At 45.0% G+C, this 57,671-nt stretch carries 51 protein-coding genes and 7 pseudogenes (2 of these 58 cut by a window edge); 13 read left to right on the forward strand and 45 right to left on the reverse strand.

Translation table 11 applies throughout. The annotated features are described in order from the left end of the window. Both MMY81_RS06865 and MMY81_RS06870 read right to left on the reverse strand, forming a co-directional pair. Positions 1-723, reverse strand: the 5' portion of a protein-coding gene (locus MMY81_RS06865) for a processed acidic surface protein (protein WP_252312186.1). 273 nt of this gene lie to the left of the window's left edge; the window shows 723 of its 996 coding nt (coding positions 1-723); its start codon is at positions 721-723; the stop codon falls past the left edge of the window. A gap of 140 nt (positions 724-863) precedes the next feature. Further along, complete coding sequence (locus MMY81_RS06870; RefSeq protein ID WP_252312187.1) at positions 864-2,297, reverse strand: alkaline phosphatase; 1,434 nt, start codon at positions 2,295-2,297, stop codon at positions 864-866. 196 nt (positions 2,298-2,493) lie between these two features. On the opposite strand from MMY81_RS06870, the gene MMY81_RS06875 reads away from it, so the two are divergent. Next, on the forward strand, positions 2,494-3,876 hold the full coding sequence (locus MMY81_RS06875; protein WP_252312188.1) for a DHA2 family efflux MFS transporter permease subunit: 1,383 nt from the start codon (positions 2,494-2,496) through the stop codon (positions 3,874-3,876). Between the two features lie 38 nt (positions 3,877-3,914). Here MMY81_RS06875 and MMY81_RS06880 read toward each other — a convergent pair whose 3' ends face one another. From MMY81_RS06880 to MMY81_RS06890, 3 genes and pseudogenes are all read right to left on the reverse strand, one after another. After that, positions 3,915-4,250, reverse strand: a complete 336-nt coding sequence (locus MMY81_RS06880; RefSeq protein ID WP_252312189.1) for a hypothetical protein — start codon at positions 4,248-4,250, stop codon at positions 3,915-3,917. 163 nt (positions 4,251-4,413) lie between these two features. Continuing rightward, entirely contained in the window at positions 4,414-4,917 is a 504-nt protein-coding gene (locus tag MMY81_RS06885; protein ID WP_252312254.1) for a ferritin, read from the reverse strand. Positions 4,918-4,949: 32 nt separating this feature from the next. Next, positions 4,950-5,997, reverse strand: a pseudogene (locus MMY81_RS06890) (NAD(P)/FAD-dependent oxidoreductase). Between the two features lie 215 nt (positions 5,998-6,212). Here MMY81_RS06890 and MMY81_RS06895 point away from each other — a divergent pair. Together MMY81_RS06895 and MMY81_RS33875 are read left to right on the forward strand one after the other, a co-directional pair. Then, positions 6,213-6,854, forward strand: coding sequence for a YitT family protein (locus MMY81_RS06895; RefSeq protein ID WP_308215247.1), 642 nt, complete (start codon positions 6,213-6,215; stop codon positions 6,852-6,854). A gap of 44 nt (positions 6,855-6,898) precedes the next feature. Then, entirely contained in the window at positions 6,899-7,066 is a 168-nt protein-coding gene (locus MMY81_RS33875; RefSeq protein WP_308215248.1) for a DUF2179 domain-containing protein, read from the forward strand. A gap of 114 nt (positions 7,067-7,180) precedes the next feature. On the opposite strand, the pseudogene MMY81_RS06900 reads toward MMY81_RS33875, so the two are convergent. The 5 genes and pseudogenes from MMY81_RS06900 to MMY81_RS06920 form a co-directional block, all read right to left on the reverse strand. Then, a pseudogene (locus MMY81_RS06900) lies at positions 7,181-7,957 on the reverse strand (EAL domain-containing protein). 131 nt (positions 7,958-8,088) lie between these two features. Next, on the reverse strand, positions 8,089-8,862 hold the full coding sequence (locus tag MMY81_RS06905) for a sensor domain-containing diguanylate cyclase (protein WP_252312190.1): 774 nt from the start codon (positions 8,860-8,862) through the stop codon (positions 8,089-8,091). A gap of 194 nt (positions 8,863-9,056) precedes the next feature. Then, entirely contained in the window at positions 9,057-9,998 is a 942-nt protein-coding gene (locus MMY81_RS06910) for an HD-GYP domain-containing protein (RefSeq protein WP_252312191.1), read from the reverse strand. Positions 9,999-10,166: 168 nt separating this feature from the next. Continuing rightward, complete coding sequence (locus MMY81_RS06915) at positions 10,167-11,180, reverse strand: hypothetical protein (RefSeq protein ID WP_252312192.1); 1,014 nt, start codon at positions 11,178-11,180, stop codon at positions 10,167-10,169. Between the two features lie 184 nt (positions 11,181-11,364). Then, positions 11,365-11,721 carry a hypothetical protein gene (locus MMY81_RS06920; protein ID WP_252312193.1) on the reverse strand — a complete coding sequence of 119 codons (357 nt, stop codon included), beginning with the start codon at positions 11,719-11,721 and terminating at the stop codon, positions 11,365-11,367. 128 nt (positions 11,722-11,849) lie between these two features. On the opposite strand from MMY81_RS06920, the gene MMY81_RS06925 reads away from it, so the two are divergent. Further along, the gene (locus MMY81_RS06925; RefSeq protein ID WP_252312194.1) at positions 11,850-12,635 is read left to right on the forward strand and encodes a formate/nitrite transporter family protein; all 786 of its coding nucleotides are present in this window, start codon (positions 11,850-11,852) and stop codon (positions 12,633-12,635) included. 44 nt (positions 12,636-12,679) lie between these two features. On the opposite strand, the pseudogene MMY81_RS06930 reads toward MMY81_RS06925, so the two are convergent. The 3 genes and pseudogenes from MMY81_RS06930 to xylA all read right to left on the reverse strand — a co-directional run bounded on the left by MMY81_RS06930 (position 12,680) and on the right by xylA (position 17,200). Next, positions 12,680-14,284, reverse strand: a pseudogene (locus MMY81_RS06930) (glycoside hydrolase family 43 protein). A gap of 30 nt (positions 14,285-14,314) precedes the next feature. Further along, a pseudogene (xylB, locus tag MMY81_RS06935) lies at positions 14,315-15,810 on the reverse strand (xylulokinase). Positions 15,811-15,871: 61 nt separating this feature from the next. Continuing rightward, a complete protein-coding gene (xylA, locus tag MMY81_RS06940) occupies positions 15,872-17,200 on the reverse strand; it encodes a xylose isomerase (protein ID WP_252312195.1) in 1,329 nt (442 codons plus the stop codon). Between the two features lie 336 nt (positions 17,201-17,536). Here xylA and MMY81_RS33880 point away from each other — a divergent pair, with 336 nt between their 5' ends. The 6 genes and pseudogenes from MMY81_RS33880 to MMY81_RS06965 all read left to right on the forward strand — a co-directional run bounded on the left by MMY81_RS33880 (position 17,537) and on the right by MMY81_RS06965 (position 22,588). Then, positions 17,537-17,656 (forward strand): hypothetical protein, encoded by a 120-nt coding sequence (locus MMY81_RS33880; protein ID WP_308215256.1) that lies wholly within the window; start codon positions 17,537-17,539, stop codon positions 17,654-17,656. Further along, a complete protein-coding gene (locus MMY81_RS06945; protein WP_308215249.1) occupies positions 17,653-18,615 on the forward strand; it encodes an ROK family protein in 963 nt (320 codons plus the stop codon). The genes MMY81_RS33880 and MMY81_RS06945 overlap by 4 nt, the downstream gene beginning before the upstream one ends. 26 nt (positions 18,616-18,641) lie before the next feature. Next, complete coding sequence (locus MMY81_RS06950) at positions 18,642-19,253, forward strand: YesL family protein (RefSeq protein ID WP_252312196.1); 612 nt, start codon at positions 18,642-18,644, stop codon at positions 19,251-19,253. Positions 19,254-19,348: 95 nt separating this feature from the next. Then, positions 19,349-20,651 (forward strand): annotated as a pseudogene (locus MMY81_RS06955) (extracellular solute-binding protein). A gap of 218 nt (positions 20,652-20,869) precedes the next feature. Continuing rightward, positions 20,870-21,748 (forward strand): carbohydrate ABC transporter permease, encoded by an 879-nt coding sequence (locus tag MMY81_RS06960; RefSeq protein ID WP_252312197.1) that lies wholly within the window; start codon positions 20,870-20,872, stop codon positions 21,746-21,748. 15 nt (positions 21,749-21,763) lie between these two features. Beyond that, positions 21,764-22,588 (forward strand): carbohydrate ABC transporter permease, encoded by an 825-nt coding sequence (locus MMY81_RS06965; protein WP_252312198.1) that lies wholly within the window; start codon positions 21,764-21,766, stop codon positions 22,586-22,588. 102 nt (positions 22,589-22,690) lie between these two features. On the opposite strand, the gene MMY81_RS06970 is transcribed toward MMY81_RS06965, so the two are convergent. Beyond that, positions 22,691-23,731 (reverse strand): aldose epimerase family protein, encoded by a 1,041-nt coding sequence (locus MMY81_RS06970; protein WP_252312199.1) that lies wholly within the window; start codon positions 23,729-23,731, stop codon positions 22,691-22,693. 276 nt (positions 23,732-24,007) lie between these two features. Here MMY81_RS06970 and xylE point away from each other — a divergent pair, with 276 nt between their 5' ends. Further along, positions 24,008-25,393 (forward strand): D-xylose transporter XylE, encoded by a 1,386-nt coding sequence (gene xylE, locus MMY81_RS06975; RefSeq protein ID WP_245960897.1) that lies wholly within the window; start codon positions 24,008-24,010, stop codon positions 25,391-25,393. Positions 25,394-25,744: 351 nt separating this feature from the next. On the opposite strand, the gene MMY81_RS06980 is transcribed toward xylE, so the two are convergent. The 4 genes from MMY81_RS06980 to MMY81_RS06995 all read right to left on the reverse strand — a co-directional run bounded on the left by MMY81_RS06980 (position 25,745) and on the right by MMY81_RS06995 (position 29,384). Beyond that, positions 25,745-26,611, reverse strand: coding sequence for an NAD-dependent epimerase/dehydratase family protein (locus MMY81_RS06980; protein WP_252312255.1), 867 nt, complete (start codon positions 26,609-26,611; stop codon positions 25,745-25,747). A 154-nt stretch (positions 26,612-26,765) separates the two neighbouring features. After that, positions 26,766-28,199 carry a Na+/H+ antiporter NhaC gene (gene nhaC / locus MMY81_RS06985; protein ID WP_252312200.1) on the reverse strand — a complete coding sequence of 478 codons (1,434 nt, stop codon included), beginning with the start codon at positions 28,197-28,199 and terminating at the stop codon, positions 26,766-26,768. A 17-nt stretch (positions 28,200-28,216) separates the two neighbouring features. Next, complete coding sequence (locus tag MMY81_RS06990) at positions 28,217-29,110, reverse strand: trans-sulfuration enzyme family protein (protein WP_252312201.1); 894 nt, start codon at positions 29,108-29,110, stop codon at positions 28,217-28,219. Continuing rightward, positions 29,067-29,384, reverse strand: a complete 318-nt coding sequence (locus tag MMY81_RS06995; RefSeq protein ID WP_252312202.1) for a PLP-dependent transferase — start codon at positions 29,382-29,384, stop codon at positions 29,067-29,069. The genes MMY81_RS06990 and MMY81_RS06995 overlap by 44 nt, the downstream gene beginning before the upstream one ends. Positions 29,385-29,567: 183 nt before the next feature. On the opposite strand from MMY81_RS06995, the gene MMY81_RS07000 reads away from it, so the two are divergent. Then, complete coding sequence (locus MMY81_RS07000; protein WP_120191767.1) at positions 29,568-30,254, forward strand: FadR/GntR family transcriptional regulator; 687 nt, start codon at positions 29,568-29,570, stop codon at positions 30,252-30,254. A 260-nt stretch (positions 30,255-30,514) separates the two neighbouring features. Here MMY81_RS07000 and MMY81_RS07005 read toward each other — a convergent pair whose 3' ends face one another. The 23 genes from MMY81_RS07005 to MMY81_RS07115 all read right to left on the reverse strand — a co-directional run bounded on the left by MMY81_RS07005 (position 30,515) and on the right by MMY81_RS07115 (position 52,742). Beyond that, positions 30,515-30,745 (reverse strand): hypothetical protein, encoded by a 231-nt coding sequence (locus tag MMY81_RS07005; RefSeq protein ID WP_252312203.1) that lies wholly within the window; start codon positions 30,743-30,745, stop codon positions 30,515-30,517. 18 nt (positions 30,746-30,763) lie between these two features. Then, complete coding sequence (locus MMY81_RS07010; RefSeq protein ID WP_252312204.1) at positions 30,764-32,104, reverse strand: TRAP transporter large permease subunit; 1,341 nt, start codon at positions 32,102-32,104, stop codon at positions 30,764-30,766. A gap of 19 nt (positions 32,105-32,123) precedes the next feature. Then, positions 32,124-32,993 carry a DUF1932 domain-containing protein gene (locus tag MMY81_RS07015; RefSeq protein ID WP_252312205.1) on the reverse strand — a complete coding sequence of 290 codons (870 nt, stop codon included), beginning with the start codon at positions 32,991-32,993 and terminating at the stop codon, positions 32,124-32,126. Between the two features lie 11 nt (positions 32,994-33,004). Next, entirely contained in the window at positions 33,005-33,682 is a 678-nt protein-coding gene (locus tag MMY81_RS07020) for an RraA family protein (protein WP_252312206.1), read from the reverse strand. Between the two features lie 169 nt (positions 33,683-33,851). Then, on the reverse strand, positions 33,852-34,715 hold the full coding sequence (locus tag MMY81_RS07025; protein ID WP_252312207.1) for a MurR/RpiR family transcriptional regulator: 864 nt from the start codon (positions 34,713-34,715) through the stop codon (positions 33,852-33,854). A 137-nt stretch (positions 34,716-34,852) separates the two neighbouring features. After that, a complete protein-coding gene (locus MMY81_RS07030; protein ID WP_252312208.1) occupies positions 34,853-35,500 on the reverse strand; it encodes a class II aldolase/adducin family protein in 648 nt (215 codons plus the stop codon). A gap of 11 nt (positions 35,501-35,511) precedes the next feature. After that, on the reverse strand, positions 35,512-36,786 hold the full coding sequence (locus MMY81_RS07035; RefSeq protein ID WP_252312209.1) for a TRAP transporter large permease: 1,275 nt from the start codon (positions 36,784-36,786) through the stop codon (positions 35,512-35,514). Beyond that, on the reverse strand, positions 36,783-37,283 hold the full coding sequence (locus MMY81_RS07040) for a TRAP transporter small permease (RefSeq protein WP_252312210.1): 501 nt from the start codon (positions 37,281-37,283) through the stop codon (positions 36,783-36,785). The genes MMY81_RS07035 and MMY81_RS07040 overlap by 4 nt, the downstream gene beginning before the upstream one ends. Positions 37,284-37,296: 13 nt before the next feature. Continuing rightward, positions 37,297-38,304 carry a TRAP transporter substrate-binding protein gene (locus tag MMY81_RS07045; RefSeq protein ID WP_252312211.1) on the reverse strand — a complete coding sequence of 336 codons (1,008 nt, stop codon included), beginning with the start codon at positions 38,302-38,304 and terminating at the stop codon, positions 37,297-37,299. Between the two features lie 340 nt (positions 38,305-38,644). Beyond that, a complete protein-coding gene (locus MMY81_RS07050) occupies positions 38,645-39,337 on the reverse strand; it encodes a zinc-dependent alcohol dehydrogenase (RefSeq protein WP_252312212.1) in 693 nt (230 codons plus the stop codon). 17 nt (positions 39,338-39,354) lie between these two features. After that, positions 39,355-39,975, reverse strand: a complete 621-nt coding sequence (locus MMY81_RS07055) for a GntR family transcriptional regulator (protein ID WP_252312213.1) — start codon at positions 39,973-39,975, stop codon at positions 39,355-39,357. A 42-nt stretch (positions 39,976-40,017) separates the two neighbouring features. Next, positions 40,018-41,349, reverse strand: coding sequence for a four-carbon acid sugar kinase family protein (locus MMY81_RS07060; RefSeq protein ID WP_252312214.1), 1,332 nt, complete (start codon positions 41,347-41,349; stop codon positions 40,018-40,020). Positions 41,350-41,507: 158 nt separating this feature from the next. After that, positions 41,508-42,257 carry an HpcH/HpaI aldolase family protein gene (locus MMY81_RS07065; protein ID WP_252312215.1) on the reverse strand — a complete coding sequence of 250 codons (750 nt, stop codon included), beginning with the start codon at positions 42,255-42,257 and terminating at the stop codon, positions 41,508-41,510. Further along, positions 42,244-42,969 carry an alpha/beta fold hydrolase gene (locus MMY81_RS07070; RefSeq protein WP_252312216.1) on the reverse strand — a complete coding sequence of 242 codons (726 nt, stop codon included), beginning with the start codon at positions 42,967-42,969 and terminating at the stop codon, positions 42,244-42,246. Before MMY81_RS07070 ends, MMY81_RS07065 begins: the two co-directional genes overlap by 14 nt. Positions 42,970-42,991: 22 nt before the next feature. Next, the gene (gene hisD / locus MMY81_RS07075) at positions 42,992-44,248 is read right to left on the reverse strand and encodes a histidinol dehydrogenase (protein ID WP_252312217.1); all 1,257 of its coding nucleotides are present in this window, start codon (positions 44,246-44,248) and stop codon (positions 42,992-42,994) included. Positions 44,249-44,274: 26 nt separating this feature from the next. After that, entirely contained in the window at positions 44,275-45,144 is an 870-nt protein-coding gene (locus MMY81_RS07080; RefSeq protein ID WP_252312218.1) for a carbohydrate ABC transporter permease, read from the reverse strand. Further along, positions 45,144-46,022, reverse strand: a complete 879-nt coding sequence (locus MMY81_RS07085) for a carbohydrate ABC transporter permease (RefSeq protein WP_252312219.1) — start codon at positions 46,020-46,022, stop codon at positions 45,144-45,146. Before MMY81_RS07085 ends, MMY81_RS07080 begins: the two co-directional genes overlap by 1 nt. Before the next feature lie 43 nt (positions 46,023-46,065). Next, positions 46,066-47,400, reverse strand: coding sequence for an ABC transporter substrate-binding protein (locus MMY81_RS07090; protein ID WP_252312220.1), 1,335 nt, complete (start codon positions 47,398-47,400; stop codon positions 46,066-46,068). A gap of 59 nt (positions 47,401-47,459) precedes the next feature. After that, a complete protein-coding gene (locus MMY81_RS07095; RefSeq protein WP_252312221.1) occupies positions 47,460-48,800 on the reverse strand; it encodes an amidase in 1,341 nt (446 codons plus the stop codon). Between the two features lie 21 nt (positions 48,801-48,821). After that, positions 48,822-50,105 carry an ester cyclase gene (locus MMY81_RS07100; protein WP_252312222.1) on the reverse strand — a complete coding sequence of 428 codons (1,284 nt, stop codon included), beginning with the start codon at positions 50,103-50,105 and terminating at the stop codon, positions 48,822-48,824. A gap of 73 nt (positions 50,106-50,178) precedes the next feature. After that, positions 50,179-50,784 (reverse strand): cupin domain-containing protein, encoded by a 606-nt coding sequence (locus MMY81_RS07105; protein WP_252312223.1) that lies wholly within the window; start codon positions 50,782-50,784, stop codon positions 50,179-50,181. Positions 50,785-50,820: 36 nt separating this feature from the next. Continuing rightward, positions 50,821-51,585, reverse strand: coding sequence for an SDR family NAD(P)-dependent oxidoreductase (locus MMY81_RS07110; RefSeq protein ID WP_252312256.1), 765 nt, complete (start codon positions 51,583-51,585; stop codon positions 50,821-50,823). Positions 51,586-51,743: 158 nt separating this feature from the next. Then, positions 51,744-52,742 carry a LacI family DNA-binding transcriptional regulator gene (locus tag MMY81_RS07115; protein ID WP_252312224.1) on the reverse strand — a complete coding sequence of 333 codons (999 nt, stop codon included), beginning with the start codon at positions 52,740-52,742 and terminating at the stop codon, positions 51,744-51,746. A 266-nt stretch (positions 52,743-53,008) separates the two neighbouring features. Here MMY81_RS07115 and MMY81_RS07120 point away from each other — a divergent pair, with 266 nt between their 5' ends. Then, positions 53,009-53,842 carry an STAS domain-containing protein gene (locus MMY81_RS07120; RefSeq protein ID WP_252312225.1) on the forward strand — a complete coding sequence of 278 codons (834 nt, stop codon included), beginning with the start codon at positions 53,009-53,011 and terminating at the stop codon, positions 53,840-53,842. Between the two features lie 47 nt (positions 53,843-53,889). Here MMY81_RS07120 and arfA read toward each other — a convergent pair. The 4 genes and pseudogenes from arfA to MMY81_RS07135 form a co-directional block, all read right to left on the reverse strand. Beyond that, a pseudogene (arfA, locus tag MMY81_RS07125) lies at positions 53,890-55,401 on the reverse strand (arabinosylfuranosidase ArfA). Between the two features lie 246 nt (positions 55,402-55,647). Beyond that, positions 55,648-56,259 carry a Gfo/Idh/MocA family protein gene (locus MMY81_RS33885; RefSeq protein ID WP_308215250.1) on the reverse strand — a complete coding sequence of 204 codons (612 nt, stop codon included), beginning with the start codon at positions 56,257-56,259 and terminating at the stop codon, positions 55,648-55,650. 38 nt (positions 56,260-56,297) lie between these two features. Beyond that, positions 56,298-56,588 (reverse strand): annotated as a pseudogene (locus MMY81_RS33890) (Gfo/Idh/MocA family protein); the annotation flags it as partial. A 110-nt stretch (positions 56,589-56,698) separates the two neighbouring features. Further along, positions 56,699-57,671, reverse strand: partial view of a Gfo/Idh/MocA family protein gene (locus MMY81_RS07135; protein ID WP_252312226.1) — the 3' portion only. It continues 68 nt past the right edge of the window; the window shows 973 of its 1,041 coding nt (coding positions 69-1,041); its start codon lies off the right edge, out of view; its stop codon occupies positions 56,699-56,701.

Consider the following 57,671-nt stretch of genomic DNA (forward strand, 5'->3'; position numbering starts at 1 on the left):
CGTGTCGTAGATCTCTATCCACAGTACATCGATTGTCCAGCTTTCCATATCAAGCAGGTTGTTAAAAGAAAGGTCTTTTTTCTCCCCAGCAGTTTCCTCGGCAAATGAAACGGATATCTGCAGCAGGCTCAGCAGCTCATTCCACCAGCTCGTGAATGTTTGCTTCTGCTCTTCTGTCCATACCAGCTCTTCCATCCATTCTGAAAAATTACTAGAGTCGTCCAGCAGGCTGAACAGTTTTTCTTCAAACTGTTCGGTCTGCTCTGCTGTCTTTTCAAAATGGGCTGTTAGTGCATCTATTTCCGCCGACGTTAAACCAATCTCTGAAAAATCATCTTCCCATATTTCCTCTTCCCATTCTTCATCGTAGGGAAGATACTCATACAGGTCATCTGTAAACTTCAAATCCTTCAGCACAAGGCCGTCTTCTGCCAGACGTTCATCCAGCTCGTTTCTTGTCATATCAAATTCCTCTAAAAAAGCTGCCGTTGACTCTTCTGTCAGCTCTTCTCCGAGAAATTCCTGCAGTTCCTTCAGCGTTTTAAATTCATCAAGCGAAGCATCCCATCCCTGCAGATAGGCCTCCATTTCCGTTTCCGTCCAGCCCAGCTGCTCCAGGTAGGATTCATATGCTTTACCGGATGGAGCTGCAGAGGTGCTCTCTGCCGGCAGTACTGCAAATAAAAGCAGAACCGCAGCAAAAATAGTTATCAATTGTTTCATGTTTCTGTCTCCCTTACATAATATGTATTCTTTTTTATTATACTGTTTCATCATCAAAAGAGAAGATGTAAAAAAATGGTACAAAATAATAGAAAACACCCTCTCTGCTGAAAAGCAGAAAGGGTGCATAGTACAATGGTTTAATTGCTTCCTTCAAAAGGAATATCCGCTTCTTCTGCAATAATTTGGGAAAGCTCCGTGTTATCAAATACTCCATTGAATGATTCTGAACCCGGCCCGTCAGCGAAAATCGGCACCATGTTTCCAGAGTGGCCGGACGTACTCTCACTCAGCTGGGTTATGTTCTGGTTATACACGTGCAGATTATAGTGCTCCGCAATAATCAATCCGGCTTCCACCGCCTGGTAAAAGGCCTCAATTGGTTCTCCGTCTTCTTCATAAAGGCTGTTCTGAAGACGTTCCACATCTTCATCCGTCAGCTCCATATCCGCATACTCCTCGTAAGCAGCGCGCATGCTCTCTTCCGTATAGGTGCCACTCTCTTCATCCATTTCAAACTGTTCTACCATATACTCTGAGGTCGCCGTCATTCCCTGCCATGCCTCTACATCCATTACTTCTGTCATCGCCATTCCCATTGTTTCGTGGTCGGAGGCTACAACGACCAGCGTATCATCGCGCTCAGATGCCCATTCCTGAACCAGTTCCACTGTCCGGTCAAATTCGACCACTTCCTGGTGAACACCGTTCGCAGAGGCAAAATGCGCGGCATGGTCAATTCTGGATCCTTCAATCATTAAGAAAAACCCATCTTCATCCTGTTCCATTGCCTGAAGCGCTACGTCCGACATTTCACTTAGAGAAGGCTGATCTTCCTCTTCCATCTGATCAATGTCTGCTTCAAGCGCCATGTTTCCCTCAGCGAACAATCCCAGCATCTTGTCTGTTACCGGCGCATTCATTAATTCTTCTCTTGTTTGAACGAATTCGTAGCCCTCTTCCTGAAAGCTCGCTGTCAAATCTTCACCATTTTGTGCCTCTGGTAAAAAGTTCTCCAATCCGCCTCCAAACAAAATGTCATACTGGCTGTCAAACTGCTGCCGGGCAATCTCATCATGATTGTCACGGCTTTCGGTATGAGCCGTATAGGAAGCTGGTGTAGCATCTGTAACGGAATTATTTACGACGACGCCCGTCATTTTTCCCTGCTCCTGAAATGCCTCTAGAATAGTCTGTTTGCTTTCACCTTCAGGTGTTACAGAAACCATGCCGTTATCGGTTTTAAATGATGTTGCCATAGCTGAACCTGCAGCTGCAGAATCGGTTACGTGATTATCGTTGGAATACGTCTGCATCAAACCTACATTAGGAAGCTGTTCCATGTGAAAAAGATCCTCTTTTCCGTATTCCAACGCCCTTGCCACCTCCAGCTGCCCCGCTGCTAAACCGTCTCCTATCAGCACAATGACATTTTCAATGTTTTGTTCCTGTTCTTGCTGCTGCCCCGCCCCATCATCCGGCATAGAAGCCTGCACATCTCCGCCTGAGCCGGATACAGCCAAAGGCAGAACCAGAAGTGATGATACACCAATAAGCCACTTTTTTGAATACATCAAATACCCCCTGTACATGTATTAAATGTAAGTGCTTACATTTATATTCAGCTTAAGCCAGCCCTGGAAGTTCGTCAAATGCCAATAGTTGCGGATATTTATTTTCTTCTGGGTATATTTCCCTGCATTCCTGCCTTTCTTTCCCCTCCTTCCTTGTTACAATAAGAAAGGATGCTTTTAAAAGGAGGGGACGGACATGACGACGTTGAGTACCGCGCAGAAACGGCTGATTATCTTTATAGTAGTTGGAGGAAATTTTTTGTTTTTGTTTAATCAGTTTCTTTTGATTACGGCGTTCCCTACGCTGATGCAGGAATTTGCTGTTAACGCAGCTCAGGTCCAATGGCTGACAACTGCGTTTCTCTTAACGTCTGCGGTCTTTATTCCGATGAGCGGCTATTTGATTGATCGGTTTACGACTAGAGGTCTTGTGCTGACATCGTTTTTATTTTTGGCAGCGGGTACGCTTCTCGCGCTTATGTCCGAAAGCTTTGCCATACTTATTCTGGCCCGGGTCATTCAGGCAGTGGGAGCCGGAATTATGCTGCCTCTCGTACAGACGGTGCTTCTGCTTATTTTCCCTGTGAATCAGCGTGGAAAAGCGATGGGCCTCCTCGGTCTTGTTATGAACGTAGCGCCGGCCACCGGACCTGCGGTTTCGGGGTATATTATTGATGTATACACGTGGAAGCACTTGTTTTGGATTATTCTTACGCCGACTCTTCTACTGCTTCTTTTAGCCGTTTTTTTCCTGAAAAATATAACAGAACAGCGGGAAACCCGCTTTGACTCTCCTTCCGTGCTGCTTTCTACCATCGGCCTGACCGGCCTTCTCGTTGGTTCAAGCTATATCAGCACAGAAGGTCTGCTGCACTGGGTCGTCTGGCTGCCGATCGCAGCAGGGGCTGCCAGCCTGTTTATATTCGGCAGACGGCAGCTGCAGTTAACAGCTCCTATTTTGAACGTCCGGGTTTTTCGTTATCCAGTCTATGCTCTTACAACAGGCTCCGTCTTTTTTGTAGGAGTGCTGCTTTTATCCACAGAAACCATCCTGCCCCTGTTTGCACAGGACGTTCAGGGCAGCAGTGCTTTTGTTTCCGGCTTCCTGTTAATGCCCGGGACCGCTATTCTTGCTTTTATGTCTCTTGCCGGCGGTATGATATATGATAAATACGGCGGCCGCCTCTTAATAAACACAGGCTTTGTCCTGCTGATTTCATCTGTTATTCTATTTGTTTTTCTCCAGCCGGATACATCCATCTTATTTATCATCGCTGTATTCTGCCTGTTTATGGCAGGTATCGGGATGACGATGATGCCTCAGGTCGCAGCCGGCATGAATGACCTTCCCCGCGAGGAACTTGCACATGGCACCGCGCTAAGCAGTACCATCCGCCAGTTCGGCATGGCGCTCGGCGTTACGCTGCTCTCCACTATAGTCAGCGCCGGTGGCGGTCCGGATATGAACTATCAGGAGTCACTGTTTCTCGGGATACGTCAGGCTTTTATCGTCATGGTCGTACTCGCCGTTATGTCTTTTTCCCTGTACCGGCTGATTCCACTTGTCAAAAAGCTATAAAAAGATCAGCCTGGAGATATTCTCCTCAGCTGATCTTTTTATCCGGCATGCAAAGCATGTAGAGTTTTATATTCAGTAGCTACGATGCCTTCCTCGGTTAACTGCCATTTTTTCAGTTCAAATATTGATTTGGATCTCAGCCAAATTGGAAGACAATCGTCTTTTATCGTTTTTGTCACGCGCAGCGGGCGTGCTTCGAGCTGACGGACATAATACAGCTGATCTTCGCCCCATTCCCAATTTTTATAATAGGGAAGAAAAAGGTAGTTGTCGTTTAGCGCTTCGTATTCATCTGCACTGATAATCGATTGATTAAACAGACGGATCCAGCGTCCCCGGTACTTGCATTCCACATAATAAGTATACCCTCGCATGATGCATCTCCTTTGCTCATGCCTTTATTTTACCATAAATTATCCTAAAAAATAGTACTTTAGTCAGTACATTATACCTATTTATTTGTTTAAAACAGACTAGGCTTATTTACGCAAGCATAAAAAGAGAAGGCCGCAGCCTTCTCTTTTATACTGTATTCATTTAATCTTCCGGGGTAAATGAGCGCTTCGAGAGCTCCTGGTCCATCATAATAAACGCATTGCTGTCCTGATCAATCCGGTTCAGCTTCTGAATCAGGTTGTCAAAGAGTGCTTCTTCTTCCACCTGCTCATTAATAAACCAGTTCAGGAAAGTCATGGTCGCATGCTCTCTTTCATCAAGAGCAATATCGGCCAGATGATAGATACGCTTCGTCACTTCTTTTTCCTGAAGCAGGCTTTTTTCAAAGCAGTCAAGCACGCTGGAAAAGCTGTTATTTGGCGTATCGCTGCCTTCGACCATCACACGCTCACCCATGTCATTTAAAAAGTGGTAAAATTTCATCGCATGGTATCGTTCTTCCTCTGCCTGCACAAGGAAGAAATTTGCAAATCCATCCAGTCCTTCTGCCGAGCAGTAGGCTGCTGTTGCCAGATAGGCATTGGCAGAATAAAATTCATAGTTCATTTGATCGTTTAAGTTCTGCTTTAATGTTTCGCTGATCATATGATCTTCCTCCTTTTCGCTGGTTTCTTCTATTATGCCATACTTTTCTTCTGCCATTTCTTATTTTTTTCCTTAAATGCTTCATTGTGGGAGGAGACCATTGCCCGGTCCCCCGCCTCCGGCTGGATATAGAACTTGGCTTGATTGACGGCATTGGCCGCATCCTGAAAGCAGCCGGCAATCAAATTAAGCTTCGCATCGTGTTTGACGATGTCTCCTGCCGCAAACATGCCCGGCACTGATGTATGGTTCAACGGGTTACCTGCGATAAAATGGGAATCAATCATATCAATTTTCAGCGTATTGCTCTCCAGCAGCGATTTATCCCGCTCGTAGCCGTGATTGATAATCACTTCGTCAATCGGAAGCGTACTCCGCTCTCCGGTTTCCACATTAGTCAGCTCCACCTGGTCAATATTCTCCGTCGACTTTTCCGCGATCAGCTTGGAAATACATGTATTGAAATAGCACTCCGCCGAGCTGCACATCAGCTTGTCCACCTGGGCTTCATGAGCTGCCGGGCATTCCTTGCGGTACGTCAGAAAGACTTTCCCTGCAATCGGCTCAAGCGCATTGGCCCAGTCAATTGCGGAGTTGCCGCCGCCGGAAATAATGACGTTTTGCCTTTAAAACGGGCCAGTGATTTTACCGTATAGTGCAGATTGGATATTTCATATTTCTCTGCGCCTTCAAGCTCCAGCTTCTGCGGATTAAGGATGCCGCCCCGATAGCCATAATAACCGTTTTGGAGTAATGAACCTCGCCTTTGTCATTCGTAATCTCAAAAACCGCCGCATCGTTTTTAATAATGGAGGCCACTTTTTCATTCAGACAGACGGTCGGCTCGAACGTCATCGCCTGTTCCACCATCTGGGCAATCAGCTTTTCTCCGGATGTAGGAGGAAGGCCGCCGACATCCCAGACAACTTTCTCCGGATAAACGTTCACTTTGCCCCCGAGCACCGTCTGGTATTCAAGAATCTTTGTTTTCATTCCGCGCATGCCGCTGTAAAAAGCAGAATACAGCCCGGCCGGGCCTCCGCCTACAATAGTAACGTCAAACAACTCGTGCTCTGTCATATGTACTTCCTCCTTTTATATCCCGTAAATGATTATCATTATCAATTAGTGAGTTAAGAATACCATATCCCATCCAGATTTGCATAGAAAATGGTTTATTTTTGATTGGATAATCTATGGTACAATCGATGGGACTTTTTAGGAGAGCTGAGATAGATTCAGGTGAGACAGAAAGGAATCATGAACATGAGTAGTTTCGTTACAAAAGACAGCGCATGGCCGAGTTCGGCTATGTCCTGTTTGGTTCGACCCTGATCGCTTTAGCCTACAATATTTTCCTTCTGCCGTCCCGCCTTGCAGCCGGTGGAGTGTCGGGTATCAGCACGATTGTTTACGAGCTCTATCAGTTTAATCCCGCATTCGTCCAGTGGATGATTAACATTCCTTTATTCTTTCTCGGGCTGATTCTGCTCGGAAAAGATTTTGGAATGAAATCGCTTCTTGGCACTTTTTTTGTGCCGCTTGTCATCTGGATAAGTACCGATCTTCCCTTCGCGATTAATAACCCGCTGCTGGCAGCCATTTATGGGGGATCCATGATCGGCGTAGGACTTGGCATTGTTTACCGGGGACGCGGTTCCACCGGCGGTCTGTCTACGCTTGGGCAGATTGTGAAAAAGTATTCCGGTCTTTCGAGCGGATACGCCCAGTTTATTGTAGACGGCTGTGTCGTGGTGACATCCGCTGTTGTCTTCGGTCTGGAGATCGCCCTGTTTGCGATGATTTCCATCTTTGTCATGAGCAAAGTCATCGACCTCGTTCAGCTCCAGGCGTCACCTTCCAAGCTCGTTCTCATAATTACCGAGCGGGAAGCGCAGATACAGACTATTATCGGGAGGAAATTGACCGCGGCTTAACCAAGGTCCGTTCGGTCGGCGGCTACACAAACGATGAAAAAACGATGATTCTCTGTGTCATGGAGCAGCAGGAAGCTGTTTATCTGAAGAGAGTCCTGCAGAATCAGGAGCCTTCTTCGTTTGTGATCTTCCTGAATGCCTCCGAAATTATCGGCCGCGGCTTTTCCTTTTCCAAGTTTTACGGTGCAGAAAATAAAAAATCAGCACCCTGAAAGGGGATGCTGTATTTAATTCCTGACAGCTGTAAAAACGATAGTTCTGAAGTCAGCCCTTGAGGTTCCAGTTGCTTTTTACTATCTTTGTTCTATTAAAAAACCGGTTTCCTTTTAAAGGAAAGCCGTGTTTTTTAAATAATGTAAATAACTTTGCAAGTTCAGGTGCAGGCATTGGTTTATGATAGTAATATCCCTGGCCCAGTCGACTTTGTGCGTCTGATAATACTGGTGCTGTTCTTTTGTTTCAATACCTTCCACTATACACTGCATATCAAGCGAGTAGGCCAGTTCAATAATAGCCTCGACAATTTTTTTGCTTGAAATTGACGTTAGATTGGCGCTCAGCTGGCGGTCAATTTTCAGAATATCAATCGGAAAGCGATGCAACAGATGGAAAGAAGCATAACCGACTCCGAAATCATCGACTGCCAGCTTAATACCGATTTCTTTTAATTCGAGCAGATTCTCCAAAATCACAGGATTATTCTCAAGAAAAATATTTTCCGTAATTTCAAACGTAAGCTGGGCGGCCGATATCCCGCTCTCTTCAGAATATGGCGCACATACATGGAAAATCCGGATCATAAAGCTGTACTGGCGATACATTAACTGAAAGCTTCAAATCGGCATTAACTGCTTTCATTTCACTGCAGCTCTTTGCAGAACCCAGAGACCGATGGCGTGCATCGCCTCCGACTGTTCTGCCAGAGGAATCCATATATTAGGTGGGAAAAAGCCGTGCACCGGATGATGCCAGCGTATTAGAGCCTCCACACCGGTAATCGTTTCTTTTTGAATATCAACCTGAGGCTGGTAGGCTAAAGCAAGCTGGTCAGTGAAGCCTTCTTCTTCCATTGCATTACGGATCGTAAATTCCTGAACTTCCATTTTCTCCTGATCGTCATCATCTGTAAAAATAAGTCCTTCTGTTCCGTTTGAATTTCCTCTTACGGCCCGCTGCTCCGCTTTTTTCAATAAAGAGCTGAAGCTGTTAAACGTTTCGCTGTAGACTGCCGCTCCTATAATAACACGAATGTATGATGTTCTTTATTGATAACGCAGGGAGCTTCTTTAAGATGCTGTAACAGTTTTTCTGTATAGAGTTCTGTTGCCATTCTTGGATTTTCGTTCGCCGTAAAGGGAAGCATCACGATAAATTTATCCTGAGCCGCCCGGGCAAATAAACTGCCTGCCGGAAAAGCTTCATACAGCATTTTTGCCGTTTTCTGCAGCCGAAGGTTCCCCATTTCAAATCCATAGAGTTCATTGAAAATACGGGTACCACGCAGGTTAATATAAAGTGTACTCCAGGAGGTATAGTCCTCCTTTTTATTTTCAAACAGAGATGGCAATGCAGACGAAAGGTATAAACCTGTCAAGCTGTCTCTCATCTGACTCTGTTCTACTTCCAATGCTCTTGCAATAATATAGGCATACCCCTGCAGTAATGTGACCTGCTCTTCGGAAAATACAGCTGTATGATTGCTTACTAAACAGAGTGTTCCCAGCGCTTCCCCATCTCCCGATGTAACTGCCGCCCCCATAAAGCTGCCGCTTCCCGCCTGTTTGGTAAATCGGTGCTCCTTTGTAAAGCTGTGCTTGGTAAGGTCTGGTATGATAATGTTTTTGTTTGGCGCCTCAACTGCCAAATGACAGAAGCTCTCCTGATAAGGATCTTCCTTCCCTTCCGGGATACACAGCGCCGCCTGATCCAGCACTTTCCGGATGACATTCATCTTCTTATCGTTTGTCGCGAAAAATATCGTATGGTTAGGAAAATTCAGAGCCATCATTTCAAAAACTCTTTCTAAAAAACCATTGATATCCCTGTAATGTTTAATATCCTCTTGAATCATGCAAATCCCTACCCTCTTCTTGCTACTCTTTAAATGTTAGTACCCTGCTGATGGTAATGGACCGATTCACAGGCATATAAAAAGCATGCAGCTTATCTTTTTCTTTCATAATTGGATAGGTGGGCAGCTTGTCATCCACCCACTACTTCGGCAACAGTATTATTAGAAAGCTGTACTACGGCATGCTGAGGGAAGATCTCCAGCATCTCACAAAACTGCTTCATGTAGTCAATATTTATATCTCCGTGCTCTTTTATGACTATTTTTAATGCTTTCGGAGGGCTTAAAGATTCCCTATAAGGCCTTTCCAGCGTGAGCGCTGAGTATACATCCACCAGTTTCAAAATATCATGTTCTTTTTTCCAGATCTGCCTCTCCTCTCTTTCTTCCTTACTAAGAGTGCTTAACGGCTGGTGATGATATTTCAACACATTTGTTACGCCGGCACTGTATCCTTTTTGTTTCAGCAGATGAAAGCCCTCGCCTGTGTGGGCACGCATCTGCAGCATTTCTCTTGAACTGAGTTCGTTCGTTTTCATTAAAATCTTTTTTTCGACTTTAAGCTTACCTATATCGTGAAGCAGACAGGCTTTGGAAAATTCTGCAACATGCTCCAGTCCAATCTTTTTTGCCATCAACGACCCTAGGATAAACACGTCGAGGGAATGATGGTACGTATTAAGATCCCAGGATTTTAGCTGCTGAAGTAGACCATAGGTACTTTTTTCCGATGTGATTTCAACAAACAGCTTTTGCACCCAAAGATAGGAGTCCACGTCATTAATGGCATATCCAAACCGGTACTCATTGCCCAGCTGCAGCATGTCCTGAAGAAAAGTCAGAAGAGTCTGCCTTTTTTCTTCCGACAGTTTCTTCAAATCAATGTCTTTTTCTTCTTGCTTTCCCTCGTCATCTGACTGAATAGGAAGAGAATTAATCTCCCACTGCTGTAATTTCCGGATTAAAGCAGCTGTTACTATATGACCTTTTCTGACAACCAAAGATGCCCCTTTGTATATATCTTCGGCTATTACTGCACCTTCCTTTAGTTCTTTCACTGCAATATACTTCAATTTAAGTCCTCCTTAAATTGCATCTTATTACCTGATATTATATACCTATTTTATGACAATTGTAAGGTATTATGTTAAATTTCTATGTATTTACTGATTAAAAATAACTATTAAGATATGAAAAAAGATTCAAGTATACTCTTGAACCCTTCTTCTTATTGCGGAGGTCTAACTTCCTTTTCTTCCGGAAAATTTATTCGCAGTAATGGTAATAATGAAAGCTAAAATAAAAGCTGCTGCCATGGCAAGAATAAAACCCGCAACATTGTTTGTTAAAAGTGGAGCTGCAAACGTTGGCACATAAGCTGTTCCTCTAACATTAAATAATCCAACGAGGGCTCCCCCCCCCGCCGAAAACACAGCACCGGCAAAAACAAATTTATTGGAAAACATAAACGGATAGGCCGCTTCTACAAATGTACCAAAGCCCATGTTGATGAGAAAGCCCGGAGCAGCCGCAGCTGCTTCTCCCTTATCTCTTGGGGAAATTACGTTGGCAAGGGTAATACCGGCGGATACCATGACGAGTCCAACCATATCGATTGCTCCTAAAAAACTGTTACCCGCTGTTTCCATCTCCAGCAGAACAATAGGAAGAATAGCTGCGTGATATACGCCGCCAAGTATCGCCGGCCATATAAGCAGCCCGGCAAGCGCGCCAGCCATAATTGGATTAAACGCTATCGCAGATTCTATAATTGCCTTAATTCCGTTTCCAGTCTGCAGCGCTAACGGGGCAAGCAGGAAATATACAATAAGACCCGCAGCCAATCCGGAAAGCCCTCCTGCCACAATATTGACAGTTGTCATCGGAAAGCGCCACTGCACGCATTTCCTAAACAAATAATGAACAAATATTCCGGCCAGAATACCACCGATAATACCTCCAATAATCCCGCCTTCTACCGACAGGACACCAGCTATAACACCGGCGGCGATGGATACTTCATCCAAATCGGACACCTGCTTGGCTGCAATGGCTGCCAGAACGACCGGCAGCGCCTGAATCATTACGTCAAACACTTCTCCCAACCCACTGAATACAGGAATCCGGCTCAAAGCAAGCACAATAGCCATCGCTATAAAACCGGGGAGAGCTGACACCATAATTCCCCGCAGGCTGATATTTTTGAACACATTGGCCGGCTTTCCCGTTTCCAGCTGTGATCTGCTTCCAATCACCGGCTGATACGAGATATTCCAATATTTAGCTAAAGAAGCAATAAAGAAACAGCCCGGGTCCGGCTCGTCGTACCTGTTGTACCTGACTGGGAAATAACCTCCGCGCCTTTGCTGCCGATCAAAGCCATCGATGTGCCGCCTGTACCGACAATAGGAATTTTTTTATCCGCAGCGGCCTCTATTGTTAACTGATTAACCCCTCCGGATCAGAGCTCATCACAATCAGACCGTCTATGTGGCCGTTTTGTATCTGCTCTGCCATTTTTTTATCGAGTTCTGCGGCCTCCTCATTTACCTCTTCCAGACTTCCTTCAAATATAACTTCCGGCCGACCCTGAGCTCCTAATGCGAACATCCGGGCAGAAACGTTTTCTTTCGCCGTATCCATTGATTCCTCTGCTGCAATAAACTGAATGGCTCCTACCTGAAGTTCAGTACTGCTGCTTTGCGTAATAATTTCCTCCAACAGCTTTTCAGGCTTTTTCCCGCCTAAACTATATAGATTTCCTCCGCTGCTTCCAATAATAGCAATTGTTTTCATCGTACGTTTCCCTCTCTATGTATGATTATTTTTATAGTAATACGCATCTTTTGTTATTCCGCTCCATTTAGTCTATATTAAATAAGGCAAAATAAATACACCCATATACCACACAGGAGACAAGAGCTATGTATAAAGAAACGATCCACACACTCAATGAGCAGGGCGCATCCAAAAGCGCTATGTTGAAACGCTCGCCGCTGGTTTATCTGCTATCGGCGGTTATTGCAGGCAGTTATGTAGGCATAGGGGCGCTGATTATGTTTTCTCTCGGGGCGCCTTTGTATGACGTTCAGTCCCCTATTCTGGATCTGGTCGTCGGCTCTACGTTTGGCATTGCCCTGATTATTATTTTAATCGGCGGCTCTGACCTGTTTACCGGAAATAATATGATTATGACGACCTCCACATTTTCCGGAGGGACTACGTGGAAAGAGACGCTTGGCGTATGGGGCGCAAGCTATTTCGGAAATGCTGTCGGTGCTCTTCTGATCAGCCTCCTTGTTCTTGGAGCAGGTATTTTCCAGGAGATTCCAGCAGATCATTATATGTTTTCCTTAGCTGCCGAAAAAATAAGCCTTCCATGGAGCCAGCTGTTTTTTCAGGGTATTCTCTGCAACTGGATTGTCTGCCTGGCTATCTGGCTGACGCTTCGCACTGAAAGCGACACGGCAAAAATCATTATGGTGCTCGGAGTCATCCTGGCATTTGTCGCTTCCGGCTTTGAACACAGCATTGCAAACATGTCGATACTCGGCATGGCCTGGCTGCATGATTCTTACTCCATCCTAAGCTTTGGGGATATTATTTATAATTTGATCCCCGTTACGATCGGCAATATGATCGGCGGCGCCATCTTTGTGGCCGGTACGTACCTTCTGCTGAACCGCGACGAAATGAAGGATGGAAAATAATATTTAATTATAAAAAAAGAGCAGGCTCTGCGGCCTGCTCTTTTCTAATGTTCTTTATACACAAAGTAGTCAAAATCAGCCGGCAGGTTTTGGCCGGACGTATCCTGGCACTGCATTCCGACAAAGGCACCCGTAAAGAAACCACCGGAATTTACGTAATCATCGGAGAGCTTATGGCTCTGGAAATCAATAGGAATTTCCGTCCAGCTGCTGCCGTCAAAGGAGTAGGAATAACGGTACACTTCGGTATGAACGTCTACTTTCATATACACATCCTCTACGTCTTCCGGCACAGGAATTTGTTCGTTTCTCAACGGCTGGTCGAAGGTAAAGTTTTCGCATGTCACAATATCCAACACCCGTCCCTTTTCTTCATCCCATGTCACATGGAAGCCTGTCCAGTTTTTGTATTGTAGTAATTAACCAGGCCTGCTCCCTGCTGGAAAGAATCCGGCTGAAAAGATAGCTTCGTTTCCGCCGTAAACGTAAAGCTCTGCCAGCGTCTTGCGACATAGGCCTGCGTAAACTGGGAAGTGAGCGACTCTTTTCCATACAGCCGCAGGTGGCCCGGGTTATCGGTCAGTGAGAGAATCTTGTTATTCAATGGAATACGGAGCGTCTGGAAATGATGATTCAGCGTTGTCTCATCAAAATCATCTTTTTCAGGAAAATCTTTTTCCCATGGATGTTCCGCCATGTCCGGCCCTTCAATTTCAAGTGATGGCTGATTGCCGCCGACTACATACGGCCAGTCTTCCTTCCACTCCATACGCTGAATAGCTGTTTCCCGACCGAGCGGGCAGTAGCCTCTTGGATCAAGCAGCGCTTCTTCCGTCTTCGGAAGCGGACGTCCAGTTAAGTGAACAAGAAACCATTCATCCGTATGAGTGTGCACGAGCGAGGCGTGCCCTGCTTTTGCAGCGGATTTCTCGGATACGGCATCGACGTGATCAGTGGATTGTCCGGATGCACTTCGTACGGACCTTCCAATGTTCTGGAGCGGGCGATCGTCGCCTGATGGTCGTATTTTGTGCCGCCCTCTGCGGTTAATAAATAATACCAGCCATTTTCTTTATATAGATGAGGCGCTTCCGTCAATTTCACGTCGGTTCCTTTAAAAATAATGGACGGTTTGCCAATCAGCTGCTGCTTTTCACGCTGTATTCCTGAAGCGCAATTCCGTAGAAGTCGTGCTTGTAGACGCGGTTATCCCACACCATATTCACTAAATATTTACGACCGTCTTCTTCGTGAAACAGCGATGGATCAAAACCGGAGCTGTTCAAATAAATAGGCTCGGACCATTCTCCATCGATCGTATCGCACGTCACCAGGTAGTTATGGCAGTCTTTCCAGCTGCCTTCCGTAACTTTCACATCGGTGAAAATCAGCCAGAATTTTCCGTCGCTGTAGGAAAGCGCCGGGGCCCAAACACCGCCGGAATCGGGATTTCCCATCATATTCAGCTGACTCCACCGGTTTAAAGGACGGGCAGCAAGACGCCAGTTTTTTAAATCTTTGGAGTGATAAATGCCTACTCCCGGAAACCACTCAAATGTGGATACCGCAATATAGTAGTCCTCCCCGTTCCGGCATATGCTCGGGTCCGGGTTAAATCCTTTTAAAATGGGGTTTTGAATCACAGTCATGAAAATCCACCTTTCACTATGTTTACTCTTTTATCGGAATGCTGCCAGCTGCTTTGTAATGTCTTTTGTCTGCGTATATACCTGCTGATACAAAGCAAAAATCTGCTCGTAGCGTTTTGTTTTTTCAGGATCAGGCATCACGGACACATCGTTTTGCACAAATACGGCTGCCGCTTCCTGAAGCGATTCAAACCATCCGCATCCCGCTGCCGCTATAATTGCCGCTCCCATAGCAGGACCCTGCTCGTTGCGGAGGCTTACCACTTCCTTGCCGAAAATATCCGCCTGCATCTGCAGCCAGGCTCTTGATTTAGCACCTCCGCCGATCGAAACGATCGTGTCTACTTCCATTCCATTCTGTTCAATTAAATTCAGGGATTCTTTCAAAGAAAACGTGATCCCTTCCATAATCGCTTTAACAAATTCGTTTTTCGTATGGGAGGAATCCATGCCGACGAACGAACCACGGGCGAGCGCATCGTTGTGTGGAGTTCTTTCTCCTGTAATATACGGCGTGAACAACAGGCCGCGCGCTCCCGCCGGCACTGATTCGGTTTTCTGAACCATCTCGGAAAAATCATCATCCTTTAAAAAATTCTCTTTAAACCACTGCAGGCTGTAACCTGCAGCAAGGGTGACCCCCATCGCATAGTATGTATCAGCCGGCGCATGGTTAAAGAAATGCAGCTTGCCGTTAAAATGCGTCTTTTCTCCGCCAGCATAAGATAACAAAACACCTGAGGTTCCGATACTGCACATCGTTTTCCTTTTTCCAGAATCCCTGCGCCTACAGCTCCACATGCGTTATCCGCGCCTCCGGCAAAAATCATTACCGAAGAGGAACAGCCCGTTTCCTGCGCTGCTTCTTCAAGCATACCTCCACAGTGCTCGGTGGCTGGAAAAAGCGGCGGACACAAAGAAGATGAAAGATCGAATGCTTCCAAAACAGCAGTGCTCCATTCGTTGGTGTTCAAATCCATCAGCAGAGTGCCTGCTGCATCCGACAGATCCATGCCAATCTGTCCGGTTAAGCGGTACCGTACATAGTCTTTAGGAAGCAGAAACATTTCGGCGCGGGCAAATACGTCTGGCTCATGCTTTTTAACCCACAGAATCTTTGGAAGCGTAAATCCTTCCAGCGGGCTGTTTTTTGTAATTTCCCAGAGTCTTTCCTGACCAATCGCTTCTTCTATCTCTTTTACTTCCCGGCTTGTTCTCGTGTCATTCCAGAGAATAGCACGTCTTAACGGATTATGGTCACCGTCAAGCAGAACGAGGCCGTGCATCTGCCCGGAAAAACTGATTCCTTTTATATCTCCGCCGTCCAGATTGTTGTTTTGAATGAGCTTTTTTAATACGCTTTTTGTCTGCCTCACCCAGTCTTCCGGATCCTGTTCGCTGTGCCCATCCTGTTCATGATAAATCGGATAGCTTTCTGATTCTTCTGCGGCAATGGTTCCCTGCCGGTCTGTTAATATTCCTTTAATACTGCTCGTGCCGAGGTCTAAGCCGATGACGTATTCCAATGGAATTTTCTCTCCTTTTAAGAAAAAGAAGCTGTTTTACGCAACAGCTTCTTCTTTATTTTTATACTTTCGCAAATGCTCCTGCTTCCAGAATGTACTGATTCATAATGCCTTTAATCATTTCCTGGCGGCCGGACTCATGCTTGATAGTGTTCTCCATGGCGTAAGCTTCCAGCTCACGGAACGACGTCTTATTGTTTAAAATAGCTTCTCCGATACCGGACTGATAGCTTTCATAGCGCTTATCGATAATATTTTCAAATACGCGGTCTTCGATCATGCGGCTTGCTACTCTGAATCCAATCGCGAACGTATCCATACCGACAATGTGGCCGTGGACAAGGTCGATCGGCTCAAAGGATGGACGGCGCAGTTTTGCGTCAAAGTTCAGCCCGCCTTTACCGAGTCCGCCGTTTTTAAGAATTTCATACATCGCAAGCGTTGCGTTGTAGATATCTGTTGGGAACTCATCTGTATCCCAGCCGAGAAGCATGTCGCCCTGGTTGGCGTCAACAGATCCAAGAATGCCGTGCTCTCTTGCATAGCGGAGCTCATGTTCAAATGTGTGGCCTGCAAGGGTGGCATGGTTGGCTTCAATATTGACTTTAAAGTGATCCTGCAGGTTATAGTTCTGCAAAAATGCATATGTTGTGGCCGTATCGAAATCATACTGGTGTTTTGTCGGCTCTTTCGGCTTTGGTTCAATAAGGAACTGACCTTCGTATCCGATTTCTTTCGCGTAATCGACTGCCATATGATAGAAGCGCGCCAGGTTATCAAGCTCGAGCTTCGTATCTGTATATAGAAGGGAATCGTATCCTTCTCTTCCGCCCCAGAACACATAGTTTTCCGAGCCCAGTTCTTTTGCGATTTCCAGCTGCTTTTTTACTTTAGCTGCTGCATGTGCAAAAACGTCGGCTTTATTGGAAGTAGCCGCACCAAACATAAAGCGCGGATGATGGAACATGTTGGACGTATTCCACAGCACCGAAACGTCTTGTGCCTTCATTAACGGCTGGATCCGGCCGACAATTTCGTCCAGGTTGGCTCCGTATTCTTTCAGGTTGTTGCCTTCCGGCGCAATATCCACATCATGGAAAGCAAAGTAGTCAAATCCAAGCTTATCAATAAATTCAAAGTTAGCTTCCACTCTGGCTTTTGCCAAATCCATTCCGCTGTACTGATCCCACGGACGCTGCATGGTTCCCATACCGAATGGATCAGATCCATCCATAGTAAATGTGTGCCAGTAGGCTACAGAAAATTTCAGCCAGTCCTTCATGCTTTTTCCGTTAAACATTTCTTCTGCATTATAATGTTTGAACGCAAGGGCATTACGGCTGCCGCTTCCCTCATATTTAATTTTGTCTATTTCCTGGAAATAACTCATTAAAAAACCACCTTTTATCATATTTTATGTTTGCGCTTACATATTGCCTATTTTAAAATGCAAAACCAGTTTTCCATGGATGAAAACGAAACTTTGTTTTTACTAATAAATTAAGTATATTTATTTAAAATCTTATTGTCAATATTTTCGTTTATTATTCACGCATATTATGAAATAATGAAGATATATTAAAAATGTATAAAGCGTAATGTTTAATGCACAAACTAATGACGGAGGAATGACTATGAAAACGGGAGATCAGGGCCTGGTCAAAAAATTAATAAATCGATTGTACTGAGTAATATTCAAACCCAGAGTCCCATTTCAAGAGCACAGATATCGAAAGTAACGGGGTTAAATAAAGCCACTGTTTCAAGTCTTGTAAGCGAACTCATTGAGGAACATCTGGTGGATGAAATTGGTGCCGGCCTTTCAAGCGGCGGCGGAAGCCGATGATGCTTTTCTTTAACCAGAACGCAGGCTACACGATCGGCATCGACCTCGGTGTTAATTACGCCTTTGGCGTGCTCACTGATTTAAAAGGCAACGTGATTCAACAGGATGAAGTTGTTATCACCGATACAGATGAAGAGATCGTATTTGCCCAGCTGAAGGAGCTGGCACAACTTCTTATAGATAAAACACCTGCCTGCCCGTACGGCCTTGTCGGCATCGGCATCGGGGTTCCCGGCATGATTAACAACGAAGGCGTTATTTTATTTGCACCGAATATGGACTGGCATAACGTCCATTTAAAACAATATATGGAGCAGCATTTTAATGTGCCTATCACTATAGAAAATGAAGCCAAGGCCGGCGCCCACGGCGAAAAAATATACGGAGCGGGCAGAGCTTCCTCCAATCTTATTTATGTCAGTATCGGCATCGGTATTGGTTCCGGTATTATTATTGAAGACAAGCTGTATAAAGGGACGAGCGGTATCTCCGGGGAAATCGGCCACTTTTCTATTGAGTCCCACGGACGGAAATGTCCATGTGGCAATAGAGGCTGCTGGGAACTGTACAGCTCCGAAAATGCTCTTCTGGAAAAAACAGTGCCTCTTTTCCCAAACGAAAAGAATGTTAATTTAAGTTTTCTTATTCAACAGGCTGAAAACGGCAACCCTCAGGTTATTAACGCGTTTGACCAGATTGGTGAATATATCGGGATCGGCCTGACCAATATCGTAAATACTTTTAACCCGGAACAAATTATTATCGGCAACCGCCTGGCACGTCTTGAGCCATGGCTGCGCAACCCTATTCAACGGGTATTCAAGCAGCGCCTTCTTCCCTATTTTCAGGATTCTATTGCCCTTACATTCACGGACCGCAGTAAAAATTCATGCGCACTCGGATCCGCTGCGTTTTCTATTGAAAAGTTTTTTGCAACAAATAAAGTCACCGTTGTGTAACCTGTCACCCGGTAAAGGAGGTCAAAATGAATACGTTCAGCGGATTCATTTATTCAGCACTTGAATGGATTACAAAGTTTGCTTATGTTAATGTACTCTGGATTCTGTTTACTCTTGCAGGAGGAATTATTCTAGGGCTATACCCTGCCACAACTGCATTGTATGCGGTCGTGCGGGACTGGCTGAAAGGCAACACCGATGCTCCGGTCGCCGCTTCTTTTTTCCGTTTCTATAAAAGGGATTTTGTAAAAAGCAATAAGCTCGGCCTTTTTATTACAGCGCTCGGTCTTCTCGTACTTCTTAACCTGCAGTACATCCAGGCAAGCCCTGCTTTAACATGGATCCATATCCCACTGTTTGCTTTTGTATTATTATTTATTTTGTTTATCTGCTACGTGTTTCCGGCTTTTGTTCATTTTGATGTAACGACCCGGAAGGTCATGCATCACGCGTTTCTTCTATTACTCGTAAACCCGCTGCATACTGCAGCCATGGCACTTATGCTCGCAGCCGCTTTCTTTCTCATGAGCCTGCTTCCGGCGCTGTTATTTATTTTTGGCGCCAGCGTATTTGCGTTTATTACGATGTGGATCTGCTTTCATATGCTGCAGAAAGTCGGGCGTACCAATGCCTCCTAAATAGAAACAAAAAAAATTTAACAACTTAGTTTATCCACTGGACAAATAAACAAAGTCCTGATACTATAAGTTTATTAAAGAAAAGGGGGATTCAAATGAAGAAACTGAAAGCGGTTACATATTTAACGTCCGCTCTTGCTGCTACAGCCATTATTACTGGATGCGGAGGAGGCGGCGATGAAGCTTCCGGTGACGGAGAAACTAAGACAATAGATTTTATGCACCTTTGGCCTGAAGGAAGCTCTGCTGACCATAACAGAATTGTAGAAGATATTATTGCCGAGTATGAAGAACAGAATCCTGATGTTAATGTAGAACTTGAAGTGTTGAGCAACGAGCAGTATAAAGACAAACTGCAGGTGCTTGCTACTTCCGGCGAATTACCAGACGTGGGAATGACATGGCCGGCAGGCTTTATGGAGCCTTATATCGATGGTGAGATGTTTGCTCCCCTTGACGACATATTAGATGAAGACGGGCTCCGTGATGAATTCGTAGCCAGTACAGTAGAAGCTTATGAAGCAGACGGAAACACGTACGGCCTTCCTTTGGAACTAAATGTTGCAACCGTTTTCTATAACAAAGCTATCTTTGATGAATACGGATTGGAAGAGCCTACAACTTATGAAGAAATGGAAGAAGTAATTAACACACTTAACGAAAATGATGTGACCCAATTGCTCTTGGCAACCGCGACCGCTGGACCGGCTCTTTATGGTACATGTATTTGCCGACAGAATCGGTGGATCTGATACGCTGACAAACGCCATTGACCGCTCTGGTTCTTTTGAAGATCCAGCTCTTATCGAAGCTGCTGCCAAGACACAGGAAATGGTAGACATGGGGGCATTCTCCGAAGGCTTCAACGGACTTGCTGATGAAGAAGCAAAAAGCATGTTTATGAACGAGCAGTCCGCTATGTATCTTATTGCTACATGGGATCTGCCTAACTACACAACCAATGAAGACGTACCACAGGAATTCAGAGATTCTGTAGACTATTTCAGCTTCCCGACAGTTGACGGCGAAGGCAATGAAAACAGCTTTGTCGGCGGTCCTGGCGTAGGCCTCTTCGTTTCTGAGAATTCTGATGTAAAAGAAGAGTCTAAAGACTTCGTCAAGTACTTCACCGAGCAGTGGGGCGATACGGCAGTTCAGGATGCCGGCGTTATTCCTGCTACTACAGTTGATACAGAAGAAGTAGATCTGCCGGACATGTATAACGAAGTGCTTGATGACTTGAACACTGCTGAAAATATTACACTGTTTGCAGATGTACAAATGAGCCCGGATGTAGCTGATCAGCACTTAAACGCTATCCAGAGCTTATTCGGCAACGAAATAACGCCGGAAGAGTTCGCCGAGCTTCATGAACAGGCCCTTTCTGAAGAAGAATAACACTGTATTATGCTTTCGGTTTAAATGGGACATTTCAATCATTTGAAATGTCCCTCCTTTTTAAACCATTAGTTTATCCACTAGACAAAGATAATTTTTTTTGGTATTCTCAAACAATAATGTAAACGCTATCTCGACTCTGCCTAACGTTTGCATTATACTTTTCAAGCAGCCGCAGCGTTTAGGATTGTTTATTTTAAAAGATGGAGTTGAAATCAATGAATAAAGTCATGTCGAACAAATGGATTATTGCCATGTACGTGCTTCCCGCTTTTCTATTAATTGCTATTCTGATCTTTGTTCCGCTTATTTTAATCGGCTATTACGGTCTGATGGACTGGAACGGAATTGGCCCCATGACCTTTATCGGTCTGGAAAACTACATTAATGCCATTCAGGATTCTTCTTTCTGGCAGAGTGCTTATCACTCTTTTCTGCTCGCTTTGTTTTCTACATTGAGCCTGGCTCTTTATCTGGCGGTTTCCTTAATTCTCGCCTCCAAAATTAAAGGTGCTGATTTATTAAGAAAAATTTATCTTATTCCTATGCTGTTGTCTTCCGTTGCGATTGCGCAGCTTTGGATCAAAGTCTACAATCCGTCGAACGGAATGCTCAATACCATTCTCGGCTGGTTTGGAGTCGCCAATCCGCCGAACTGGCTGGCTGATCCTTCCATTGTTTTGTTTGCTATCTTTATTCCTATTTTGTGGCAGTATGCTGGTTTTTACATATTAATCTATTATGCTGCATTGAAGAATATACCGGAATCCTTGATTGAAGCCGCCAGAATAGACGGAGCGACGCCCCTTCAGATTGCGCTTCGCATCAAGCTTCCGCTTATTATGGGAGTTGTGAAGGTTACCATCGTTCTTGCTGTTGTCGGCTCACTGAAATACTTTGACCTGATTTACATTATGACAGGCGGCGGACCGAACGGCGCCAGTGAAGTAATGGCTTCCTATATGTATACACTGGCCTTCAGCACGAACAACTTCGGCTACGGCAGTGCTATCGGATTTTTACTTCTCATCATTACGCTTGTCGTTACCGTTATTGTCCGTAAACTTACCGCAAATAAAGAAGAAATTCAGTACTAGAAAGGAGCTTTCCCTATGCGTCAATGGCTTGGGTACGCCTTACTCTATTTATGTCTAGCTTTCGTAGCCCTCTTTCAAATTTTCCCTTTGATCTGGCTGTTTCTTTTCTCTTTAAAAGATAACGCGGAGATTTTCTCCGGTTCGCCTTTTGCGCTTCCTTCCAATCCCCAGTTCGGCAACTATTTAACTGTGTGGGAAGGAGGCATTGGCCTTTATTTCTTTAACAGTGTATGGATTACAGGACTCGCGATCGTGCTTACCGTTTTGTTTGCCAGCATGGCAACGTTTGCGATCACCCGCATGAACTGGAAACTAAACAAACTCGTTCTCGGCCTGTTTATGGTCGGTCTGATGATTCCGATCCACTCTGCGCTGATTCCGCTTTTCAGCATGTTTCTCAGCGTCAACCTGATTGATAACCCGATGTCTATCGTTATTACGTATACGGCTTATAATCTGCCGATTACGATGATGATTCTGCTTGGCTTTTACTATACCCTTCCCCGCGAAATCGAGGAAGCGGCCATTATTGACGGCTGTTCGATCCACCGGTTGTTTTTCCGGATCATCCTGCCGATTACGACACCAATTATGTCAACGACTGTAATTATTAACATGATTTACAACTGGAATGAATTTGTATTCGTTAACACCTTTATCAGCTCCGATCAGTATAAAACACTTACGGTCGGTATCCAGAACTTCATCGGCCAGTACATGACCGACTGGGGCGCCATTGGCGCAACACTCATCATCAGCGTGCTGCCGGTTATGATCGCCTTCTTCTTTTTCAGCAACAAAGTGGTTGAAGGTATTTCTTCAAGCGCCGTTAAAGGATAACACAGCAAAAACCGGGAGCAGAGGCTTCCGGTTTTTTTGATTATCTATTTTTATAAAAATCTTTATCAGGCGGCGCTTTTCATTAATATTTCCAGGATTTTATTAAGACAGTTTCTCCAGCGTGTAGACAGTATCCGCTGAGTAAATGTCTCCTGCTTTCAGCAGACAGGATTTCCCTTCAGAGGCAAAGGCATCAGGCAGACGCTGGGTTTCGATACAGATACCGCGGTATGGTGAAGCCTCTCCGTCATGGAGCGGTAAAGAACTTTCCAGCTTCTGGGACGTGTAGATCACCGCTCCCGGCTCTGTAGTTTCTATTTTTAGACGCCGCCCGCTTCCCGGGTCCATCAGTTCTATTTTTTTCGACTGTGCCGGATCCAGAATAAAGAAATGATCCACTCCCTGGTTCGCGAAAATGATTTGTTCCTCTGTGGAACCAATCATATCCCGGAGCGGTTTCGACTGTGTAATGTCAAAAAGTGTATCGGGGGCCGATAATAGCTGCCCGGTTGGAATAAGCGAGTTATCCAATTCGAGTACGGATGCTGCCGGAGCCTTTAGTTCATGATCAAGAATATGGGTGTTTTCTCCTTCTCCTAAATTAAAGTAGGCATGATTGGCCAGACTGCACCATGTGTCTTTATCAGAAACGGCTCTAATCGAGAAGGTGACGGCATCACTATGTTTATCTAGCGCGTACGTTACGCGAGCAGAAAGGTTTCCCGGATAACCCATCTCTCCATCCTCAGATAAATAAGTTAAATGCAGTTCGAGAGACTGGGACGTTTCTTTATAATTATAATCCCAGAGCACTTGGCTGAAGCCAAATGTGCCCCCATGCAATAGATTCACCCCTTCATTCTGGTTCAAGGTATAAGAAGTATTTTCAATCTTCATTTCCCCATTCGGCACTCTTCCAGCTGTTCTTCCCACCACAGCCCCTAAAAAATGTTCGTCTTCTAAGTACCCGTTAATATCCTGATAGCCAAGTATAATACTGTTTTCCGGACTGCCGGCAGGACACCAGCTTGTAATTCTGGCTCCATAATTCAATACGCGCAGTACTGCGCCGTGTTCGTTTTTGAGTTCCAATTCTTTAACAGCCGCTGTTTTGCTGTCGGACAGAAGCGTTTCTTTAAACATATGATCTTCCTTTCTGCTAATGAATGACGGTTTTTTCTTCGTTTAATATTAAAGATAACGCTTACTTTATTATATCATCTTTATTTATCGGGTATTCATAGTTTTCGTTAATTTATAATGTTCGAGATTTATTATTTTCAAATACATTGTTTAATGACTATACAAACAATCAATTGACTGATACAATAATTAAAGCGTTTACAAATTAGAAGGAGGCTGGAAAAGAGAATTCGTTCTCTATATATACTTATGAAAAATAAAACGACATATATTGTAATGATTACGCTGGTTGCCACGCTTGGAGGCCTGTTGTTTGGATATGATACAGCTGTGATTTCCGGAGCGGAAGGCTCCCTGCAGACCTATTTTGCCGATAACCTCGGGCTGAGCCCCCTTGTTCACGGGCTTACGGTTTCCAGCGCGCTGATCGGCTGTATTATCGGCGGGCTTTTATCCGGCTACTTCGCCTCGCGGATGGGACGGAAATACACGCTGATTCTGGCAGCACTGTTGTTTTTATTTTCTGCGCTGGGATCTGCCTACCCGGAATTTTTGTTCTTCACAGCGGGAGAGCCGACTACTGCCCTCTTGATTACATTTAATGTGTACCGTATTATCGGCGGCATCGGGGTCGGCCTGGCATCTGCGGTCGCACCTATGTACATTGGTGAGATTGCTCCGCCTCATCTGCGGGGAAGACTTGTTTCCCTTAACCAGTTCGCTATCATCTTCGGAATGCTTGTTGTTTATTTCGTTAACTGGGGCATTGCCCGCGGGGAAACGATGGCTTGGGTGAACGAAATCGGCTGGAGATACATGTTTGCTTCCGAAGCCATTCCCGCCCTCTTGTTCCTGCTTCTGCTGTTTACGGTGCCGGAGAGCCCGCGTTACCTGGTTTCCCGCAATCAGGAAGATAAAGCGATGAACGTTCTTTTGAAAACATACAGCACGACAATGGCTAAAGCGACTATGTTTGAAATCAAACAGTCCTTTGACCAGCGGAAAGAAAAGCTGTTTGCCTATGGAAAAATGATTATCGTTATTGGTATTCTGCTTTCTGTTTTTCAGCAGTTTGTCGGTATTAACGTCGCGTTATACTACGCGCCGCGGATTTTTGAAAGCATGGGAGCCGCCCGGGATGCTTCCTTGTTCCAGACCATTGTTATGGGACTGGTAAACGTTATTTTTACTATCATTGCGATTGTAACGGTTGATAAATTCGGCCGGAAGCCGCTTTTAATTATCGGCTCCATTGGCATGACAATCGGTATGTTCGGCGTGGCCGGTCTCGCTTTCTTTGAGCAGATAGGTATTGCTACGCTTGTTTTCATTATTATTTACACGGCTTCCTTTATGATGTCATGGGGCCCGGTCGTCTGGGTGCTTTTATCTGAAATATTTCCAAATAAAATACGCGGACAGGCACTTGCGATTGCTGTCGCTGCCCAATGGGCCGCCAACTACTTTATCTCCTCCACTTATCCAATGATGATGGAAGTAAGCGGCGGCATGACCTATGGATTCTACGGGGTCATGAGTATTCTCTCGGCCGTCTTCGTATGGAAGCTTATTCCGGAAACCAAAGGAAAATCGCTGGAAGAATTGGAAACGATTTTAAAGAAATCAAGTTCTGTTAGAGAAGTAGTCAAACGGGCCCAATAAGATAAAAAAGGCTTCCTGCCGTGGCAGGAAGCCTTTTCAGATTGTCGAGAAAGTGTTCCATTTTGTATATCTATACGTGATCTCGAATGTTTTTAAAGTCTTTTATGAAAAGAATAAAAGAAAATAAACAGGGGATGACTCCTGCAGAAAAAGCCATAAGAAAAGATAAAGAGACGTTTTTCCTCTTTAGCTTAAGGCTCGGCCTGCGGAAAGCATCCCCTGTAAAGGTTTTGTATAAAAATACCTATTTTTTTATTTTTCAACAGCCTGAAAAGGCTTCCTGCCGTGGCAGGAAGCCTTTTTTAATCAAAGAAAAACAGCTTTCCTCTCAAAGAGAAAAGCTGTTTTTGGTTATTCGTTAATTGGCTGCTGTTCGTAAGACACATAGCTGCGCCATTCGTGCTTTGGTTTCCACCCCAGCTGTTCTTTCGCCTTCGTATTATCAAGCAGGGAGTCATAGCCTTTTACGCTGTCGTTAATCGGTACGTCCGGATATCTTATTCTCATCAGTTCCCGGCTTTCCACGTTCATGCTCGTATCATCGGCTGCCAGGTTGAGAGCCACAGCGCCCAGTCCATCTTTTTCGACAGCCAGAATGCATGCGGATGCGATATCTCTTGTATCAATATAGCTCCATAAAATTCGATCACGCTGTGAAGGATCATGGATAAAAGATGGGAAATTTTCGTACATTTCCGGCGATATCACGTTACCGAGTCGGAAAGATACCACCTGCATCCCAGTCCGCCTGTTCATCGCTTCAGCGGTTTTTTCATTTACGATTTTAGACAGGCCGTAGCTGTCTTCCGGCAGCTGGGGATGTTTTTCATCAATGGGAACATATTCAGGCTCCAAAGGATTCTTCGCGAAACAGACGCCGTAGGATGATTCACTTGAAGCAAGAACGACCTTCTTTATGCCAAGTCCCGCGGCTGCCTCCAAAATATTATACGTGGACATGACATTGTTTTGAAACGTCACTTCGTTTGGAAAATCGTAGGCTCTTGGAATAGCTGCCAGATGGATGACCGCATCCGCGCCCTCCAGCACACCGTATACTTCACCGAGATTTTTTAAATCAGCAATCATCGTGTGACAGAGGGGTTTCTCCGGTAGACGCAGATCACAGTTTAATACGTCATAGCCATAGTCAAGAAGCTCTTTGATGACGGTCCGGCCGACCAGGCCGTTCCCTCCCGTTACTACTATCTTCATTATTTTCCCTCCAGAATTATTTTGTATTCGCTTACATTTTACTTTCTTGAAAACTTCGTTTCTTTGCTAAACTAAGTGTATTTTGATTAGGTCTGTTTGTCAATTACAGAAAAAAAGAAAAACCGACAGCCTGTACAGGCCACCGGTTGACTATTCGTTATTCGTCCTTCAGTCTGCGAATGCCGAAATAGTTTGTATAAGGAGCAAGAAAAGCGAGCAGAGCGGAGAAGATAAACCCTCCCCAGTTAAATACGGCCCATGGCAGAAATTCAAAGTTGCCGACTCCAAGCGTTGTTGCAATAAATACGCCGGAGACAGTCCATGGCAGAAGTGCTTCCGTGATCGTAACAGAGTCCTCCATGCTTCTTGATAGATTCACCGGATGAAGCTTGTGCTTTTTAAACGACTCTCCATAAATATCCTTGATTAAAAAGTAGGTAACAAGTGCGTTCGACGTTCCATTAATAATCACAAAACCAGAAAGCAGAGTTGTGAAAATTAAGCTGCCCGTTGATTTCAGGCGGCTGATAATTCCTTCCAGCAGGACGTGAAGCACCTGGGACGCTTCCATAGCGGATGCAAAAAAGAAGGCACAGAACACAAAGAAAGTAGCGTTATACATCGAGTAGAGACCTCCGCGGGTTAACAGCGATTCGATGTCTTCTGTAATTTCTATATTCTGCGGCAGCATGTCTACCGTGAAGCCGGATACAACGGCGGCAAATACATCCGCAAGTGCGGCTCCTTGAAAAATCATGGCGAGAAGCAGCGCCGTAATAGAGGAGGCAAACAGCACAATTAAAGGCGGCTTTTTCATAATAGAACCAATTAATACGATCAAAGCCGGCAGCAGCAGAATAACATTTAAGGAAAACAGGCTTTCCAGCGCAGCAGTCATCTCCGTCACTGCCCCGAGCTGTTCGGATGACGTATCAATCGACGTCCCCGCGATCCAGAAAATAATGACAGCCAGTATCGAAGACGGGACGGCCGTATACAGCATATGCTGTATGTGTTCGTACAGGTTGGCTCCCGCCGCAATCGCGCTCATGTTGGTCGTGTCTGATAACGGTGACAGCTTGTCTCCAAAATAAGCGCCCGACACAACTGCACCCGCAGTGATCGCAAGCGAAACGTCCATCGTCTGCGCAATGCTTATTAAAGCGACCCCGATCGTTCCGGCAGAACCCCAGCTCGTACCGGTAAAGGTGGAGACGATCGCCGTTACGAGAAAAGCGAGAATAAATAAGTACGCCGGGTCAATAATGTTAAGACCATAATACACCATTAATGGAATGGTGCCGGCAATCATCCAGGATCCGATAATAATTCCAATACTGAACAAAATGAGAATAGCAGGCAGCGCCCGTTTAATTTTTTCTCCCATTTCCTCTAAAATCCGTTCCCAGCTTACCCGGTAGAATCCCGCAAAAATAGTAAATACCACGCCGGCAAAGATAAGCATAAGCTCCGCCGGATACTGCATAATGCCAATGCCTCCGACAAAAATAAAGATCGTTATCAGGACGGGAATCAAGGCCAGTCCTACACTTGGTTTAGGTTTTTTATAGACAGTCTGCTGCTCTGACATAACGTAACACCCCTTTTTTAATATGCGGTGACAGCTTGAAATCCTTTTTCCAGGTCTTTGATCTGCATGTCTGCGCCTTCGAGTCCTACGGAAAGCCTGATCATACCCAGGTCAAACCCCTGGGCTTTGAGCTGCTCGTGGTTGCCCTTTTTTAAAGGGGAGTTAACCAGGCTTTCATAGCCCCCCCAGCTTGTGCCGATTCGAAACAACGTTAAATGATTTATAAACGCGGCAACCTTTTCAAATCCGGCATCTTTTAATTCAAAACTGAGCAGCCCGGCATACCCGAGAAGCTGCTGTTCAATCAGCACCCGGTTCTGTTTATCTGTTGCAGGATGATGAACCGCTTTGACTTCGGGGCGGCTTTCCAGATAGGAAATCACCTGCAGGGCGTTGTCCTGATGCTGCTTCATCCGAAGCGGCAGCGTGCGCAGCCCCCGGATGATCATCGCAGCACTGTCCGCCTGCAGCACAGAGCCAAACAGCTGATAGCCTGAAAAAAACAGCTGCTTAATCAAGGCGTGGCTGCTGATCACGGCTCCTCCCACTACATCGCTGTGACCTCCGATATATTTAGTTAACGAATGAATTACAATATCAACGCCAAGCGTAATCGGTTTTTGGAATAAAGGTGTGGCCCACGTATTATCCATCATGGTATAGATACCGCGCTTTTTTGCGGCGTCTGCAATATGCTTTATGTCTACTACTTTCATTTTCATAGTGCCCGGGCTTTCTAGATAAATAAGCCTGGTGTTTTCTTTTATCCCTTCTTCTACAGCCCTCGCCTGTTCGTGATCAAATACCGTATATTCGATGCCGAAACGTTCCATGTGTGCCGCAAGCTGCAGGGTCGGCCCGTAAATATTATTCATAAATAGAACATGGTCTCCGGCTTTCAGCAGCGTCATCCAGACAGCGCTGATCCCCCATCCCGGACCCGAAGCATTTGCAGGCTTCTGCCCGTTCAAGCATTGCAAGCTTTTTTTCCAATACCTGTACCGTAGGATTTGTGCCGCGGCTGTAAACGAAATGCTGGTCTTCTTCGCTTTGTTCTTTAGTAAATGTTTCAAAGGAGCTTTTGGTAAAGATTGTGCTCTGGTAAATGGGAGGTGTGACTTCGCCATATGTACTGCCTTCTTCTGGAAGCGCTCCCATACAAATTTCTTTATCTGAATAGTTCACAATATCACCTGCTGTCTTTTTTATTTATACTATCATACTATCAACCTGTATGATAGGTCAAAATTTTCTAATAACTAATTATTTTTCTTTTTTATGCGCGGTAAACAGCCTCTGTCTAGGTTCCCCAATAAAAGCGTGCTAAAATAGAAGCACGATCATGTCCCCCGGAAGGAGCACATCCGCTTGAAAGCATTAAAAAAACAACGTTTATCCGAACAGGCCGGTGAAGAAATATTAGGCTACATTAAATCTGAAGAATTAAAAGAAGGCGAGCGGCTGCCAAGCGTGGCGGCGCTGTCCGAACGTCTGCAGATAGGACGCTCCACCCTGCGTGAAGCGCTGCAGGGGCTCGAGTCCCGCGGCATCGTATCCATCATTAATGGGAAGGGCACCTATGTACGGGAGATTAACCCGTTCTATATTCAAACCACTTTTGATATTGAAAACGAACAGCATTTTCTACTGGAAGTACTAGATGTCCGGGAGGCTCTCGAACAGCAGGCCATCAAGTTAGCCATCCGTAACGTACAGCCGGAGGATATTACCATTCTGTCCGGTTATTTAAATGACTATGAAAAAGCGCTGAAACATAACGACCGCAAAACCGCCAACAAGGCAGATGCGGCCTTTCACCAGAAAATTTACCAGCTTGCCGGTAATGATTTTCTAAACAGTATTATCGAATCCGTCGCCGACCAGTTCAACCAATTCTGGGAGGAGCCTTTCGGCAAAGAGGATATCTTCGATGAAAGCTATCCATACCACCGTTCCCTGCTCGAAGGCCTGCAGGAAAAAGATACTGCTAAAGCAGTAGAAGCCTTTCATCAGCTGATTGAATCCGTGCGGACCTCGCTTCGAAGAATTAAATAAGAAAAGAGCTGTTCCGCATGGGACAGCTCTTTTTTAGGTTATCGAGAAAGTATTGTATCTTGTATATCCATACAAGATATCAAATATTTTTAAAATTTCTTATGAAAAAAAGAAGAAAAGAAACTGGGGGGTGACTCCTGCAGAACAGCCATAGGAGAAGATAAAGAGGCGTTTTTCCTCTTTATCTGAGGCATGGCCTGCGGAAAGCACCCCCCTGTAAAGATTTTGTATAAAAATACCTATTTTTTGTCTTTTTCTTATTATTCTTTTCTTGTTTCCTGATAACTTGGAAAGTATCCTAAAATAAAAGCAATACCTGAAAACAATGCGGCTAATACGATCGTTGGCTGTGTCAGCATTTCACTGCTTTGAATCATCAAGTTCCCATTTCCAATAAGCAGACCTATGATCTGGGTTACTACCATAATAAACGCCAGCAGCAGCGATAGTATTAAACATATAGTAAAAAGACGCTCCAATAATTTTTGCATACTCTTGATACCTCCTTGTTAAATTGGCAGGATGCCCATGGCAATAAGCCAGCCTATAAGAATAACCGGTAAAGCATAATACAGAATTAATATAGCGAATGTTTTTTCCGGACGGGCTCCTACAATACCTGAAGCAATGTAAATGGATCCCGAAGCTGGAGGCATCTGAGCTGAAGTGGAAGCAAACGTCATTACCACTACTGCTGAAATTAATGGAGAAAAACCAGTAGATACCAGAATTTCATAAGAAACTAATCCAACTGCTGTCAGAGTACCCGTTGAGGTTAACGGACCGGCAATGGCGGTTACACCAAATCCTATTATAAGAACGGTAATCCAGCCCGGCGCATTTACCGCGCCCATGATCTGCGCGATATTATCAGATAGTCCCAGAGTTGTTAATACTTCACTGGAAGCTACTGCAAAGAATATCAGCGAACCGATAACAGTAAAACGCGGGATCGACCTCTGAATAAGCGTAACCAATTCCCCTAGTGATTTAGGAGCAGCCTTTCCAGCCAGTAAAAATGAAATAGCTATCATCAGCGTCGGGATCCATATCACAATATCAATGCTGCCCAGTGCTTCTTCTCCAAGAGAAGGAATGCCCTCTATCCACCCGGCAAGCGGACCAATAGTTAAAACCAATGGAATAATAGCTCCTAAATAGATCAGAATGGAAGTCCAGCCATTCTTTAAGGAGGTACGTAACGGATCCAATGACTCTGCCGGAAATGCTTTTATATTTTGTTTTTTTACAAAATAACCGATCAGCAGCATCCGATGAAGAAACTGGTAAGCGCCGGCTATTAATAAAGCAAGGAAAAATTCTCCTGTAGTTATTGCTGCTGCAACCGGTGCGAATCCTAAAATGATAAACATGGAGGTTGTCGGCGGCAGCGCTGAAGCCATGCCCCCATTACCCACCATCACAGAAGCAGCAATTTCTTTATTCCATTTATTTCGAAGCATCCAGGGACCCGTAATCGATCCGGTTGCTGCGGTATTTCCTGAATCGCCGCCGGAAAGGGTGCCCATTACGGAGGAACCGACCGCATCCATAATTGCAGGGGCACCGGGCAGTCTTCCTACTAATGAATTTAAAATAGCCAAAAGCCGCTCTACAATACCAAACTTATCGATAACATATGCCATAAATACAAAAGCGATAGCAGCATATAGTACAGAGAAAGTGGAAGCAAACGTAATCCCTTGTACAAATAGAGCCGGAGCGTCCCATCCTCCCAGAGGAACGATAGCTAAAAACCCTACCAGTGCCGCTTCCCCCAAATTTCGTTTTAATACGATACTCCAAATCACTAAAACGCTTACAAATATAATTAAAGCAATAATGCCCATTGATCTCCCTCCTTCTTTTCTATTTTTGATTCATGGTGTGTATGACTTCTTTCCAGTCATTTGGTTCTTTCTCCATAAAGGCCTCTCTAATATTACTTTCCGTGATAGCTTTCAATTTATCCCGTGTTGCTCTTGTCATCACAGGCTCTACATTGTTCTCCAGCATAAAATCAGCCACATTTTCCATTTCTTTCACTCGTCTTTCGGAGTGCTGCACATTTCCGGTGATTAATCTATTAAGTATATTTTCAAATGGCTCTTTGTCCATCGTATGTGTAATAGATTGTAGAATCGTATCTTCTAAATCGAGTGCAGAAGCTGTTTCCATTAATTCATGTAAAAGAGTAGACAGGCCTTTCGTGAAAATACTTCGAATAAATTTAATATTCGTGGCATCTCCTGGAGTTTCATTTACAAATTCCAGGTTCATTTCCATTTTTCTGCCCCATTCAATAAACGCTTCTGCCCCATTTCCACTTACCATGATCGGCACTTTATGCTGGTTTCCTTTTAACGGTCCCATAATCGCACCGTCTACAAAAAACTGATTTTTTTCTATCATACTATTGCTTATTTGCTTTTTTACCTCTGCTGACGCTGTAGTTAAATCGATATAAATAGTTTCTTTATTTATATAGGACTCTATCGAAGACCAGGCTTCTTTTGTAAAAGAGGCTGGAACTGCTGTAAATAATACACTCAATGTCTGCCGGGCCACTTTTTCAGGGACGTCGAACAAAACAGCTCCTATGGTTTCAGCTCTTTCTATTGTTTTAGGATTATCGTGCAGGTGGTCGTAAACATATACTTTGTTCTTATCATTTTGAGCACGAAACCCTTTCGCCATTTCGTAACCGACTTCGCCGAATCCAATAAAGCCAATATTCATGTTGTTTCCTCCTAATGAGTGAATTTCTTTATTTTCGCTTCCAGCCAATCCGGTTGAAGTGATTTTTTATTCTTGTGATCTGCCTCTTTAACAAACTCCTTAATGATTTGTAAGCGATTCGCTTCATATTGAAGCTTCTGCTCTGCCTTCTGAAGAATTTCTTCGATTTTCTGCTGCGGAATGACCACCACTCCATCTTCATCTCCTACCACATAGTCTCCAGGAGAAACTATCGTTCCAGCGCAGGAAATTGTATTATCAAGCGAGCCCGGGCCCTCTTTACTTGGACCGGAAGGGACAAAACCTTTTGCATATATCTGGATAGTACTATCACGAAGCTCGCGGTGATCCCGAACGAAACCATCTATTACAATCCCCTGAATATGAAGTGCTTCTGCAGCCCCTGCCATTAATTCTCCTAAATAGGCGGCGCTGGTAAACCCTTTTCCGTCTACGATAAGTACCTCCCCCGGTTCTGCCTGGTAAATAGCATGATGTAAAAACAAATTATCGCCCGGCGGTAAATCTACCGTTCTTGCACGTCCAACAAGAGGCTTTGAAAAATTAACAGGTTTCATCTCATAATGCATCACATTGCTCATTTCCATTACATCAGCAAAAACGGAGGATCCGATCTTTTTCATTCTAGTCATTATTTTATTTTCTTTCATTTGCAGGTCTTCTTCCATATTCATCACCCTTAGTAATATTTATTACTTTATTTAATTTAAAAGTAATATTTATTACTATAACAACATCACCTAATAATGTAAACCCTTTCAAAAAAAATAAAATAAAAGTTCCTAAAAGGATTTCCACCTCTTAGGAACTTTACATTTTATAGAAAGATATACTGTTTTATTCTTTATCCGTTTCTTTGTAATGGTAATTCATGCTCGTTAATACGTTGTTCACCTCATCTAATCGTTGTTTTGTTTTAGTTGATTGGCTCATAGCCGTAGCGTTAATTAGATAATCGACGACTACCATGGCGGCAATAGGAGAATTATGGAAGGCAAGACTTTTAGAATCGCATGGAAGCACGATATCGGCGTATTCCACAATCGGCGCCGAATAACTGTCTGTAATCGCCACCACTTTTACTTCACGGAGCTTGGCTGCTTTAATGAAATCTATAATTCTTCGTGCATAGCGTGGGAAACTCGTCGCGATAATTAAATCTCCAGGCTGCATAGAAATAACCTCATCTACCCAGTCCACTGTATCTGCCAGTACTAGTTTACAATTCCCCATCGTTCGGTTGAGCCCATGCGTTAAGTATTGTCCTACCGGGAGACCGCTGCGTACACTCGTGCAGTAGATTTGATTGGAGGAAAGGATTTGGTTGACTACTTCGTCCAGCTGACTCTTAGAGAGCTGACTTCTTACTTGGTGAATATGATCGAGGTGATGATCGATTGTTTTCCCCCATAAATCATCACTTCCTACATTTTTCAAATTATCTTCCAGACGGTTAGGAGGAGCCGTGCGGTCTCTGAGCAGCTGCTGCAGGCCTTTCTGAAATTCGCTGTAGCCTGAATACCCCAGATTGGAAGTCAGCCTCATGATTGTAGTAGTACTTGTATTCACACGGTTAGCCAGCTGATTTACCGTTAAAAAAGCTGCTTCGGAAGAGTTTTTTAATATGTAGTCGGCGATGCTGCGCTGGGCGGTAGTCAGATTGGACACATTATTTTTTAAATCATTAAGAGGATTTGTCATAGCATTCTCCGTCTTTGCGTTTATGTCTATGATGGCATACCTTATACATTATTAAAAGGAGAACTGTTTTCCGTGATCCATATGATTTTTTACAATAAAAAAACATTGGAATATCGCTATCCCAATGCCTTTTTATTTTATGACCAGTTTCTTACCGGTTTATATCCTGACTCTTTCAAAAATGATTCTTCTTGTGCAGCAGAGAGATTTTTCATTGGGATATTTCCGCTTATCGCTGTAATGTGCATTCTGGCTGCATACTCCAGCGTCTGCAGTGCCATTTTTGCTTCTTTTAGATTGGTATCATAAACAATGATTCCATGGTTTTCCAGAAGGAGCACATTAGCAGCCGAGGCTTTTTCCTTTACCGCCTGCGCGAGTTCCTTGCTTCCCGGATGGTAATAGGGCAGCCGTTCTATCCGCTCTAGATAATACATCGCTTCTACAAAGTAAGAAGAAGGAAGCTCTATATTTGAGCAGGCAGCCATCGTGCTGTAAAAGGGCGAGGCATGGAGAATGGCTCCTATGTCCGGACGCTCTTCGTATATTCCTTTATGCATAATATGTTCTTTCGATGGTTTTTTCCCCTGGACACTCCCATCAAATGAGCAAAGAGTAAAGTCTTCTATTCCCATATCTCCTACATAGGTGCCGCTGGCCGACACATAGAAGTGCGTGTCATCTGTTCGTACGCTAATGTTTCCGGCCGTGCCCCATACAAGATCGTTCTCTTTCATAAAAATGCCTGTTTGGTGCAGATCCTTTAATGCTTCTTGATTTTCCATTCTTTCTCCTCCTATTCAAATAAGTTCAAAAGTCCAATGGATACATTTGGAACAAATACAATGATCAGCAGCGTAATCAGAACGGCGATGTAAAAAGGAATCATCCCCCGTGTTATTTGATCAAGCCTGATATCCGCGATTTTTCCTGCTACAAATAAATTCAGTCCTAGTGGCGGTGTAACCATACCAATTGCCAGTGTCACAATCATCGTAATACCAAAATGAATCGGATCAATACCAATTTCCATAGCAACCGGGGCCAAAATAGGGGCCAGAATAATAATCGAAGCGTTGGTTTCCATGAACATCCCAACTACCAGCAGCAGGGCCACAATAATCAGCAGGAAGATCGACGGATTTTCTGTGATAGATGTAAAGAAACCTGCGACCCGCTGCGGCACATTTTCAATCGTCAAGATCCAGCTGAACAGGCCCGCGCTTGCGATAATGAACATAATCGTTGATGTGGTAGTAGTAGCCTGCTTTAAAATGGCTCCAATGTTGCTGAAGGTGATGGAACGATAAAAAACAATACTAATGAAAAAAGCATAAGCTACCGCTACAGCAGCGGCTTCTGTTGCTGTAAACACACCACTGTAAATACCACCTAGTATAATAACAGGCATAATTAAAGCAGGGATCGTTCCTAAAAAAGCTTGTCCCAGTTCTTTTCCTGATGTTTTTGGTTCTTTAGGATAGTCATGCTTTTTTGCGATGATGACTACCGTAATTAAAAGTCCAAGTCCTATGAGAAAGCCCGGCACGATACCGGCAATAAATAGATCTCCGATCGATGCACCGGCAGCAACGCCGTATAAAATAAGCGGAATACTTGGTGGAATAATAATGCCAAGTGTTCCGGATACAGCTTGTACGCTTCCTGCTAACTCTTTGTTATAACCTCTTCGAATCATGGCCGGAATCATAATGGCCCCAAGGGCAGCCGTTGCAGCAATACTTGAACCGGATATTGCAGCAAAAAACATGGTCGTTACTACCGTTACAATAGCCAGGCCTCCAGTCATATGACCAGTCAGCGCGTTTGCAAAATTAATTAACCGCTGAGAAATGCCTCCATATTCCATTACAACACCAGCCAGCATAAATAAAGGAATGGCCAAAAGCGGGAACGAATCCAGTGAAACAAACGCCCGCTGTGCCAGAACAAGCAGCGGAGTATCCGCTCCTACTAAAAGCGCAATACTTGAAGAAAGCCCTAGAGCAACAGCTACCGGAACACCCAATATAAACAGGACAACTAATGAAGCAAATAATGCCAGTATCATAGGATGTCACCACTATTCTCTTTGACGTCTCCTGTTTTCCATTCCAATATGTTTGCGACTGTATTAAGCAGCATCATGAAAGAGCCTAATGGAATAGCTGCGTAGGCCCATGCCATTGAAAACTGCAGCGTTGGCGTCGACTGACCCGCGACCGTTATGGTAAGTACCGTACCAAAGTAGGTTAACGCGGCAAAGAATACTGCGCATATGATAAGTATTATTATATTCAATCTTTTCTTATTTACAGCGCTTACAATTTCGGTTAAAAAATCAATCGCTATATGCTGCCGCTGCCTCATCGCAAGTGCAGAACCGAGAAAAACAATGTATATGGTAAGATATCTTGAAATTTCTTCAGTCCATGCCAGCGGATAGCTGATCACAAATCGTGTAACTACCTGGGCAAATACCAGTGCAGCAAGTAAGAGAAACGTGGAATAAGCTGCGTATTTAATAATATTATTTATTTTGTCTATGACAGAAATATAGCCATGCATACTGCTTCCTCCTTTATTCTCTCATCTCCAGAATATCGTTATATAATTCCTGACCGTATTTATCTGCCAGCCGTTCATTTACATTTTGTACTTTGCTTCTAAATTCATCCTGATCAACTTCTATCGTTTCCATTCCTGCTTCTTCCATAATCCGCAGCGCTTCAGCTTCCTGATCGGCTACCAGATTATTTTGGTAAATTCTCGCTTCCTCTGCCGCTTCTTCTACAGCAGTCTGTTCTTGTGCCGTCAGCTTTGCGTAAGTTTCATCACTCATTAACAACTGCACGTATCCAAATACATGATCTGTCATAACCAGATAGTTTTGTACTTCCTGGAGCTGGGCGTTCGTAATGAAAGCTGCCGGGTTTTCCTGAGCATCAATGACGCCGGTTTGAAGAGAAGAGTATACTTCGCTGAAGTTCATCGGGGTAGGATTGGCACCCATTGCTTCCCAGCCTTCTACAGACGCTTCAATATTCGGCACACGGATTTTAAGACCGCGCAGATCTTCAGGAGACTCTATTAATCGATTGGAGGTCAGTTCACGGGGCGTTCTCATAAAAAATTCAAGTCCCCGGACGCCTGTTGCTTCCAACGTATCCTGCTGGAGCTGTTCTCCTCCTTCACCGTATAGAAAATCTTCTAAATGTTCCGAATCTTCAAATAAGTAAGGGAGTTCCAAAATAGCATAAGGATCGTAAAAATTGGACATAACTCCTGCTACAAGAGCAAAATCAACTGATCCTATCTGCATTCCTTCTACTAAATCGCGGTCGGAACCAAGAGTGGAACTTGGATACAGTTCCACTTCTACGGATCCATCCGTTTTTTCTTCTACAAGCTCCGCGAAGCGCTCCGATCCTAAATGCCAGGCATCATCTTCACTTTGAATATGACCGAGCCTAAGTGTCACCGGCTCATTTGCTTCAGCTTCCTGTGAGGAAGAGCTGTCTCCGGAGCAGCCCGTTATGATAAACATCAATGCTGTGGCACCTGTTGCTGCCGCTTTAAGATGTTTCATGATTATGCCTCCTATTGGTTAAATGTCACTAAGACTTTAACGGATTCATCTTCTTTTTTATCAACAATACGGAATCCTTCAGCTGCCTGTTCAGGATCCATCCGATGGGAAATGATTTTATCTACCGGTATTTCATTTTTTTCAATAATAGCCAGCGCTTCATCCGTATCCGGCGATTATAAGTCATAAGCCAATAATTTCTTTTTCATTCTGCTGCACGTGCTCAATATCTATCTCCTGCGGTCCATGGAACATAGCTACAGTGACTACCTTGCCTCCTTTTTTAATAGCTTTAATGCGTCATTAAGAATTCCCGGCACCTGCAGTGATAAATACTTTGTCAAAGATCTCCAGCCGCCGTTTTCGCTTTCTCAATCCATTCGCTGTCCCCTTTAATGTTAATCGTAGCGGATGCTCCGAGCTCCCGGGCCACATCAAGTGAATAATCAAGCACGTCGGTCACGACAGTCTGCTCTACGCCCTTCGCCCGAACCGCTGTAAGTGTCAACAGTCCAATCGGCCCTGACCCCAATACTGCGACTTTATCATCTGGCTTAACTGCTGCTTTATAGGCAGCATGTACTCCTACTGCAAGTGGTTCTACAAGTACTCCTCGCTCATAGGAAACCGAATCAGGCAATGCTACAACAAGCGACTCCGGTGATACAAAATAATCAGCCATTGTACCAAGCCACTCTCCCATGCCCGGAGCCGTTCTCTTATCAGAATAGTTGACGTTCCCCGTCATTTCGCCTTCACTCTCTCCAGTGCCGAGCTGGGGCTCTACGGTGACTCTGTCTCCCACTTTGACATTGGAAACATGTTTTCCAATATCAACTACTTCACCGGCTACTTCATGACCGATTACGACAGGCGGCTTACGGAAAGGATGAAGTCCTTTATACGTATGAATATCCGATCCGCAGATACCTGCTGTGAACACTTTAATCAGTACTTCATCTTCTTTTATACCAGGCTTTTCCACTTCTTTGAGTACAATTTTTTCTGCCTCTTCTACAAAAACTGCTTTCATGCTGTCTCCACTCCTCTTTATTTAAATAGCATCGACTTGGAATCCTGAAGATGCTTTCTCATGATATCTACGCTCTGCTTTTCCTGATTCACTAAAGCGTCATACAGCCTGATATGATCCTGGTAAAAAATCTTAACCCGCTGCGGATCGCGTCCCAGATGGCGGAGCGTGATCCGCAGTAGGTGATCCTGATAATTAAGCAGAATTCTCGTAATCTCCTGATTGCCCGCGATCTCGCTGAGCGTTAAGTGAAATTCGTGATCGAGCGTGGCAAACATTTTGACATCCAGATTCTCGGCTGCCTGCTGTGTCTGCTCTATATTTACTTTTAATTCTTTAAGCTGATCTTTCGTAATCCGTGTATATATTTCTTCACAGTTAAATGTTTCCAGCGCAATGCGCAGGTTATAGATATCGTTAATCCGCTCCACAGACAAATCGTGGATGAATATTCCCTGTTTGGAGGAAACACTCAGAAAACCTTCCGCCTCCAGACGGGTTAACGCATTTTTTATTGGCGTTTTACTCATCTGTAAATCATTAATTAATGTACGCTCGGATAAAAATTCGGAAGGACGATATTCCTCGTCCAGTATTCTTTCTTTAATCTGCTGATACGCTACATCTTTTAAAAGCATATACGCCCGCCTCACATTCAAGTATTGGATTTCGGGGAGGTGTCAGCTTTCCCCGGCGAGGAATACGTTTTCGAAAAAGTCTTCGCCGCCAAGCTGGCCGCTTTTTAAGGCAATTTCTAATCCATCAAAACGGGACTCCTCCGAATAAGCATGGCATAAGGGAGCGCCCGGAGCAATTGACTCCAGCACTTCCAGTCCGTAAATGCCGAGCTGGGAGGTAACAAACCCCGAGGTATCTCCTCCGGAAACAACGAGCCTTTTAAGATCAGCGTGTTCCATCAGGTATTTCGTCCAGATCCCCAGCTGTCTGCCGATAAACATGCCGATGTCTTCTTTTTCTACTCCCATATTACTTAAATGAGCTTTGGTTTCTGCAATTGCAGAATCATCATGCCCTTTCGCGGTGTAGAGAACTACTTTTTTATGTTTCTGCAAAGCCTGCAGAATGTCATCCATATAAGAAGGAGACAATTCTTCTGCTATCAGCTGATGTGGCACCTGTATCATATGAAATCCGGCGGCTTCGGCCTTTTCCAGCTGTTTTTTTGTTACGGCGGATACGCTCCCTGATACCACCAGCATTTGGTCCACACGTTCTGCTTTTCGACTCTGCTGTTTCTCCTGCACGATATCTTCTTTTTTCCATTTGGATGCAAACGCGTATTCTACTCCTGAAGAACCGACGATAAACTGGGAGGATCCGCCTCTTTGTTTCCAAAGTTCGTCTGCGAACCAATCCATATGTTTAGGTTCGCTGGCATCGTAAATCGTAATGTCTTTGTCTGTAAGATCATGATCTCCCGGCGCATTCTTATCCATATCTATAATCGTTCTGTATCCAATAGAGAGGTCTGTTTGTTTTTGAAGATGTTTTCCCAGGTCTGCTTCATCCATAGGAGTCACGGGATGTCTGGACATGACCGGGTGTTGATCCAGCCGGTAGACCTCTCCGTGAAAAGCAGCGAAGTGGTTGCCGAAAACCGTGTATCTGCCTAAGTCAGGGGTAGCTGCGAGCAGCGGGTATGTATCGTCCGGAAAATACTGCTTTGCCAGATCACACACGAAGCCAATACTTCCTACTTCCGGGGAAGAGTCAAAAGTAGAGCAAACCTTATAGTGGACAAAATGAGGCTGAAGCTCTCTGCATTTCTCTAAAACAGGTATGAGTTCCTGTTTCATGTCTTCCGGCTGTTTCGCTCTTGCCGTACCGGCTATGCCGATGCACTGCACATCTTGAAACTGTTCTATCCTTTTTTTTGAAGGCACTTCCAGAAACAATATGGTTCGCAGACCAAAACGATCCAGCGCTTCCATCGCATCTGTAGAACCTGTGAAATCATCTCCATAAAACGCTAAAAGCAGGCGATTATTCATACGGCATTATCCTTTCCTCTGAAAGATCTAACTTAGATCTATGTTGTATCTATTTAATAAACTATCACAAAAAATCCATCTGTACAATAAAAACGTTTACATTTACATAAAAAAGTTCACTTCTCTCTGGGAAGTGAACTTTTGATCATGATTTTCTGTTATCGTATCAGCGAGTCGTTCAGCGCTTTTTTGATTAAGGTGGTCACGACGAGCGACACAAACACGGCTCCTTTTTCGGCAACGGCTTTTGTTTCTGCCTGAGAGGTCGCAATGGTGCCAATGGGAACGTTCATTTCTTCAGCCTGCTGGTAAAGGCTGTCGAGCGTTTCCTGAACTTCCGGTCCGCCGATATTCTTTTTATATCCCATATTAACGGATAGATCTGTTGGGCCGAGAAAGGCCATATCCACGCCGGGTACACTCATGATTTCTTTAAAATGTTTCACGGCTTCCACCGTTTCAATCTGCACCGTCACTAAAATATTGTCGTCCGAGTCATCCATAAACTGTCCGTTGTTTAAAAAGCCGAATCCGGCGGCACGCATGGAAAATGCCGTTCCTCTTGATCCGCGGGGAGGATATTTCGCCAGGCTGACCGCCCTTTCGGCATCTTCCACTGTGTTAACCATCGGCACCTGAATGCCGAATGCCCCCCGGTCCAGCGCTTTCTGGATACTGGAGGCGTCATAGCTTACCCTTACGATCGGAACGATGCCGGCGAGCTGGGAGGTGCGGATCATGTCTTCCATCTCCGATCCGCTGTATGCTCCGTGTTCATCGTCTATCACGATGAATTCATACCCCGCATACCCAAGCATCTCCACTAAAGCGGGGGAATACAGGCTCGTAATAGCCCCCTGGGTCAATTCCTGATTCTGGATTTTTTCTTTTACGTTATTGGTAAACATAGCGGCCTCCAATCGTACACTCTTCCTGAAGCCAGCAGGCCATCGCAGCCGTTACGGCCTGCGGCTGCTCAAGCGGGCTTAAATGGCCGCACTCTTCGATAAAAACCAGCTTGGCTCCCGTTATATGAGCGGCCATCAACTGATGAATTTGATTGTTGCACAGCGCATCCTGGCGGCCGGCCATCACCAGCACAGGACATTGAATATCCAGCAGGTCCTCCAGAAATCCCGGTCTTCCTTTGTTTGCCTCGAGCTGCTGAAAAAACCCGTCTTCCCCGATTTCTGCTGCCATTTTCCTCGTGATTTCCTGTGCCGGTTCATTTTTTTCTTTTTCATACAACACAGCCGGAATAAACTGTTCCTCCACGATACGGTCAAATTGTCTGTCCTGTATGCCCTGCTGCTGGCTGTTCCATCCCTTTATCTGCTCAAGGGTAGGCGGATTCGGGTTCGTATCGAGCAGGGCCAACCTGTCTACTCGTTCCGGCTGCAGTTTCATAATTTCCATCGCGATAATCCCGCCCAGTGACAAACCGGCTAATGAAAACGTTCCGGGCACACTGTTCAAAATATGCTCTGCTGTTTTTGTGACACTGTCGTGCTCAGCTATAGATGGAATATAAACCTCCCGCCCTGCTGACAAATGTTTAGCCTGATGTTCCCACAGCTCGTTGGTGCACAATGATCCTGGTATTAAAACAAGAGGATCCATGCTCCCCCTCCTTTTATATCCATCAGTTTTTTAACCGCCATTCGGCAGACAAGCGGTGTCCTTCCAACCCTTCAATTTCCGACTGGGCGGTGGCATGTTCCGCCAAATACTGCGTACCGTTCGCTGTTATCGTCTGATGGGTGGCGACTTTCACATAATTCCCAACCCATAATCCTCCGGTATAACGGGCGCCGCGGTGCGTAGGCAGGGTGTGGTTCGTGCCGGAGACTTTATCGGAAAACACTACCGAGCTTTCTTCACCTGAAAATAAAGATCCGTAGTTTTTGAACTGGTCTTTAAACGTTTCGTGCTGGGGAATATGAACATGCAGATGTTCAATCGCATAGTCGTTGCAGCATTCAATACCTTCCTCAAGGCTGTCCACCACAAGAACTTCGCCCCCATTGCTCCAGGCTTCATGGGCCGGAGATGTTTCTGCAAATGTCTCGAGAAGCTGTTCGACTTCTTCTATCACAGCTTCCGCCTGCTCTTTGGACAGGGAGACGAGAATGGCTCTGGAATTCGGATCGTGTTCTGCCTGCGCAAGCAGATCTGCCGCGCACGCTTTAGGATTAGACGTCTCATCAGCGAAAACGAGAATCTCGCTCGGTCCTGCTATCAGGTCAATCCCGACTCTTCCAAAAACCTGGCGTTTGGCCTCTGCTACAAACCGGTTGCCGGGCCCGGATATTACATCGACTTCCGGTACCATTTCTGTGCCAAGCGCCATCGCCGCCACTGCCTGGGCGCCGCCGATAGCAAACACATCGGTCGCACCGGAGCATTTCAGTCCATACAGGACGGCCGGATGAATGCCGCCATTATAATTAGCCGGACTGCAGGCAATAATTCTTTTCGCGCCGGCCACTTTCGCCGGTGCCGTTACCATCGGTCCCGAGGATAATAAGGGAAAGCGTCCGCCCGGCACATACGCGCCCACTTTTTCGACCGGGATAATGCGGTGTCCCATGCGAATACCGTCTCCAAAATCCTTATCCAGCGGCAGCAGACATTCCATCTGCGCTTCGGCAAATTTCGTCACCCGCTCCACAATGCGCTCGATCAGCACTTTCGTTTCCTCGGGAAGCGTGGCTATACTTTCCTCCATTTCCTCTTCTGTCACTCTGAGCGGCCTGGAGGATTGGCTGAATTTTTTTTCATACATCTGAACCGCTTCATCTCCGCTGCTTTTCACATCTTTAATGATCTGCTTTACGGTGTTTTCGGTTTCCTCTGTTATTTCCATTGAGATATCGTTGGCTTTCTTTATATATTCCATAGGGACTTCCTTTCCAACATTCTGTATTATTTCACTGCGCCCGCACTCATTCCTTTAACGAACTGTTTGCGGACAAGAAGCATAAAGACTACTGTCGGCAGCACATAGATCATGCCGGCCGCTGCCATTTCGTTCCAGATGACCCCGTTTTCGCCGACAAAATAAGACAGTGCTACAGGCAGAGTCACCGCGTCCTGGTTGGTTAGGATTAGGGCAAACATGTATTCATTCCAGGTAATAACGAAGCAGAATACCGTCGCCGTGATAATACCCGGGCGGGCCATCGGCAGAAGAATATGCCAAATCACTTTCATTCGTCCGGCCCCGTCAATTAAGCCCGCTTCTTCTATATCCTTAGGGATGCTGTCGATAAATCCTTTGATCAGCCAGATCGCGTAGGGAATCGTATGGCCGAGATTGACGATAATTAAGGCAAGCGTCGTATCCAAAATGCCCCAGTTGCGGAACATAATAAAGAAAGGAATGACGTTGACGATCAATGGGATAAACTGCGTAGCAAGGATCGCAAACATAAAAACCTGCTTGCCGCGCATCTGGAACCGGGAAATGCTGTAGGCTGCCAGTACGCTTACAGGCAGCGTAATAAGCAGCGTAAAAAACACGACAATGGAGCTGTTGAAATAAAAGTTCTCAAAATTATAGGCCGAGCTGAATATGCGGCTGAAGTTTTCAAGCGTCGGCTGGAAAAATACGCTGAGCGAGTAAACTTCCGACGCCGGCTTAAACGCAGTTAATGCAATCCAGAAAATCGGAAGAAATAAGAAGGTTACGACAAGCAGAACGCCGACTTTTTCCACGACCTCGGCCGCTATTCTTCTTGTACTTACCGCTTTTGCTGCCTGCTTTTCTTTTTTGGCTGCCGTTACACTATTCATTAGTTCCATTCGCCTCCTTTTACCAGACGCCTCATGTAAATAAGCACGAAACCAATGGTCATAATGGCTAAGATGTAACCAAGAGCTGCTCCATATCCCATATCAAAGTACCTGAAAGAGGTGCTGTAAATAAGGAAGTTGAGCACTTCTGTCGAATTGCCGGGTCCCCCGCTCGTCATCGTAACGATGGGGTCAAACTGCTTTAACGAAAACATCGTCATTAAGATGGAAGCAATGAGGATGATCGGCTGAAGCATAGGCAGGGTTATTTTAAACAAAATCTGCATATTCGAAGCACCGTCAATTTTAGCGGCTTCATAGACTTCATTAGGAAGTCCCATCAGCCCGCTGATAAACATCAGGCTGATAAACGGCAGCCAGATCCAGACGGCTACGGAAACCAGTGCCGCAAGCGCCGTCGTAGGTGTCCCAAGCATGACCACACCAGATAATGGAGGGATGAGAAACCCGATAATTCGATCAAATAAACCATAGTCGGGGTTTAACATAAATCTCCAGGAATATCCTACAAGGGCCGGGCTTAAAGCAAACGGAATAATCAAGATAGCCCGGAGAAAGGAAATATAAGGCTTTTCCTTACTTAAAAGAATACCGACGGCAATCGCGCTGGCTATCGTAATAAATACGGTAGCTAACGTGAACGTGAGCGTGACGGTCACGCTGTTCCAAAAGCCGCTGTCTCCCATGGCCTGCAGGTAATTATCAATGCCGACAAATTCCCCGATGTCCAGGGAATCAGTTAAATTCCATTCGTGCAGGCTGATCCAGAAGGAGCGGATCAACGGATAAATCGTGATGGTTCCAAGTATTAAAAAAGCCGGCGCGAGCAGCAGGTACTTGAAATATTTATTAGTCACCCCTTTACCTCCTTTATACTATTCACGTAGTGGCATGCTCTGTTTATTCGTCGTAGTAGCCTTCTTCTTCGAGCAGCTGCTCCACGTCTTCTGCTGCCTGGTTAAGGTTATCTTCCACTGATTCACCGGTCGCCATGTTGGAAATGGCATTGCTTATAATATCTGAGACTTCCGGCCAGTTTTCGAATTTAGGAAGCGTCTGGGCGTTTTCAAATGATTCCCCGCCGGTCGTAAACAAGTCGTCCCCTGCTTCGTTGAGCTCCTCGTCATTCAGGTTGGCGGTCTGTGAAATATCGGTGGAAAACTGGTCGGACGGAGAATCGCCGTTCAATGCATCCAGTACGACTTCTTTTTCAAATTCAGGTTCGCTCAGCCACTTCATAAATTCCCAGGCGGCTTCCTTGTTCTCCGAGTCTTTCATCATAGCGAGCGGGAACGTGGAAATGTTCGACACGCTTTCTTTGCCTTCCCAGCCGGGAACCGTTGTGAACCCTACATTTCCGAGAACTTCTTCATCGGAGGAATCGCTGAAGTTAAAGTCAGAGTAGACCCACCACCAGCCGATCCACATCGCGGAATTGCTCTGTTTAAAGTTTGTTCTGGCTTCCTGCTCTCCAAACGAAACGGAGCCTGGCGTCGCAATTTCGTCTTCCACCAGCAGGTCAATATAGCGCTGGGTGGCTTCGATACCTTCTTCGGAATTAAAGACAGGTTTCATGTCGTCATCGAGAATATCCGCCCCGTTACTCCATAAATAGGAGGTCCACATGTATAAATTCTGGCCGTTGTTTCCTGCCTGGTAGTAAGGCGCAATGCCGGACATGTCGGTTTCTTCCGTGATCGTTTCTCCCGCCTGCTCGAGTTCTTCCCATGTTTCCGGAGGATCAATGCCTAAATCTTCGAACACGTCTTTGCGGTAAAACATCAGCTGGGCGTTTGCTCTAACCGGAAGGCTGTAGATTTCTCCCTCATACGTGGATAAATCAAGCGTTGATTCCGGGAAACGGTCAAAATTGTAATCATCGTCTGCGGCGTACTCATCCAGCGGCTCGAAGAACTGGCGGCTGGAAGGCCCCATAACGTCCAGATGCGTGACCAGGTCAAAGGTGCCCTGCCCTGAAATCCCTTCTGTCGTAATCCGGTCCAGCAGGTTGTTGTACGGAACTTCGGTAAATTCCACCTCGATGCCCGTTTCTTCTGTAAATTCTTCGCTTCTTGCCTGCCAGGCGTTAAATTGGCCGATGTCGCCTTCCGACAGAGCTACCGTAATGCTTTCGCCTTCTAAATCCTCTGAACTTGAATCATTGCCGCATGCACTCAGGACCAATGAAGAAACGACTGCGCCGGTAAAGAATACTGCTGAAGATTTTTTCAACATGTTTCCTCCTCATAAACTATTTTTTAAACATTCGTACTATTTCGACTGCAGGGATAACCCTACACTGTACAGCGTCGATTTCTTTCCTCGTAAAAAGCATCCAGAAATCGCGCTTCATACAGTAATGCCGTTTGTAAAAGAATGTCTTCCCGCAGCCAGCCGGAAATGAGCTGGATGCCTATTGGCATATTATTTTCAGTAAGACCTCCCGGCATCGTAAGCGCCGGATGGCCGGTCAGGCTGAATGGGCATGTGTAACGAATCATCGCATCATCAATACTTTCTCCACCGGCAAGTACCTGATCATGCAGTAAAGGCGGAGTAACGGGAAGCGTTGGCGTGATCAGCACATCAATCGTTCTGAATAACTGAGAGAGCTTTTCTTTCATTATGTTTCTTGTCTGCAGCGCCGTTACGTAATCGAGCGCAGAGAAGTTCCGGCTTTTCTCAAAAACAGGAGCAATGTTCTCTCCGTAGTCTTTGAGATCGGCCCGATATTCATGAATGTATGTTACTTCCGGAGCGGCTATCATTCTGGAAACGGCCGTCGCTTCTTTCAAAAAATCAACGTCCACTTCGATCAATTCTATATTTTCTGTCTCCAGGTTACGGAGAACCTGTTTATATGTGCGGCTTACCTCTTCATCAACACGTTCATTAAAAAAACCAGACGGTACACCTATTTTTATTTTTTCACCGGCCGGAAACGCTACGGCTGTTCCTCCCATATGCTCGTACAAAAGAGCCGTATCCTCCACCGTAGCCCCAATCGGGCCGATATGATCGAGGGACCACGACAACGGGAAAACCCCGTCCGTGCGGATGGATCCGTAGGTTGGTTTCAGCCCGGTAACCCCGCAGCACGAGGCAGGCATTCGAATGGAGCCTGCCGTATCGGTTGCGATCGATCCAAAGCAGAAGCCTGCGGCCACCGCGGCGGCTGATCCGCCGCTTGATCCGCCTGCCATATGCTGCTTGTTCCAGGGATTTTTCACGTTTCCGTAAAAAGGATTCCGCGAAGTCACGCCAAATGCGTATTCATGCAGGTTGGCTTTTCCCAGCGTAATGGCCCCGTTCTCACGAAGATCGTGCACTACCGCGGCATCTTCTGCCGGCACCTGATGCCTGTCGATCCAGGCTCCATTGGTCGTGCGGATGTTTTTTGTGTTAATAATGTCTTTGTAGGTGATGGGAACTCCCTCCAGCGGCCTGCTGCGGCCTGCTTTCAGGCGGGTTTCTGCAGCCAGGACCTGCTGACGTGCTTCCTCTTCTGCGACAGTGATAAAGGAACGAAGCGACGCATCTGCTTTATGAATTTTCTGCAGGCATTCTTCGACGATTTCAGAGGGAGTAAATTGTTTTGCTCGGTAGCCTCTTTTTAGTTCTGCAATTGAACGCATGACCGCCCACCTCTTTTTTCATTAAGAAACGCCCGTAAAGTTTCCATCCTCGAACGAGAAGTCTCCGTCATTGTCATCTTTATGATCAGTATACACCTGGCGCAGCACTTCCAGACCATCAAACAGGAACCATTCCTCCTGGATCTTCTGATTGCGGACTTTGTAATGGTTAATGCCGTTAATCTCAATTGCTTTTCCGCTCGGATAACCGAAATAGCCGATACCGCTGTGCAGACCCTGAATTCTCCAACGGACTGCTACATCCCAATCGTCGTCAGATCCCTTTTTGTTGCACGTCACCCGGTCAATGAGTACTTTTCCATTTGGAATGGATGCAAACAGGTTCAGCAGGGTCCCCTGAATTTCGCTGTGTCCCGCCATATCTTTGTTGCAGACATAATGCATGACCGCATTTTTTTCGTAAAATGTTTTTACCTGGTTGAACGAGCGGCGTTCCCAGACTTTATTAATCATTTCCAGCATAAAGTCGCCGATTTCAAATGAGGAAGACTTTGGTATATATTCCTTTGGCGGCATTCCTTCTTCAGCTGTCTGGGTTAAGTTGAATGACATCGACGGCGCCAGCTTACTTGTCTGCTTGGCTGTGCGCTTTGCCACTTCCACCGGATCAAAGCCCAGCTGCTGCACAAGATGGTACGTGTCCATGACGAGCCACTCTTCGTAAATTTTATTTTCATGAATCAGGCAGTCTGCCACGGTGCGGAAGACAACTCTTTTACCGGTAGCCGGGCCGTACAGAGTATCACCCATGTTGGTAGCAATTGATCTGCCCCGGTGGGAAGTAAAGAAACCGTCCTCGTCGTTGCCGGACCAGAGAATGCTGTAGCCTACGCCTGACCTGTCCGGGAATGCCTGCAGCGTCTGCATCGTGCCGGAAATCACTTCGTTGACTCCATGGCTGTTTACGCTGCCCCGGTGAATCTGCACGCCGTAGCTGTAAGTATCATAGATCATGCCGATATCCTTTTCGTTCCATATCTGCCATGTTATTTTCACGATGTAATCGATGATGTTATTGTAATCGCCGAAGCCTTTCATCGACTGTTTTTTCACGTCTTCTTTTGCTATGTGGTTCATGTAATCATCGTCATCGCGGCTGTCCATTGCATTCACGTCATTGCTGTCGGCATAATGGACGATATTGGCGGGAAAGGTGTTTTTCACGGCCCACCTTGGTTCCTCTGCTGAAGCTGAAGCCGGAGCCGGAGCCGGGCGGCCGTTTGTTTTTTCCACCTCTGTGTTTTCCTGTTTTTTAGCGGCTTTTTCTGTATTTTTGCTTTCCATCTTGACTTCCTCCTTCTTATTTATGCTGCCTGAGCTGATTCTGTATCATGTGTATTCTGCCTTTATCGGTGATTTACTCACCCATTTTTAATTTCTCGGCCATTTCTTTTTCCAGCTGTTTAAAATTATCGGGAGCGATCATTTTTCCTTTATCGTCCGCATCAAAGCCGTATTCCGACGCTTTTCTCACGACTTCCGGAGCCCAGTATGGATCCTTGCCTTCAAACACTTCGTGCTGCTCGAGTACGGCGAACAACCAGGCTTCTTCTTCACCGACGTTTTCAAGTCCTCTGTACAAGCCGGGCGGCAGCGTTATTAGATCCCATTCGCCGATAATTTCCTCACCGTCAATCTGATCCGGGCCCTCGCCCCAGTAAAATCTCCACTTTCCGCTTAACGGTACGAATGTTTCGATGTAATCATGTGTATGAAAAGCAGGACCGTTTCCTGGTAACGCTTTCACCATTCCGATCTGAAAACCGTGCGGTTCTGTGATCATCGGCTTATACTCAGGATTTTCGCTTGCCGTATCGCCGATAAGTGCGTAGTTAATGCGCTGATGGCCGGGAATAATGCTGTCGATAAACATCAATGGAATACCTTTTGCTTTTAAATCCTCAAATCGGATGATTCTGTCTTTCATTTGTTCATTTAATGTTTTTACTGACTTTTCACTCATACTATTCCTCCTGATTGGTTGTTTGGATTTTTTGTTCTACCATACGGTCCAGCCGCCATCAACGCGCAGCGTGTGGCCGGTGATCATGTCTGATGATGAAGAAGCGAGCAGCAGGACAGCCCCGAATATATCCTCTGCACTAGCAAGCCTTCCCATCGGGATATTTGCAAGCACATCCCTGCGGAAATCCGGATCTTCGAACATCTTCGCCGTCATGGGTGTTTCAATAAATGTAGGGGCAATCGCGTTTACGTTAATATGATGCGGCGCCCACTCCACGGCGAGCGATTTGGTCAGCTGGGTAATGCCGCCTTTGCTCGAGCTGTACGCTGCTCTTTTATAATAGCCGACAAAGGCCATCTGGGAGGACATATTAATAATTTTGCCCCGGCCCTGCTTGATCATCCATTTTCCTGCTGCCTGTGAAGCAAAGAAAACGCTCTTTAAGTTAATATCATGTATTTGATCCCACTGTTCTTCCGTGACTTCCTCTGCCCGTACAGGAATATTCGTGCCGGCATTATTGATTAAGACATCAATTTTTCCAAATTTCTGATAAATGCTTTCAAAAAAAGACGGCAGCTCATTTGTGTTGGTTAAATCAAAGGCAAAGTACTCCGCATTAAAGCCGTCCGCTTTTATTTTCTCTGCAGCGGCCTTTAGTCCTGCTTCATCGCGGGCGACTAAAGCGACATCAGCCTTGGCTTCAGCAAGCATTTCTGCAACAGCCAGTCCCAGTCCTTTGTTGGCTCCTGTGATTACGATTGTTTTTCCTTCTACTGAAAAAAAGTCTCTGCTGATACGTCTGCCTCCTTATTTTGAATACGTATTCAAAATGCATTAAAAAAAATGAGAACCTGTTAAATTCCAACTAAATGATTGAATACGCACTCTTCTTGAATACGTATTCAAAGGTTAACAAGTTTTTTGATTTTTGTAAACTACTTTTGATACTTTTTTTAGGTAGTGCTTCGTTCGATAAGTTCCGGCTCCATAATTTCCTGTACGTGACGGGGTGCTTTTTCTTTTGCCTGGATCAGTTCTATCAGCCGTTCCACCGCGGACAGCGACATTACCTGATGCTTCTGTGAAATGGTTGTTAAATCAATAAAAGGATTGGAAGATAAATGAATATCATCAAATCCAATAACGGCCAGCTCCTCCGGAACGCTTATATTCATTCGTTTGCAATGCTCCAAAAGCGTCACCGCAATCTGGTCCGAAGCGGCAAATACAGCCGTAACAGGGGCAGGCATCGATAATATCGATGTTAAGTATTTTTTTATTTCTTCTGCTTCCAGAGGCTTGTTATACACAATCTCCGGGTCGTATGGTATTCCCTTTTCCAGGAGTGCCTGCCTGTAGCCTTCCATTCTTTCATGCAGGGTGGAATATTTAGCAGACGGAGACACAAATCCAATCCGCTGGTGCTGTTTTTGAAACAGATAATTCATCGCTATTCCGGCACCTTTTTTATTATCAAGCACAAAATAATCGCACGGGCTCTCATCTGTCCGCGTATTATACAGCACTACCGGGGTCTGGGAATGATACAGCCGTTCCACTTCTTCCTCGGTTCTTTCCACCGAACCGATAATAATGCCTTCCACGCGTTTGCCTACCAGCATATCAATCGATTTTTTCAGGTTTTCTTTTTCGTGGTCGGTGTCTGAGAGTATCACGTCAAATCCTCTTTTTCTCGCTTCGCTGATAATAATTTTTGCCGTCTCTGCAAAAAAGGAATTGGAAATATCACCGACGATCAGACCGATTGTTGCTGTTTTCCGTTTGTTGAGACTTCTGGCTACTTCGTCGGGAGTAAAGCCCATTTCTTCAATCGTTTTTAAGACTTTCTGCCTCGTCTCTTCCCGGATATAAGGATAATTATTGATCACTCTGGACACCGTGGACTGGGAGACTCCTGCTTTTTTTTCATTGGACGTAACCGTTATTTTCATATAGTGGCACCTTTTTTATTTTGTCATAAAAGAAACGTTATTTCCCTCTTCTTCAGCTTATTTCCTTTTACAGCCTATTTCAATCGGCTTTCTGTTGATTTAAAAAAAATCAGTTCTTTTATTTATCAGACTGATCCCTGTTTTATTTTAACCGATATAATTAATAGCCTGTTTTTAAAGCTTCTGCTAAAATTAACATATGACTCATTTTTACATATGAGGATGATCCATCCTGCTTCACTTATAAATCTCAAGGAGATGTGATGATGAACGCTGTACAAATTGCCTCTTTAGGAGAGGGTGTTTTTCAACATAGAGAACAAATCGCCAAGGAAATCGGCGAATTCCTTCGTTTTTCCAGACACGGCCTCGAAAGTGAGGAAGTAATGAACATCCGTTCCAACTTTATCGGACTGGTCGGCCAGGCGATGTCCAAATATGAACGGGACGAAGCACTTGAAGAAATCAGCCGGTGGGGAAAGGAAATCGGCACTTTTTCTGCAGAAAAGGAGCTCCCGCTCGATGAAGCTCTGCAGTTTCTTCCCCATTACCGGGAGGCGGTATTTCGATTTATTCAAAAGGAAATAGGCGGCGAGCAGCTCTCCTTTGATTGTTACCGTGAGATCGAATCAAGCGTCAACACGGCCATTGATGAGGCGGTCTACACGTTTTCCAAAGCATACGTGGACTACAACCGAAAAGCGGCGGAGCTGACGCGCCAGGAAATTCTGGAGCTGTCTGTTCCAATTGTACCGTTGACCAGTGATGTGGCGGTGTTAACGCTGATCGGTACGCTGGATGCGTGCCGGGCCCAGCAGCTGATGGAAAAAACGATGCAGACAGGCAGCGAGCTGGGTCTGGCCTACTTAATTGTTGACCTGTCCGGCGTGTATCAAATGGATAATGTGGTGTCCCGCAGCATCCAGCAGCTGCACCAGGCGCTGAAGCTGCTCGGCATTACCGTTATTTTATCCGGTATGCGCCCGGAACTCGCCCAGCAGATTGTAACGATGAGAATTTCGTTGAAGTCTCTGCGCGTTACCCGGAGCCTGCCGGAAGCGATGCTCTCGATCGGCCTGAAAATAGATGTGAACAAATAAAAGAAAGGCCGGCAGCTGTAAAAGCTGTCGGTCTTTCCTTTTAATTTTTACACTTTCACCCGTATCATGCTCCAGGACATACGGGGCAGTTTTGCCTGCAGCATGGTCTCCTCAATAACTGCATTTCCCCCGCTGTGAGGTGTTACGTTTTTTTGTCTTTCGTATTCACCGCTTTTGGATCGTCATGTTCCAGTACAACATGCTCAATAACTGCAGCTTTTTCAAAGGAACGCAGGTCACAGCTGACAGACAAACCCTCTTCGAGATGCCTGTTGGTCATAAACAAAACCAGTTCATTTTTGCTTTCATTTAAAACAACGGCACTGTCTAAATACGGTACATCTGTGAATTCTTTGGAATCGTACTTATCCGAATGGATAATTGGCTTCAGCGCTTTTCCCCGTCCATATACAGATAAGTAGTAGTAAGGATAATAAATCGTCTGCTTCCAGGCTCTGCCCTGATTTTCCGTCATGATCGGCGCAATCACGTTAACAAGCTGCGCCATGCAGGCAATCTTTACACGGTCGGCGTGGTTAATCAGGGTGTGAAGCATATTGGCCACCAACAGGGCGTCTTCAAACGTGTACACATCTTCGAGCTGGGGCGGCGCAATCTGCCAGGGCTCCAGCTTTTTGATCGGCTTCACTGGAGTGAAACCAGACGTTCCACTCGTCAAAGCTGAGGGTCATCGTTTTTTTGCTGCGTTTTTTGATTTAATGTAATCGCAGGTGGAAATGACGGTACGGATGAACTGATCCATATCCAGTGAGTTGGCTAAAAAGTTCGCTGTGTCATTTTCATCGTTGCCATAGTACTGATGCAGTGAAATATGATCCGCAAATTCATACGTATGGGAAAGCGTCACTGCTTCCCATTCCGGGAATGTAGGCATCGCGGCACCGGAACTGCCGCAGCTTACCAGTTCAATCGATGGATCCACCTGCTTCATTGCTTTTGCTGTTTCATAGGCAAGACGTCCGTATTCTTCTGCTGTTTTGCCGCCAAGCTGCCACGAGCCGTCCATTTCATTTCCGAGACACCACGTTTTGATAGCATTAGCGGTTTATCATAGCCGTGCTGTTTTCTTAAATCGCTGTAATAGGTGCCACCGGCATGATTGCAGTATTCCAGCAGATTTCTGGCCGCATCGATTCCCTTGTCCCCAGGTTTACCGCCATCATCACGTCACTTCCAGCTTTGGCCGACCAGTCGGCAAACTCATTGGTTCCTACGTGGTTTGTTTCAATTGTCTGCCAGGCAAGCTCCAGCCGCCGGGGGCGGTCTTCTTTCGGCCCTACTCCATCTTCCCAGTTGTAGGCTGACACCATATTGCCTCCCGGGTAGCGGATAATAGGAACCTGCAGGTCTTTCACTAGCTTCATCACATCTTTGCGAAAGCCCTGTTCATCTGCCTCAGGATGGTCCGGCTCATAGATTCCTCCATACACGGCCCGTCCCAGCTGCTCAATAAACGAGCCGTAAATCCGTTTATCTATCTCAGAAATCACAAAGTCCTTATCAATAATGACAGATGCTCCGGGCTGCCTGCTCACCATATGTCTTTCACTCCCTATTATGTTTTATGTATATTGATACCGTTTACATTTTTACGTAGATAAACTATGGTTCCGATGTTCTTTTCACTCCACTTAATTTATGCGTACAACTAAGTAAACTGTACTAAAATTCACTTAGTATGACAAGTTATCTTTTGATTAATGATAAGCACCTTTAATCACATGAATAACACCTCTACTCTCATAAGATGAGTGGAGGTGTTATTTTGTGGCGCTTATTTTACTTTACTGCTTCGCCATGGTTGCTCTCATTTTTATTATTTCCTGTTTTTCATTAGATTCAAGCGCTCCCAATACGATCTGCAGAGAATTCATTCCTTCTGTTCCGTCTATCGGGGGCTTCACGTTTTCCAAAATGCAGTCTACAAAATGGTCCACAATGTGAGTAGTCGTTTGTCCTCCTTCCTCGTTTGATTGAATTGCTTTTAATTTATGTTTTATTATTTCTCCATCTTCTTTCTGTATAACAAGAGAATAAGATGGATCATCTTCCATTCTTACTATCCCTTTTTCACAATACAAAATAGTAGAATTATCATGAGCAGCTCCGTATGCCCAGCTGGAAGTTATCGTTCCAATAATTCCTGTTTTTGTTCTGACTATACATACAGCATTGTCGTCGACATCATTGTTTTGTTTTGCATTTTTCTCTACGAAACCGGCTACTTCACTAAATTCTTCCCCTAATAAATACCTCATCAAATCGGCCTTATGGACCCCTAAATCTCCTAAAGAACCTATATATGCTTTATCTTTTTCAAAAAACCAACTATCTGCCCCATCTATACTCCAATTTTCAGGGCCGCCATGCCCAAATGTTGTTCGAAAGCTTAACACTCTGCCAAGTTCCTGATTTTTTACGATAGCCCTTGCTCTTACATGAGAATCAACGAATCTTTGATTATGAGCATCATTAATTTTTTATTGTACTCTTCGGAAGCTGCTATCATTTCCTCTGCTTCTTCCATCGAAGTAGCCATTGGTTTCTCACATAGCACATGAAGATCATTTTTTAATGCATATACGGTGACTTCTGCATGAAGATAATTAGGTAAACAGACAGAGACTACATCCAATTGTTCTTGTTGAATCATCTGCTTATAGTCCGTATATGCTTTTGCTCCATATTCCTTACTTGTTGATTCCGCTCTTTCTTGATTCAAATCGCATAAAGCTACGAGAGAAACCTCCGTATTGTCTCTGTACTCAGGTAAATGTCTCTTTTTGCTACACTCACCCTATTACTCCAACTTTTATCATATGGATTGCTCCTTTGTTATACAATGTTGGTTTTCAAATAATATTGTTCTTTTGATTCAAGAGCCTGGTGAAACCCTTCAAGTACTTCAAACACATGCAGCCCTAAATGTCCATTGGCTTCGTGATACCTGTTCTCTTCTATCGCCTGAATCATGTCGGTAAGACCCATACCTCTTCCATTAAATCTGGTGGTTTCGTACATGCGGTTTTCCCAGGATTTCGTATCTTCCATGTAAATAATAATCTCTCCACTAAACGTGTTAGGATCCGGAATAACAAGAGTTCCTTTGCTTCCATAAATTTCTATGTTCGGAAGCTTTGTACTCATTACATCAAAGCTTGTTACTAACGTTCCAATAATTCCACTAGCGAATTCCATTCTCCCTGATATATAGGTTGGCGTTTCAACTGTTAGTTTCGTTCCTTTTTTGCAGCCTGTCTCTATTTGCCGATCGACCTGAATGATGTTCGATGCTGCGGATACAGATCGTATCGACCCTAATAATTGAACAAGCGTTGTTACATAGTATGGTCCCATATCATACATTGGACCACTTCCCTGTTCGTAGAAGAATTCAGGATCAGGATGCCATTTTTCAGGCCCCGACTTCAGCATAAAGGCATTGACAGCTAAAGGGATTCCAATCTCCCCGTTATCAATTATTTCTTGAGCTGTTCGTACAGGGTCTGCCATGAATGTATCGGGAGCCACACCTATTCTTACATTATATTTATCTGCTAAGCTTAATAATTCTTCGGCATGCAGTGTACTGATACTTATTGGTTTCTCTACATAAACGTGCTTTCCAGCTTTTATAATTTCTTTGCAGCTTTCGAAGTGAGCTTTGGGAGGCGTAAGATTAAGAATTAAATCAATACTCGGGCTGCTTAACAGTTCCGTGACACTATAACAGGCGATGCCGTGCCTGACAGACGTTTCCACTGCTCTATTATTGTTTAAATCTGCGCATCCTATAATATTTATATTA

This window comes from Sinobaca sp. H24 (assembly GCF_023845525.1).

Excerpts from the sequence above, each read along its gene's own strand:
- MMY81_RS06970 (WP_252312199.1), bottom strand. The coding sequence starts at position 23,731 with ATGTTTAAAGAAACGCTTCTGTCCGACAGCAAAACAGCGGCTGTTAAA.
- MMY81_RS06905 (WP_252312190.1), bottom strand. The coding sequence starts at position 8,862 with ATGATGGCTCTGAATTTTCCTAACCATACGATATTTTTCGCGACAAAC.
- MMY81_RS06885 (WP_252312254.1), bottom strand. The coding sequence starts at position 4,917 with ATGATCAGCGAAACATTAAAGCAGAACTTAAACGATCAAATGAACTAT.
- MMY81_RS06925 (WP_252312194.1), top strand. The coding sequence starts at position 11,850 with ATGTATAAAGAAACGATCCACACACTCAATGAGCAGGGCGCATCCAAA.
- xylA (WP_252312195.1), bottom strand. The coding sequence starts at position 17,200 with ATGAGTTATTTCCAGGAAATAGACAAAATTAAATATGAGGGAAGCGGC.
- MMY81_RS07035 (WP_252312209.1), bottom strand. The coding sequence starts at position 36,786 with ATGATACTGGCATTATTTGCTTCATTAGTTGTCCTGTTTATATTGGGT.
- MMY81_RS07025 (WP_252312207.1), bottom strand. The coding sequence starts at position 34,715 with ATGACAAATCCTCTTAATGATTTAAAAAATAATGTGTCCAATCTGACT.
- MMY81_RS07010 (WP_252312204.1), bottom strand. The coding sequence starts at position 32,104 with ATGGGCATTATTGCTTTAATTATATTTGTAAGCGTTTTAGTGATTTGG.
- MMY81_RS06960 (WP_252312197.1), top strand. The coding sequence starts at position 20,870 with ATGAATAAAGTCATGTCGAACAAATGGATTATTGCCATGTACGTGCTT.
- MMY81_RS07070 (WP_252312216.1), bottom strand. The coding sequence starts at position 42,969 with ATGGATCCTCTTGTTTTAATACCAGGATCATTGTGCACCAACGAGCTG.
- MMY81_RS07055 (WP_252312213.1), bottom strand. The coding sequence starts at position 39,975 with ATGCTTTTAAAAGATGTAGCGTATCAGCAGATTAAAGAAAGAATACTG.
- MMY81_RS06920 (WP_252312193.1), bottom strand. The coding sequence starts at position 11,721 with ATGAAAACAATTGCTATTATTGGAAGCAGCGGAGGAAATCTATATAGT.
- MMY81_RS07030 (WP_252312208.1), bottom strand. The coding sequence starts at position 35,500 with ATGGAAAATCAAGAAGCATTAAAGGATCTGCACCAAACAGGCATTTTT.
- MMY81_RS07060 (WP_252312214.1), bottom strand. The coding sequence starts at position 41,349 with ATGAATAATCGCCTGCTTTTAGCGTTTTATGGAGATGATTTCACAGGT.
- MMY81_RS07100 (WP_252312222.1), bottom strand. The coding sequence starts at position 50,105 with ATGGAAAGCAAAAATACAGAAAAAGCCGCTAAAAAACAGGAAAACACA.
- MMY81_RS07120 (WP_252312225.1), top strand. The coding sequence starts at position 53,009 with ATGAACGCTGTACAAATTGCCTCTTTAGGAGAGGGTGTTTTTCAACAT.
- MMY81_RS06945 (WP_308215249.1), top strand. The coding sequence starts at position 17,653 with ATGATGCTTTTCTTTAACCAGAACGCAGGCTACACGATCGGCATCGAC.
- MMY81_RS07090 (WP_252312220.1), bottom strand. The coding sequence starts at position 47,400 with ATGTTGAAAAAATCTTCAGCAGTATTCTTTACCGGCGCAGTCGTTTCT.
- MMY81_RS06965 (WP_252312198.1), top strand. The coding sequence starts at position 21,764 with ATGCGTCAATGGCTTGGGTACGCCTTACTCTATTTATGTCTAGCTTTC.
- MMY81_RS07005 (WP_252312203.1), bottom strand. The coding sequence starts at position 30,745 with ATGCAAAAATTATTGGAGCGTCTTTTTACTATATGTTTAATACTATCG.
- MMY81_RS06870 (WP_252312187.1), bottom strand. The coding sequence starts at position 2,297 with ATGTATTCAAAAAAGTGGCTTATTGGTGTATCATCACTTCTGGTTCTG.
- MMY81_RS07050 (WP_252312212.1), bottom strand. The coding sequence starts at position 39,337 with ATGAAAGCAGTTTTTGTAGAAGAGGCAGAAAAAATTGTACTCAAAGAA.
- MMY81_RS07080 (WP_252312218.1), bottom strand. The coding sequence starts at position 45,144 with ATGAATAGTGTAACGGCAGCCAAAAAAGAAAAGCAGGCAGCAAAAGCG.
- hisD (WP_252312217.1), bottom strand. The coding sequence starts at position 44,248 with ATGGAATATATAAAGAAAGCCAACGATATCTCAATGGAAATAACAGAG.
- MMY81_RS33875 (WP_308215248.1), top strand. The coding sequence starts at position 6,899 with ATGATTCTCTGTGTCATGGAGCAGCAGGAAGCTGTTTATCTGAAGAGA.
- nhaC (WP_252312200.1), bottom strand. The coding sequence starts at position 28,199 with ATGTCAGAGCAGCAGACTGTCTATAAAAAACCTAAACCAAGTGTAGGA.
- MMY81_RS06875 (WP_252312188.1), top strand. The coding sequence starts at position 2,494 with ATGACGACGTTGAGTACCGCGCAGAAACGGCTGATTATCTTTATAGTA.
- MMY81_RS07040 (WP_252312210.1), bottom strand. The coding sequence starts at position 37,283 with ATGCATGGCTATATTTCTGTCATAGACAAAATAAATAATATTATTAAA.
- MMY81_RS06880 (WP_252312189.1), bottom strand. The coding sequence starts at position 4,250 with ATGCGAGGGTATACTTATTATGTGGAATGCAAGTACCGGGGACGCTGG.
- MMY81_RS07065 (WP_252312215.1), bottom strand. The coding sequence starts at position 42,257 with ATGTTTACCAATAACGTAAAAGAAAAAATCCAGAATCAGGAATTGACC.
- MMY81_RS07095 (WP_252312221.1), bottom strand. The coding sequence starts at position 48,800 with ATGCGTTCAATTGCAGAACTAAAAAGAGGCTACCGAGCAAAACAATTT.
- MMY81_RS06990 (WP_252312201.1), bottom strand. The coding sequence starts at position 29,110 with ATGACGCTGCTGAAAGCCGGAGACCATGTTCTATTTATGAATAATATT.
- MMY81_RS07105 (WP_252312223.1), bottom strand. The coding sequence starts at position 50,784 with ATGAGTGAAAAGTCAGTAAAAACATTAAATGAACAAATGAAAGACAGA.
- MMY81_RS06895 (WP_308215247.1), top strand. The coding sequence starts at position 6,213 with ATGGCCGAGTTCGGCTATGTCCTGTTTGGTTCGACCCTGATCGCTTTA.
- MMY81_RS07115 (WP_252312224.1), bottom strand. The coding sequence starts at position 52,742 with ATGAAAATAACGGTTACGTCCAATGAAAAAAAAGCAGGAGTCTCCCAG.
- MMY81_RS07020 (WP_252312206.1), bottom strand. The coding sequence starts at position 33,682 with ATGGAAGAAGACCTGCAAATGAAAGAAAATAAAATAATGACTAGAATG.
- MMY81_RS06950 (WP_252312196.1), top strand. The coding sequence starts at position 18,642 with ATGAATACGTTCAGCGGATTCATTTATTCAGCACTTGAATGGATTACA.
- xylE (WP_245960897.1), top strand. The coding sequence starts at position 24,008 with ATGATTACGCTGGTTGCCACGCTTGGAGGCCTGTTGTTTGGATATGAT.
- MMY81_RS07045 (WP_252312211.1), bottom strand. The coding sequence starts at position 38,304 with ATGAAACATCTTAAAGCGGCAGCAACAGGTGCCACAGCATTGATGTTT.
- MMY81_RS07015 (WP_252312205.1), bottom strand. The coding sequence starts at position 32,993 with ATGAATATTGGCTTTATTGGATTCGGCGAAGTCGGTTACGAAATGGCG.